We start from the raw sequence: 57,671 nt of genomic DNA on the forward strand, positions 1-57,671 counted from the left end.
CAAAGTAATGTCCACCGATTTAAGCGAAGGACTGACAGCCGAAACTCTGCTGGGTCAGGAACTGACATTCAGCCTGGAAGACGGCGCCAAAGTCATTGACCCGAACGGACGTGTGAGCAACATTATTGCAGTTGACATGGAAGCCCAGAATGGTGTGGTACACGTTATCGACACGGTAATCCTTTCTGATTTGCGTCCTGCCACTGTTGTTGACATTGCCACCAGTAATGATGATTTCAGCATTCTGGTAGCTGCTTTAACCCGCGAAGATTTGACTATTGATTTTGTAGGCGCATTAACCGGCGAAGGTCCGTTTACAGTGTTTGCCCCGACCAACGCTGCATTTGCTGCACTGCTTGATGAACTGGGCGCAACTTCGCTGGACGACATTGACACCGAAACGTTGGAAGCTGTATTGCAGATGCACGTGCTGGCCGGTAAAGTAATGTCCACAGATTTAAGCGAAGGACTGACAGCCGAAACCCTGCTGGGTCAGGAACTGACATTCAGCCTGGAAGACGGCGCGAAAGTAATTGACCCGAACGGTCGCGTGAGCAACATTGTTGCAGTTGACATTGAAGCCCAGAATGGTGTGGTTCATGTAATCGACACTGTAATTTTGATGGATTTAACACCTACGAGCGTTACAAGCCTGGAAGAAATCAGTTTTGATTTTTATCCGAATCCGGCTACCGGATACATTACCGTTCGCACTGATGAGATTGGCAGTACACTTCGAATCATCGACATTTCAGGTAAAATGATGCGAGTTGAAAAAGTGGTAAATACCAATCAAAGAATTGACTTAAATGGTGTAAATGCCGGAGTCTATTTTATTTCGGTTGAAAGTGAAGCCGGAAGAATAACTCAAAAACTGATTGTACGATAAATGTGTTGTTTAAAAGTTGAAATGTTTCGAGATTGAAACTTGAATGAAGAGTGAGAAAAGTTGATTTTGAATAACATTTTATCGACATGTTAAGAATGAATACCTCGTGTATTCAATAACTAAAGGTTGCCGGAAACGGCAGCCTTTTTTCATATCATCTCATTTATAAGTATGATTTTTTTGTAAACAACTATTTGAACAGCAAAAGGATAACCATTTCTTTATGTGTATTCCAGCACTTTTTGTCTTATTCATCTATCTTTGCGCAAAATTTTTTACATGATCAGATTCTTCGAAAACTACAGTTTAAAGTCACATAATACATTTGGGGTGGAAGCCAGGTGCCGTTATTTTTTTGAATTTACCGAACCGGAGGATTTGGAAACTTTTATTCAGTCGGATGAAACATGGAAAGAACTACCGCATTTTATTCTGGGCGGAGGAAGTAATGTGCTGTTCAAGAGAGATTTTGAGGGGTTGGTTATTCATCCCAATATTCCGGGAATTTTTAAAGTAAAAGAAGATCGGCAAAACATCTGGTTTGAAGTGGGCGCAGGTGAAGTTTGGGACGATTTTGTAAAATATTGTGTGGATTACGAAATGGGAGGAGTGGAAAACCTCTCGCTTATACCGGGTTTGGTTGGAGCCGCGCCGGTGCAGAATATCGGGGCATACGGACAGGAGGTGAGCAATGTTATTGAACTGGTAAAAGGATACGATCTTCAGCAAAAACTACCGTTGGAATTTCGGGCAGATGCCTGCGAATTTGCCTACCGTGACAGCTTATTTAAACGCGATTTAAAGAACCGGTTCATCATTACTTCAGTGGTATTCAGACTGGAAAAATTTCCGGAATTCAATTTGAAATATGGTCAGGTGGAAGAAAAAGTGAAGGAACTGGGTGAAATAAACCTTCAAAATATTCGCAAAGCAGTAATTGATATTCGCTCTTCCAAATTACCCGATGTGAACGAACTGGGCAATGCAGGTAGCTTTTTTAAAAATCCGGTTGTTAAAACGGAAGTTGCTGAAAAAATAAGAAAGCACTATCCGGATGCGCCGGTTTATCAGGTGAACGAAAGTGAGGTTAAATTGGCAGCAGGCTGGCTCATCGAAAAAACAGGATGGAAAGGTATGCGCGAAGGGCAGGTTGGAGTGCACGAAAAACAGGCGCTCGTGCTGGTGAATTACGGTAACGCCACAGGAAAAGAAATTTATGATTTTTCGGAAAAAATCAGCCAGACTGTTTTTGAAAAATTCGGAATTCAGCTCGAACGGGAAGTGAACTGCGTTTAACTATTTCCAGATTTTCCGTTCGTTCAGCGCCGCACGGTATCTTGCAGCATGCCGGTTATGTTCGGCCAGATTTCTGGAAAAATTGTGATAGCCAGAAAAATCTTCACGGGCAACCATGTACAAATAATCGTGTTTTTCATAATCCAGAACTGCGTCAATGGCCGAAACTTCAGGAAAGTTGATGGGACCGGGCGGCAATCCTACATTTCGGTATGTGTTGTAAGGCGAATCGATTTCCAGGTGAATGTTCAGAATTCTTCTCAGGGAAAAATCGCCAACAGCGAATCTTACGGTTGGGTCGGCCTGCAGCAACATTCCACGTTTCAGGCGGTTTACATACAACCCGGCCACACGTTTCAATTCATCAGCCTTAACCGTTTCTTCCTGAACAATGGAGGCGAGTGTTGTGACTTCAACAGGCGTCAGTCCAATGGCTACTGCTGTCTGCCGGCGTTTTTCGTTCCAGAACCTTTCGTATTCCCGTTTCATACGAACGGCAAACTCTTCTGCAGAGGTGGTCCAGTAAAATTCGTAAGTGTTTGGAATGAACATCGCCTTAAAAGTTTCAGGCGTAAACCCGAATTCTTCGATTTTTTTTTTATCGTTGAACAGTCGCAAAATGGAAAGTGAATCAGCCTGAAGGTAACGACTCACTTTTCCGGCCAAATCTTCCTTAAAACGTGTATTGTTGAATGTAACATCCACCGGCTCCTGTTCTCCTGCCCGCAACTTGTTCACAATCTGGTTGGTATTCATTCCCTTTTGAAAAAGATAATGTCCGGGTTTTATCAAATCAGGGTAGTTTTTCTTTTTCGATACCCACCTGAATGCTTTGTAATTAATCAGAATATCGTTGGTTTGCAGCGTGTCGAGAACCTGGTTAAAGGTGGCGCCTTCGGGAATAATAAAGGCTTTTTCGGTTTTAACATTTTCATTGAAAACGTACATATAAAGCTGGTATCCGCGCAAACCGGCGATAATAAACGCGATGGCGAAAAAAATGATGATAAGTTTTCCGATCCGCGGGAACAACATGAGTTTACTTTTCTTGTCGATGGTCATTGGGCATTATGAATTAATGATTCAACTTCAACACCGTCCCGGAGGATATTTTGGTAAATAGGAGTATTGGAATATTCATCCCAGCTTTCAATATTTTGAACAATTCCTGTTACAACTTCATCGGTTTCAAGCTCCAGTTCGAAAAGTTCATCATAAATTTTGTTTCTGAAATTTCTGTCAGGAGTCGCTTCGGTAAGAATCAGAAAATCCCAGTCAGAATCTTTTTTAGCATCATTTCTTGCCCTGGAACCAAATAAAATGATTTTGGCCTTCGGATCCACACTTTTGATTCTTTTTTTAACCGTAGTTAATATGATATCTCTTTTCGTCATTTAATCAAGCTAAATTTAAATCAAAGATAAAACATTTTTACTGCATGACGTTTTCAACCGGATTTTTGCTCTGACAATCCCTGCAAAATCATTAAATTCGCAACCTGAAATTAAAAAGATGAAACCATGCAATATGTAAATCTTTCAGAAGATATTTATTTTTTGGGACACAACGACCGGCGCACCCATTTGTTTGAAAACATCTGGCCCATTCCGCACGGCATTTCATACAATTCGTACATTATTGTTGATGAGAAAATTGCGTTGATTGATACGGTGGAACGCTCGTTTATTGATGAATACCTCGAAAGTATAGAAGAGATTATTGGCAATCGGAAAATCGATTACCTGGTGATCAACCACATGGAACCCGACCACTCGGGAGCGTTAAAAGCCATTGTTCAGAAATATCCGGAAATTACGCTGGTGGGAAATAAAAAGACATTTTCATTTGTGGAAAGTTTTTACATGGAGTCTGAAAATGTTCACCTTGTACACGACGGATCGTTGCTGGAACTCGGAAAACACCGGTTGCAGTTCCAGACCATTCCAATGGTGCACTGGCCCGAAACCATGGTGACCTACGAAGAAACCAACAAAATTTTGTTCTCGGGCGATGCATTTGGCAGTTACGGTACGCTCGACGGCGGTATTTTCGACGACGAAATCAATCTCGATTTTTACGAGGTGGAAGTAATGCGATACTTCACCAACATTGTGGGAAAATATTGTCCACACACCCAACGGGCCATCAAAAAACTGAAGCCGCTCGATATTCAAATGATTGCCGCCACCCACGGACCGATTTGGCGCACCGACCTCGACTGGGTGCTCACCCGTTACAACAAATGGAGCTCTTACGATCTTGACCAGGGTGTGGTTATTGTTTACGGCTCCATGTACGGATACACGCAGAAAATGGCTGAGGTGATTGCCCGCCGGTTGGCTGAGCGCGGAATTAAAAACATCCGGGTTTACGATGCGTCCAAAACCCATGCGTCTTACATCATTAACGACATTTTCAAATACAAGGGATTTATTGTGGGAAGTCCGGCGTACAATAATGCGCTGTTTCCCAATGTGGAAATTTTGCTTTCTACCATTGAACATATGGCGCCCAAAAACCATTGCCTCGGAATTTTTGGCAACTATTCATGGAATGGCGGCGGCGTAAAAAATTTGAAATTGTTTGCCGAAAAAATCAAGTGGGAACTGGTTTACGACCCGGTGGAAGAACTCGGTGCCCTGAAAAAAGACAACAAGGAACAGTTGCTGAAACTGGCCGATGCCATGGCAGATAAGTTGCTGGCCGACTTTGAATAAGGGTGAACCGGGTGCAACGGTCTCCGAACCGCTGATTAAAAAAAATGAGCGATTCGGAGATCGCTCCACCCGAAAAAATTGCCATACCCGTTTCATATTTCTCCCGGAATTATTAAATTGCCATTCAAAAACCACCCATGAAAAAGGAATTTTACCGGCATTTATTACCCCATTTTCAGCAACCCGGACAGGCATATTTTGTTACCTGGAACTTAAAAGATGCAGTGCCTAAAAAAGCATTAAAACGATACAGCGACGAATTGGTGAAGTTACGGTTGCAGATTAAAAGCTATGGTGCAGCGAGTGTTACGGGTGCAGCGGTTTCCAAACCGCTGATTAAAGAAATGAGCGGTTTGGAAACCGCGCCAAACGAACCCACTCCACCCGAACTGGAAAAGCTCAGAAAGCAATATTATTCACTTCGGAAAAAATACATAAAAGCTTATGATGAATTATTAGCCAGCGATAAAAATCCAAAAATTAACCTTTCGAAAGCTGAGAATTTGCAACCAGTTAAAGAAACCCTGCTATTCTGGAATGGGAAAAAACTGGAAGCCTATGCATTTTCCATTATGCCAAATCATGTGCACTGGGTGTTTCGTTTATTTGAAAAAGATGAAAAAGGGAAACCGGTTTATGTGCAGGACATTATGAATTCAGTAAAGCGGTTTTCTGCGAATCAGATTAACAAAGTGGAAAACAGAAAAGGAGCGGTTTGGCAAACCGAGAGTTTCGATACCACCATTCGTGATGAGAAACATTTGCATTACGCCATTGAATATACCTTAAATAATCCGGTTGCTGCAGGCTTGGTGAAAAACAGGGAGGACTGGCCGGGAAACTGGTACAGCGGGTGAACAGGGTTCAGCGGATTCCGATTCGCTGATTAATAAAATGAGCGATTCAGAGATCGCCCCACCCGAAATGCGCGGATCGGAATTCGCGCCACCCGTTGCTTTTCAAACAGATGTCAACCTCTTATAAAAACAGGCTGTCCTTGTTTCGACAACCTCGGATTAAAAACATACCCTTCCGCATCGAATGCCTGCAAATCGCTTGCATTTTCAATGTTGTTTTCCAAAATAAAACGGGTCATCAGTCCGCGGGCTTTTTTGGCAAAAAACGAAATCATTTTGTATTCCCCGTTTTTCATGTCTTTAAAAGCCGGGGTTACAATTTCGGCATCCAGTTTTTTGGTATCGATGCTTTTGTAGTATTCGTTGGACGCCAGGTTCACCAGGATTTTGGTGCCCGATTCGTCAATGGCTTCCTGAACGTTTTTGGTGATTTTATCGCCCCAGAAACTGTACAAATTTTTTGCCCGGTCCACGCCAAACTTTGTTCCCATTTCCAGACGGTAAGGCTGCATCAGGTCGAGCGGTTTTAACACACCGTACAATCCCGATAAAATCCGCAGTTTTTGTTGTGCCAGATTCAGTTTTTCTTCGGAAAGGGTAGGAGCGTCCAGACCGGTATAAACATCGCCGTTAAAGGCCAGCACAGCTTGTTTTGCGTTTTCAGGAGTAAACGGAAGATGCCAGGTTTGGTAACGTTCGAAATTCAGGTTTCCCAATTCTCCCGAAATATTCATCAGCCCCGACAGCTTTTTAGCACTCATTTTCTGCAGTTTGCCAACCAGTTTTTCCGATTCGTTTAAAAATTCAGGAATGGTAAATTTCTGTGTTGTGGGTTTTGTTTTAAAATCCAGCGACTTGGCCGGTGATATGATTGTTAACATGCGATTTCAATTTTTTTTTTTGAAATAAACGGTTATTTCGAATGAATGTTTACGACGCATTTTTAATTGCATTCAGCGCCTGTTGTATGGCGTTTTTATCTTGTGCTGAAATCCCTTCTGTTTTTAAGGTTTGTTCGTAAAGTGCCTGCACATCATTTGTTCTGCCATCCCGCATATAAATGTCCGCCAGAAAACTCACGGCATTCAGATAAAGCGGATGGTCGGCAATCAGTTTTTTCAGGGTATTTTCCGCTTCTGTTTTTTGATTGTTTTCCAATTGGTAATAAGCCAGCGTATAAGCGTATTTTGGTTCTTCAGGTCTAGATTCGGCAGCAATTTTGGCATAGTGTACCGCTTCATTTATACTGCGTTGTACAACAATCACACTGAGGTTATAGGCTGCCACGGCCTGTTGCGGATTGGCATTCAATGAGATTTGCAATGCTTTTTCGGCTTCCTGCAGTTTTCCCTGTTCCGCTAAAAGAAGTCCGAGATTTAAACTGGCCGCTTCATTATCCGGATCGATTTCCAGCGCTTTTTTCAGGTTTTCTTCGGCTTTGGCCGGATTGCCGATGTATGAATACAGCACACTGCTGTTGATAAAAGGCATCAGCGACTCCGGGTACAACCGGGAGGCTGTTTCATAAGCGTCCAGCGCTTTGTTGGCGTTTCCCTGATTCTGGTGGTAAATGCCCAGGTTGTAGTGCGAACTCCAGTCGTCGGGACGGGCTACCATTGATTTTATGTATTCGTCGGTAGCATTGGAAACCACCTGTTTTTCTGTTGTTGAAAACCGGTCGTCGCCAAAACCTGCAAGCGATGCGGCTGCTGAAATCCGAACCAACCGGATTTCATCTCCGGAAGCGACTACTAATGCATTTTTTGCTTGTTCTGAAAGATTGCCGTTCAGGGAAGTAGCGGCGGCGGCACGGGCTAAAGCCGAGGGATTGTTTTTTGCAGCATCGAGCAGGGTTTCCCACTTTTTATCATCAGGGCAGTTGGCAAGCAACCGGATAAACGACGTGACCACCACTTCATTGTATTTGTTTTCCTGAATAATTTTCAGCATTTCATCGAGGCGGTTCCAGTTTTCTTCCCGTGTTTCTTTAATGAGTTGAGCCCAGTAAATCGTTTCTTCCTGGTAATTTCCGTTGGTCCGCATTTTCACAATTTCGTTGGCCCATTGCGGAGTTTTATCATCGTGGCACTGGTTGCAGGCGTTGGGCGAGCCAAATTTTATAGTTGCCTCAGGCATGGGTGGCCGGAACGAATGGTCGCTGCGGATAAAATGACCCACAAACTCGCGGCTGGGTGCATGGCAGTTCACACATGTTGAGCCGGGACTGTCGGGTTGGTGCATGGTGTGCGCCACCAGTCCGGTACCTTGTTTATCTTCGTGGCACGAAGTACATGCAGCATTGGGGTTATCTGCAAACCGGTTCCGTCCGCTGGAAGTGTGGCAGGTTACACAATGCAAATCACTTTTCTGAATACACGGATTCATTTTCCAGCCGGTCATCGTGTAGTTTTCACCCAAATCGCGGCCATCGGGATAAAAATCAGGATCTTCGAGTGTGGCCAAAGTGAAATGGTCGAAATAAGGTTCCGGTGGCACATAATTTTTTGTAATCGCGCTGCCTTTTGCATGACACACCGCGCACGACGAGTTGTGTTCTTCAGGGGTGAACGTGCTGGTTACAAGAATTTTCCAATCCTCGGGTTCTTCTCCTTTTTCTTCAGCCTCCTGAAAAACCCGCACATGCTCGGCACTCGGCCCGTGGCACGTTTCGCAGTTAATGCCGGCCTCTTTCCAGGTTGTATGGTACGTGTCGGTTTCCAAATCGTAATTGGAAGATACCTGGCTGACATGGCAATTGTAACAAGCCGTGTTAAAGGCATACATCCGGTCGCGCCAGGGCAGCGCTTCATCTTCATCGCCGGCATCGCCAAAATGCCGCACTGCTGATTCGGGGTAGTTGAACCAGGTTTGGCGGTTCATGTCGTATGCCAACGGGATGGTTTGCAGTTTACCCTTTTCCAGCGGAGCCAGAAACGTAAAAACATTCCGTCCGCCAAGCGACCATTGAACCGGGTATTTTTTCAGCAATTCTTCTCCATTTTTTTCCAGCATCACCATGGAAGAATCTTCGTAAACCATTGCATAAAATCTTCCTTCGATTTCCATTGGTCCACTTTCGGGCAATTCATATTCTTTTACAAAACCTGCATTTACCGGCTGCATGGCTTTTCCGTGCCACGAGGGCGCCCATAATTCGTAAAATCTTTCGTGGCATTGGATGCAGCTTTCCGAGCCCGAAAAACCGTCGGTTGCCACCTGTTCGTTTTTGCGCTGAACACAGGAAATGGTTAATATAAAATACAATATCGCGGATAACCAGATAAATTTTTTGGCTGCCATAATTTTTACTTTTATCTTCACAAATATTGGGATAATTTTACAAAGAATGAATTTAATTTAGGGGCGGGTAAAGTCTAATGCTATTCTAAAAATATAAACACCGATGTTTGGAAAAGAAACAAAATTAATGGCTGAAGCCTTTGAATATAGCAGTTTTTTTTGCCCCCGCCTTAAGCCGGGGGTTAAATGTAAAGAAAGAAAAATTGGCTTTAGCCGTTAATCATAATTCGTTCGTTTAATTTTAGGATTATAAATTAGATGTGTAATTTATTTCAAAATAAGAGTTTTACCGGAAAATAAAGAAATATAAATAAGAATGTTGACAAAACTTGGAATTTTACGTGAAGGAAAAATACCTCCCGACAACCGGGTACCACTTACACCGGAACAATGCATTGAAGTTCAGCAAAATTTTCCCGGTGTTCAGGTGATTATACAAACCAGCCATGTCAGGTGCTTTAGTGATGAGGAATACCGGGAAAAAGGAATTCCGGTGCAGGAAGATGTGTCGGATTGCGATGTGCTGATGGGGGTGAAGGAAGTTCCAATAATTGATTTACTTCAGGGGAAAATATACTTTTTCTTTTCGCATACCATAAAAAAGCAGGAATACAACAGGAAGCTGCTTCAAACCTTTCTTCAGAAAAAAATACAGTTGGTGGATTACGAAGTGCTGACTGACAAAAATGGTTTCCGCATCATCGGTTTTGGCCGGTTTGCCGGTTTGGTGGGCGCATACAATGGTTTACGGGCTTTTGGCCTTCGAAACCGCATTTTCGATTTGAAACCGGCTCATCAGTGCGCCGGTCTGGAAGAAATGTTATACCAGTTGAACCTGGTGAATCTGCCTCCGGTAAAAATTGCTTTTACAGGTGATGGTCGCGTGGCCAGCGGCGTGCTGGAAGTACTTGAATTTATGAAAATTCAACGATTGTCTCCGGAACAGTTCCTGGAAACGGAACAGCCTGAAAAACCAGTTTATGCTCAACTATTGCCCCAACATTATGCGAGGCGGAAAGACGGAAGTGCGTTCGGATTACAGCATTTTTTCAAAAAACCGGAAATGTATGAAAATGCCTTTTTGCCGTATGCACATTCAACCGATGTTTTGATGGCCGCCGCTTACTGGGATCCCAAAGCCCCGATGCTGTTTACAGCCGAGGATATGAAACAGCCGGGCTTCCGGATCAGCGTAATCTCTGACATTACTTGTGATATTGAAGGTTCCATTCCTTCCACCAAAAGGGCATCGACCATTGCCGAACCGTTTTACGACTACAATCCCGAAACCGGCGAACTGGAAGCTCCATTTTCTTCCGAAAAAAATGTAACTGTTCAGGCGGTGGATAATTTGCCCAACGAACTGCCCAAAGATGCCTCGCGTGATTTTGGTCGCAACCTGATTGACAAAGTTTTTCCATCACTTTTTGGTGAAGATGCCGATGAAATTATCGAACGGGCATCGGTTACAAAAGACGGCAAACTAACTGAACGTTTTTCGTATTTGCAGCACTTTGCGGAAGGGGAGTAGGTAATTTTTCTTGCTGAAATTAGAATCATTACTTCAGATTTTCAAGATGCTCTTTCCATTTTTTCAGCAAATCCCTGCGGCAGCTTTCAGCTAAAAATTTATTGTTAAGCGCCTGTTTGAGTGGCTCTTCCTGAAAATTGTCGGTGTAAAGCAACTCAAAAACTTTTTGGATGGAAACGGAATCGGATTTTTCCTTCAAAATCATTTTATCGCCGGTTTTAACCTTTCCGTTTTTCAGCACCCTGACATACACACCGGGAAATCCGGAATCTACAAATTGTTTTACCACTTTGGGATTTTGAAAACGGATGCCCAGTTTGTAACAAGGTTGGCGGGGTTGAGTGGCTTGCACAACAGCTTCACCAATTTCAAAAGTGTCGCCAACGTTGATTTCATTTTCGTAAAGACCTTCCACAGTGAGGTTCTCGCCAAACATTCCCCAGGGTATTTCCAATTCAGGATAGAATTTTTTCCAATAACTATAATGTTCGGCCGAATACAAATAACATGCTTTGTCCACTCCTCCGTGGTACTTGCGGTCCATTACATGGTCGTTTTCCACGTCTTCTTTTCCCAGAAAAATGGGATGCTCAACCGGATATTTGTAAATTCCCGTTTGTTCTTTTTTGCCGTTCCAAACAATGGTTTTGGGCTCGCCAATATTTGTTGAAATAACAATCATGCGATTTTCCGTTCCTTTTTAATGTTTTCGTAAGCCTGGTTTACCATCTGGAATTTGTCTTTTGCTGCCTTTTGGAAATCATCACCCAAATGACTTACCTTGTCGGGATGGTATTTCATGGCCATGCGACGGTATGCTTTTTTCAGGTCTTCGTCGGAAGCAGTTGGCTCAATTTCAAGGATTTTGTAATCGGCATTAACATTGCGCACAAACATGGCCTGGATGGATTCAAAATCGCTGTTGCCAATTCCCATCTCTTTTGCAATGTTTTCAATCAGGCGGCGTTCGTTTTCTTCCACATGTGCGTCTGCATTGGCAATTCCAAACAGAAAGTGAAGCAACTGCAACCTGGCAGAGTAGTTCATGTTTTGCCTGATTTGGCGGCAAACTTCGTTAACCGGAATGGTTTGTTTCAGCAGGTCGCGCAGCAATTTTACAGCTTCAGTGGCCGAGGCTTCACCAAAACTTTGAACCATAAAACGTTTTACATAATCCAGTTCCGATTTTAGAACTTTTCCGTCAGCTTTCATTACGGCAGACACCAAAACCAAAAGGCTCATCACATAACCGCCAGTTGTTGTTCTGCCCGAATACCCGGTGGTTCGACCAGTTAGCATTTCTGCGCTGCTCCCATCAATTAATGAGCCTACCATAAAACCGAATATTGCACCAATCGGGCCGCCCACTGCCCAACCTAATCCTCCGCCAATCCACTTACCAAATTTTCCCATGTTCTTTTAAGTTTTTATCTATCTGAATAATTTCAGGAATAATCAAATTTTTATTGTCGTTTATAAGAATTTTACTGGCCAGTTGTTGTTTTTTTTCTTCGCTCCACTGTTTTTGCATGCGCTCACGTACCATTTGTTCCGAAACACCATCGCGGGCAACAACCCGCGCAATGCGTTCATTTTCAGGTGCAGAAACCAAAATTGTAAAATTCATCATTTTATAAAAACCGCTTTCAAACAAAATGGCAGCCTCGTGAATAACATAAGGTGCATTTTCGTGCATTTTCAGCCAATTTTCAAATGCAATACGAACAACCGGATGCACCAGTTCGTTCACTTTTTGCAAATGAATATCGTTGGTGAAAATTATGGAGGCAAGTTTTTTTCGGTTAAGTTGCCCTTCCGGTAAGTAGATGTTCGATCCAAACAGGCGAATTAATCCGGCCTTAATTTCTGAATTCGATTCATATAAATTTTTGGCCACTGTATCGGCTTCGAAAACCGGAACGCCAAGCATTTGAAAAACTCTGCAAACCATTGATTTTCCGCTGCCAATACCTCCTGTTATTCCAACGATTAAAGTCATTTTGGGAACTTTTACTTCATTCAGATTCAATTAAATACTCTATGGAATTGGGTACAATTTTCATCAATTGAATATAGTCCTTGTTTGTTTCAACTGAAACTTCAAGGTAATTCTCACCCGAAAGGGCCTGGGTAAAGTCAACAGTGGCTGTAAAATCACGTGTTGAAACCTTTTCATATTCGCTTAACCCTACCATTACAGTAACCGCAATATTTGGCGGAAAGAGCTTTAAATTAACATCTTCGGGCAAATTTATGACCTGAATCGGCAGAGAGATTTTCTTTTCGGTAAACTTTTCAACTGGAACAATAACCTCTACTTTTTCAGGAGAAATTTCAGTGTTACCCGGATGTGCCACATTTACAAATTGTTCTATGGATTTGTCCAATCCTTCAAAAGTCACTTTTTCTGTATGTAAAATGGTTAAAGTATCGAGCACTGCTGCCGGCCCTGTAATTTTCACACTGTCAGGTTTCGATTCCACAATTCCTTTTAAATTAAACTGAGGTTTAAAGTTGAGTTCAACCAATGGTGAAACAGGAACTTTTTTCGTGTTCAGGCTGTCGAAAACCAGTGAAAAAGTTTGAGGAGATACACCGTTTATTGTAATTTCCTTGCTCACCTGCGTTTCAATTCTGCGGATTAAATTTTCGGATGGCACCCGGTATTCATTGTTATCGCTCTCTAATGACTGGCTGATTGCAGACAAATCCAATACAATAGGTGAAAAAGAAAAAGCCAGTTTATGCCTGAGCAAAGTAAACCCGTGAGCCTGAACATTTAATTCAAGTTTTGAGGGAGGGGTGTTGGCCAGAAATAGATTTTTGGGAGGATTAACGTACTTCACAGAGTAGGACAGGACAGTAGTATAATCCTTTCCCATTACATTTAAAAACCAAAGTGAGGCCGCAATGAGCAGGCAAACCGAAAATACAACTATCCGCTTATCATTTCTTAGTTTTTCCAGTTTGAAGTAGCCAAAAAATTCAGAAATTTTTTTATTCATTATTCATTTAAAACCCCAAAATTAGTGAATCATTTTTTGATAGCGGTCTTTCATGTTTTCAATTAATTTGGGGAATTCATCCAGCTTTCGTTTAATTAATTCAATATCAAAGGTTTCAAGTCCATTTTCAAACTCTGTGCAATAATTAAGAATAGGATTACATGAATTTTCAACAGCCATTGTTTTCAGTTCGGCATTAAAACTTTCAATTTCAAAAATGATCAGACTGTCTTTTAATTCTTCCCATTTATTCAGAAAATAATTTTGTGATTTTTCCAGAATTTTTGGCAAAGCTTTTAAACAATTATCTGAAATTTCCAGATTAATTTCTGCCTCAGATTTAATTTCGGGTTCTGCTACATAACTAAATTTCAGGAAACGTTTCAGAACGGCATCCAGGTCTTTTTTGAATACGGGTTTTTGCAGAAAGCCATCGAACAGGTTGTTAATACGGCTGTTATGGTCTTTTAACGTAGAGCCGGTAAAAGCAATAACCGGTATGTCTTTCAGTTCCTTATCCTGTTTTATTATTTCCGTAGCATCAAATCCGTTTATTCCCGGCATCCGGATGTCCATAAAAATCAGGTCTGGCTTTTCTGTTTTAAGTTTGGCCAGGGCATCTGTGCCATCTTTTGCTTCAATGTATGCGGTCTCTTCAGAATTAATCAGTTGTTTCAAAACCAGAATGTTATAACTAATATCATCCACAATCATGATTTTACACGGAGCCAGCTTCATATTTGCCCCTTCGCGAAATGTTTCCACACGGGTAATCTCGTCAAAATCTACTTTTACCTGGTAAAAAGTAACCGTAAAAACTGAACCTTTGCCGGGCTTGCTTTTAATTGTGATGGCGCCATTTAGCTTTTTCAGCAATCCGTAAACAATTGCCAGTCCCAGGCCGGTTCCTTCATATTCCCTGTTGGTTTGTCCGTTTTGCTGTTTAAAGTTCTGGAAAATATTTTTTTGATGATTTTCTTTAATGCCAATTCCCGTATCCTCTACGGTAATAATAAGGTTTACTTCGTCATTTTTTTCAGTTTTTGCTGCCTGTGCAGTAATATGTATATGGCCGGTTTGGGTAAATTTTATGGCATTGCTTACCAGGTTGAAAATGATTTGGTAAAACCGCAGTTCGTCCATAAAAATAAAATCAGGAACGGTGGAATCAGTTGTTATTTTCATGGAAAGGCCTTTCTCTTCCACTTTTTGCTGAAATACCAGTTTAATATCGTTTATCACCTCCTGGTAGTTCATCGGGTGAATATCAATATTTATTTTTCCTGACTCAATTTTTGAAAGATCGAGGATATCGTTCAGTAAATTCAGCAGGTTACGTGCGCTTTGCAAAATGGTTGTTAAATACTCGCGGTGCTGCTTGTCCGGGGTGTTTTCATGCAGCCACTGGCTGAAACCCAAAATGGCATTAAGCGGTGTTCGGATTTCGTGCGAAACATTGGCCAGAAATTCCGATTTAATTCGCAGCGCATTTTCAGCATTGCTGGTTGCCTCCCTAAGTTCTTCTTTAACCTGACTTAATTCTGTTTTCAAGCGGCCGATTTCGGCCTCCAGTTCTTTTTTATTTTTGAGTGTTTGTAGTTTTTTTTGTGTTTGAGTGGATTTGCCATTTGAAAACTGATTGTCCATATTAATTCCTTTGAAATTTTTTCCCGATGATTAAACTTTGATTTTCTCCCTAAAAAATCGTCTCTCTTTGAACTGTTGAAAATAACTAAATTTTTAGAAGTGCAGGTAATAAATACCTTTTAAATTGAACAATGCAGTTTTTTGTTGATAACCCTTCGGGAACATATAAAATTTGATACTTTTGAATTTGATTCATCCATTCAGAAAAAGTTAAAATTAATATCAATAAAAAACTAAAACGATGAAACGAATACTGGTAACCGGCGGCGCCGGCTTTGTAGGTTCCCATCTTTGTGAACATCTTTTAAATCAGGGAAACGAAGTGATTTGCCTCGATAATTATTTCACAGGGAAAAAACAAAAAATTGTTCACCTGATGGATAATCCGTGGTTTGAAGTGGTGCGGCACGATGTTACCATGCCGTTTTACATTGAAGTGGACGAAATTTATAATTTAGCCTGCCCGGCATCTCCGGTTCACTACCAGTACAATGCCATAAAAACCATTAAAACTTCGGTAATGGGCGCCATTAATATGCTGGGGTTGGCCAAACGCACCCGTGCAAAAATCCTTCAGGCTTCAACCAGCGAAGTATATGGCGATCCCGAAGTGCACCCGCAGCCGGAAAATTATTGGGGACATGTTAATCCCATTGGTGTGCGCTCCTGTTACGACGAGGGAAAACGTTGTGCTGAATCGCTTTTTGTGAATTACCACCAGCAAAACAATGTACGCATTAAAATTGTACGTATTTTCAATACCTATGGCCCAAAAATGGAACCCGACGATGGCCGCGTAGTTTCCAATTTTATTGTGCAGGCCCTGCAAAACAAAGACATTACCATTTTTGGCGAAGGCACACAAACCCGCAGTTTTCAGTATGTTAGCGATTTGGTGGAAGGAATGGTTCGCATGATGTCCACAGATGATTCCGTTACAGGTCCCATAAACATCGGCAACCCGGGAGAGTTTACCATGCTTGAACTTGCACGTGAAATCCTGGATATAACCGGTTCCAAATCGAAAATTATTTACCTGCCTTTACCTGCCGACGATCCCGTGAAACGAAAACCCGACATTACGCTGGCCCGCGAAAAACTGGATGGTTGGGAACCTGTGGTGCCGCTGCGTGAAGGGCTGCTGAAAACGGTGGAGTATTTTGATCGTTTACTTTCGGATGGAAACTGAAAATAAAAAACAAGAACTTAGCGAACCATGATGCCTTGGAGACTTGGTGGCAATCCTTAATTTGGCCAAAAAGGCACGAAGAGACTGAGAAATCACAAATTTGACCCTACTCTAACAAGTAGGTTTTAAAAAATTGATTAAATGTATTGTAAAGAATAACGAAAGCAAAAACCGATGACTGCCATGCCAGATTTTTATGGATAGAACCGTAGAGTGTGGTTTCGAGCCATAATTTGACAGTAAAAGCAGTATTTTTCGATTTTTGAAACGTTCTTTGACATGTTTGTTCTATAAAATGGATAATCCGGACAAGGTTTACCCAGAAACACCGGCAAATTGCCCATGTCTGATTTTTAATCAGACTTCGGTATTTTGATTTTCCGCTCCGTAGCGGGTAAGCGACATGGAAAATAGTTGCCTCTACATTGTTACGTTTTTGCGATTCTTCTATAGGGCGCTGTTTCATAACCCGTCTCAAAAGGGAAGTACGGATGGCCTTCTGGTTAAAATAAACTTTGTCTTTCCCGTTTCTGATATACCACCTGTCTTCAGTGCTGTTTTTCAGCTTTTTGGCAAGGGTGGACTTTAAGCGTTCTCCGGTTTTTGTATCGGTAACCATTAATCCTTCGGGTGTCATTTCCAGGTCGTAACGGGAAGCGGCTCCCTGTATCCCGGTAAAAACCATATCGATGTTTTTGCAAAACTCATCGTTAACGGGGCTTTGGTAAGCGCCATCAGCATAAACCTTTTCCACCGGTGTATCTGTTATTGCTTGTGTTGAACTGATTGCCGGCTGCACGAAAATCGTATCGGCAACATTGGCCTTATCAACGTTTACGTTGGTAATCAGGTCTAACGGTCCGTCCGATATGGTTTCGGTTACATTCATGCTGTAGCCTTTTACTTTCTGGTCAGACTTGTGGCGGTAGGCGCTGTCCGGGTCATGGGGCGACTGGACACTGTCTGATTCAATTTCCTCTTTTGGCCGAAGTTCAATTTTTTTGTCCTCTTCCTCTACTTTGTATTGTTCGCGGAAAACCCGCCGGAGCAATTGATAAGCTTCGCTATTATTACCGGAGAAAAGCAAAAGGGTCTTGTAAATCAGAATGCCGGTTGTCTGCATCCTGGTTTGTATATCTTCTCTGGTACTGTGGTAAATAGTTTTTTGTGGTTCTTCCTCAAGCAAAGGTTTAAGTTGTTGTTTTTCTGCTTCTGAAAATAATAAAAAGTCGCTTTCATTCAGCGTCTTGCAAAACAGGACAAATGTTTGGTGGATAATTTCGTAACGTGAGTACCAGGCAATGTTACTGCTGAAAAGTTTGCTGTCCATGCGGATGCTTTTCCCACTGACTTCAAAATCTTTTACTTGTCCACGGGTAACTTTTTCAAAGACTTTTTGCAGCAAATCTTCATTTTTTTCACGCATATACTGGTGAACTCGCTTACGAAACAAGTAATAAGTTGAATCGGCAGGAACTTCGTCATCCAGGTTGAATAGGCCTAATGAGCTACGAACCAACAGATTAAACCGGCAGTGCTCAAACAACTGGGAATCGCTCCACCCAAAAGCTTCTTTCAAAATCATCATTCCCACCAGTTGCGATACCGGTGAATTGGGAGCCCCCATCTTCTGGCTGAACAATACGCTGAAGATAGATTCATCAATCCGCGAAACGATTTGTTTACGGAATTGGTTATGCCAACCACTATTATCATTGTACTGATTAAGTGATTTTCCTCCCAAAATAGATGGGACACTGCTAAAAAGATTCCCCTGGGTATGTAATGCTGACTTCCGAAACATGCTATTAAATGTTGATTTCCCCATGAAGATAATAAAAACAGAGACCTAAACCGCTCTGAAACAAACAAATATTCTGTTATTTATGAACAAACTTGTCAACAAATTATTTTTAGAAATTAATCAGCCGACTTTTCGGAGTAGGCTCAACCTTTGAAGTTAGAATAGGACAATTGGGCCATTTGATTTTTAAATTGCTTTTACTATATCACAATAAAACATCCTTAATGAACCTGTAATATGTTTACTTACTTTCTGCCAGAATTTGCATTTACTCATTTCCCGGAAGCAGAATTCCCTGCCAGCCAGCCGGTTGACCAGGCGATTTGCAGATTGTAGCCGCCGGTTTCGGCATCGAGGTCGATGATTTCTCCGGCAAAATAAAGTCCTTTTACCAGTCGCGATTCCATGGTTTTGGGTACAATTTCTTTAGTGGGAATTCCGCCCGCCGTTATAATGGCCTCTTTAAACGAACGATGTTTTGCCACCTCAAACCGAAGATTTTTCATCAGGTACCTGATTTGTTTCCTTTCGTTTGATGATACTTGATGGCACTCTTTTTCGGGGTCGAGTTTCAGTTCTTCAATAAAAACCGGAATCATGGATGCGGGCAGCCAGTTGCGGAAAATATTTGAAAGCTGTTTTTTCCCGTGTTCGTTCAAATCGCGCAACAGCCGGTTGTCCAGTTTTTGCTCGTCGAGGGCCGGTTTTAAATCGATAGTAATTTCAACTTTATCTTTGTTTTGCAAAGCGGTCACGGCAATCCGGCTTAGTGTGAGAATAATCGGACCCGACAAACCAAAGTGCGTGAACAGCATTTCGCCAAAAGCTTCGCCCGCTTTTTTGCCATTTACCCAAACCACTGCTTTCACATTTTTCAAGTTTAATCCCTGTAATTTTTGCGCCAGGTTGCCTTTGGTTTCCATTGGCACCAGTGCAGGAATAGGTTTTTCAACAGTGTGTCCCACGCTTTTGGCCAGTTCGTACCCGTCGCCTGTGGAACCTGTTGCCGGATACGATTTTCCGCCTGTGGCCAGTATTACTTTTAAAGCTTTGAAAATAGTGCCGTTCGATTGGACTCCCTGCACCGCACCGTTTTCAGTTATCAGCGTTTCAACCCGCTGGCCGCAAAGGATTTCAACGTTTTGTTCCTTCACCCATTTCAGCAAAGCGTGCAGCACATCCTGCGATTTATTGCTTGCCGGGAAGTAGCGTCCGCCGCGTTCGAGAGTGGTTTCAACTCCGTATTTTTCCAGCAGACTGATGATGTCTTTTGAATAAAACTGCGAAAAGGCATTGCGAAGAAACCGGCCTTCGGGGAACACATGTTTGATAAATTCAGCGGGAGAGGCATCGTTGGTAATGTTGCAGCGACCCTTTCCTGTAATCAGAAGTTTCCGTCCTTCGGAACGCATTTTTTCCAGAACCAGCACCCGGGAGCCCTGTTCGGCTGCACGTCCGGCAGCAAGCAACCCGGCAGCCCCGGCGCCAACAACTATCACATCAACCTTTGTTGCTTCAAAATCTGACATCAATCTTTTTTACCGTGATTTATTGCAGCTTTTTGTATTTGAATCGTTTGGGCGTGTCTTCTCCCAGTCGCTTTTTCCGGTTTTCTTCGTATTCGGTAAACGAGCCCTCGAAAAAATAAGCCTGCGAATCGCCTTCAAATGCCAGGATGTGGGTGGCAATTCGGTCGAGGAACCAGCGGTCGTGCGAAATAACCACGGCACAACCGGCAAAGTTTTCCAAACCCTCTTCCAGCGCGCGCAACGTGTTCACGTCAATGTCGTTGGTCGGTTCATCAAGCAGTAACACGTTCCCTTCCGATTTGAGTGCCAGCGCCAGGTGAAGCCGGTTGCGTTCACCGCCTGAAAGTACGCCACATTTTTTCTCCTGGTCGGCGCCGGTGAAGTTAAACCGGGCCACATAAGCCCGCGCATTCACCTGTCGGTTTCCCAGCATGATGGTTTCCGTTCCACCCGAAACAACTTGAAATACAGTTTTTTCCGGATTTATCGCTTGATGGGTTTGGTCCACGTAACTGATTTTTACCGTATCGCCAATTTCTATTTTTCCTGAGTCTGGCTCCAGTTGATCCATGATTAATTTGAACAAGGTTGTTTTTCCGGCACCGTTGGGTCCGATGATTCCGATGATTCCCGAACGAGGTAACTTGAAGCTCAGGTCTTCAAATAAAATCCGGTCGCCAAATCGTTTGGAAACACCTTCCATTTCAATAACTTTATCGCCCAGGCGTGGGCCGTTCGGAATAAATATTTCGAGTTGTTCTTCCTTCTGTTTTACATCTTCGTTCACCATTTTGTCGTAGGCACTCAAACGGGCTTTAGATTTTGCCTGCCGTGCCCTGGGCGCCATGCGCACCCACTCCAGCTCGCGTTCCAGCGTTTTTCGGCGTTTTGAATGTCCTTTTTCTTCCAACTCCAGCCGTTTGGCTTTTTGTTCCAGCCACGAGCTGTAATTTCCTTTCCATGGAATACCTTGTCCACGATCGAGTTCTAGAATCCAACCGGCCACATTGTCGAGGAAATAGCGGTCGTGGGTAATACAAATTACGGTGCCTTTGTATTGGGCAAGATGCATTTCCAGCCATTGGATGCTTTCGGCATCGAGGTGGTTGGTTGGTTCGTCGAGCAGGAGCACATCCGGTTCCTGCAGCAACAGCCGGCACAGTGCCACACGGCGACGCTCCCCACCGGAAAGTTCTCTCACCGGCTGGTCGTTGGGCGGGCATTGCAGCGCATCCATAGCACGTTCAAGGCGGCTGTCGAGATTCCAGGCATCCATCTGGTCGATTTTTTCCTGAAGTTTGGCCTGCTCTGCCATCAGCCGGTCCATTTCGTCCGGATTTTCGTACACTTCCGGAAGCCCGAATTTCAGGTTAATTTCTTCGTAGGCGGTCATTACATCAACCACTTCCTGAACGCCTTCCTTCACCACTTCAATAACGGTTTTCGTCTCGTCAAGATGTGGTTCCTGTTCCAGCAATCCCACGGAATAGCCCGGCGCAAAAACCAGTTCTCCGTTAAAGTTTTTTTCCATGCCGGCAATAATTCGCAGCAAGGTTGATTTTCCGGACCCATTCAAACCAATAATGCCGATTTTGGCTCCCAGAAAAAACGAAAGTGAAATGTCTTTGATGATGGTTTTGTTGGGTGGGTATGTTTTACTCACCTTATACATTGAAAAGATGATTTTTTTGTCGTCGCTCATTTTATCAAAATTTTATTGGGCAAATGTATGAAAAAGAAGAATGAGGAAATTTACAAACTCAGTTTTTTGACCGCTTCTTCGTAATCGTACTGCAAATCTTCGTGAAGTTTGGAATTGGCATTGTGAATTAGATGGACTTGACGCTGGTACATATTGAATAGTACACGGATGTTTTTCAGCCGGTAACCCATTTCTCTCATTTTTTCGCAGAAATAGAGCCGCAGCTCAATTTCAGTTTGTTTTGAGCCCGAAAAACGAATGTATTTGTTTGTGGTTCGTAAAACTTTCCGGAGTGTTTTTTTTGCAAGATATAAACTGGTGCGGTTTAAACGGGTAAACTGTTCATCCATTTCTTCTTTTACCGATTCAATAAAAGCCTGCTCATTTTGGGTTTCAAAAAGCAGATAGCTCAACAACTCCTTGTTCTCCTTTTTGTATTTGGCCAAACGGATACAGATTTCCTGCAATTGCTGCGGAGAAAGTGTTTTTAACTCTTTTTTAATTTCGCTGAGCGAACCTGTTTCCATATAAATGTATCATAAAAATGAATCCTTACAAAAGTAGCATTTGTTTTTAAACAGAATTTAGGGATTGTTAACTTATTGATTTGTTGAACTTTCTTTTGATTAGGCTTGTTTCAGTTTTCGATGTATGTAAATACCATTAAAAAATTTATACAGATGGAACGAAAAGGAAAATTTACTCCTGAACAAATTACAGAATATCACAAAAACGGATATGTTATTTTAAAAGGATTGCTTACCGAAAAGGAGGTTGATGTTTTGCGGGAACGTGCGAAGAGTGACCGTGAAATGGATAAACATGCTTTTCATCGCGATGATGGTACAGGTGCAAAAGTGCGTCTTTCGCTTTGGAACCACCCGGGTGACGGAATTTACGGAATGATTGCCCGGAGTCATAAAGTTGTTGATTCAGTGGAGCAACTGCTTGAAGATGAAGTATATCATTACCATTCTAAAATGATTATGAAAGAAGCTAAAGTTGGTGGCGCCTGGGCATGGCACCAAGATTACGGTTACTGGTATGAAAACGGGGTGCTGTTCCCTGATTTGTGCAGTGTTTACATTTCAGTTGATGCAGCAACGGTTGAAAATGGTTGTTTGCAGGTTTTAAAAGGTTCGCATAATTTGGGAAGGGTGAACCATGTGTTATCAGGCGAACAGGCAGGTGCCGACATGGAACGCGTAGAGGAGGCAAAAAAGAGGCTCGAACTTGTTTACGTTGAACTTGACAAAGGCGATGCAGTGTTTTTTCACAGCAACCTGTTGCATCGTTCAGACCGGAATAATTCTGAAAATCCGCGCTGGGCTATGATTTGCTGTTACAATACAAAAACTAACAATCCGTATAAAGAAAGCCATCATCCACGGTACACACCACTAAAAAAAATGCCTGACAGTGCTATTTTGGAAGCTGTTTCGAATAATGTGGTAGCCGAAGACTCCTGGATGGATGTGACAAACGACAGCAGCGCCAAACGCTTAAAAAAGGACTAGTTGGGGGAAATCCTCAATGAATGATTATCGTATTACCGGTTTACCGTCCACTTCAATCCAGTCGAGACGGGAGCAGGAGGCCGATTTTCCACCGGGCATTAGGTCGGTAAAACCGATTTCTTCCACGTTGGAAAGATCGGGATTTGAAACTGGGCCAATTTCGGTTACACGGTTAATATCCAATTTATACCAGGTAATATTTTGAATGTTAAATTCTTTAATGCGCCAGTCTTTGGAAGGGCCGTCGGAAAGGTCACTCACCAGCCAGGTTCCGTCAGCCAGCTTAAGAGCAATGCGGAGTTCCCTCAAACCTGCCTGTTTTGAGCGCCACCTGATTTTGGCAAACCCGGTTAAATCTACGTTGTAATCTTTGTGTTTTAGCGAAACCAGCCAATTGTCCAAACAAAGGCCAGACCACACGTAAAACGGATCATCTACAGGTTTTTCATGATTGCTTTTTTTCAGGCTGTCTTTGCCGGCGCCGTATAGTTGCACCATCAAATCGGGATTATCCACATGATTTTGTGAAAGTGGAATTTCGGGCGGGGTTTCTTTCCAGTCTTCCCTGAAAAATAAACCGGGCCGGTAAGATTCCTGTGAAATGGAAATTAGAGTTGAGAAAATCAGGACGAAAAGGATAAATACTTTGGATTTCATTTTTATGGAATAAATTATTTTAAAAGAGTTTTTATTTTAGCCAGCAATTCTTCTTTTTTTACAGGCTTGGTAACATAATCATCACAGCCGGCTTCCAGTGCTTTTTCGCTGTCACCAGACATGGCATAGGCCGATTGTGCAATAATTGGAATATTGGCATTAATTTTCTTGATTTGACGAGTTGCTTCATAACCATCCATTACCGGCATTTTTAAATCCATCAGAATTAAATCAATGTTCGGATTATCACGAAACATTTGGACTGCCATTTTTCCATCTTCAGCATAAAGTAATTTGTGATTCCCTTGTGAAAGAAAGACCTGCAAAAGTATAGAACTGGTTTCGTCGTCCTCCACAATTAGGATGGTATTTTTTTTAGTGAGAATTGCTTTTTCAGTCATGAGAAAATTTTTGTAATATTATTAATATTTCCGTAGAAAGCACAAAATTAAAAAATAAACCGGGATGAATGATCGTAAATTTGTTACATTTCTCGTCTGAAAAAGGTTGTTGTTTGGCAAAAAGAACTACTAAACAAGTAACTAATCATTTTTAAAATGTGTATTGCCAAATTCAGAGTTTTTTATAAAAAACCCCGCGTTCTTTTCGCACATGCCCGATTTTGTTTTCACTTTCCAGTGTTTCCAGGTATTTGTTGATTTCGTTCACGTGGGTCCCCAGAATTTGCGCCAAATCATCGGCTGTGCACGGACGGCGTGCAATGGTGCCGAGAATGGAGGATTCCACATCTTTCCGGTAAGCTGCAAGGTTTTTACGCTCGGGCGCTTTGGCAATGATTTCAACATTTTTAAGTTGCCAAAAATCGATAATTTGGTCGAGTTTTTCTATGCAAGCAGGTTGCAGATTTTCAATTCTGCCCGGACGGTCGAGCGTGTTTAGTTGAATTCGGTCGGGATTGATTTTCAGAATCGCTTTTTTAAGTTCAGTCAGCTCCGATGCCGAATCGTTGTAACCAGGAATTATAAAAATTTCAAGCCAGATTCTTCCGGTAAATTCTTTTCTGAAATCCGCGATTCCTTGAATATACTCATCAATAGTCAATCCTTTAGCCGGAACATTGATTTTTTCAAAAGACTCCTGTGTGGCCGCATCCAGTGAGGGTAGCACCAGGTCGGCATAAAGTAATTCCTTTCTTACCTCTGCCACTGAAAGCAGTGTCCCGTTGGTCAGCACCGCCACCGGAATTTCGGGCTTGTTTTTTTTGATAAACTGAATGATTTTTCCAATGGCTGAATTCAAAGTAGGTTCGCCGTAGCCCGAAAAGGTAATGTAATCGGGTGGGGGACTGGCAGCAAAGTAGTCGCTGAGTTCTGTAACAATTTTTCTGTAAGGAATATATTCCCTCCGCTGGGTTGTGAGTTTGGTGGTTGGCCCCACTTCGCAGTAAACGCAGTTAAGAGAACAGACTTTTTTCGGCACTAAATCCACTCCCAGCGACATACCCAGCCTTCGTGAAGGTACGGGGCCAAAAAGGTATTTATACTCTGGGTTCAATTTTAATTACTTTTTCGTTCAGCCATTTGATAATCCCTGCCCAACGCAATTGGCCCCGGGAAACAGAAATTACGAATTTGTATTTTTCTTCTTCGTTTGCTGAAATATCTAAATTATTATTAATGAGCAGCAATCGCATTAGAACGTAGCCTATCCGTTTGTTCCCATCAATAAATGGATGGTTTATCAAAATACTTTCAAGAAGAGCGGTAGCTTTTTCAACAGGTGACTGATACAAATCTTTTTTATCGAAAGTCTGGAATGGCCTTGCCAAAGCTGATTCAAGTAATTTAATATCCCGGATTCCATGACTGCCTCCAAATTTTTCAATGAGAATTTGATGGATTAATTTAACATCGTTAATATCCATCATTTCGCCAGACGTTGAAGAAGTTCGCCGTCTTCATGGAGGATGGAACTTAGGTTTTTAGACAACAGTATTTTATCTTTTGATGAACTCTTTAATTTATTTAAGTAATCCAATACATCTTCAAGAATGGTATCCGGCAAATCGTCAATCGTCCTTTTTATTTCATTTTTAATTTCCAATGTTGTCATAGTTATACCTTTTCTGCAAAAATAACAATTTTAAGGAATTACGTTTGACAGCTGGCTACTGCATTTTCATGGTCGTTCCAGTTTTTGGTTTCCAATTCCAGAAAACGTTTTTTCTCGTCTTCATTCATATGCCTGACGATGTATTCCAGGTTGCACCCCATTTTTTTTGCGACCTGTTCAACTGAACCAATCAGTTTCTCTTTTATGGGAATTTTTTGAAACGGAAAAACAAAGGTGGCAATTACGGTATTTTCGCCGTAAATTTCAAGATCTTTCACAATACCGAGCTCGGTAAGTGAGCAATTTATGGCGGGGTGCATAACCTGTGAAATGGCTTCGATAACGGGATTTTTATCAGCCATAAAATCATTTTTTGTTTTTCACGAGTTCCTCACGCACCATAGTGTGGTCACATTCGGGACATTTGATTTCAGTGCATTTCACTCCCTGTTGGTGAGGTATCTTGTGCCCGCATTTAACACACAGGCAGTAACCTCCCGGACCAAATGCTCCTCCGTTGTTTTTCCCTTTGTGGCCTCCCAGTCCCAATCCTTTTCCTAATTTCATTCTTAAAAACATTTTAAAATTGACTGTAGATTTTTACCGTTGTCAGAAATCTTTTATTCCCGCAGATTACGCAGATAAACGCTGATATATAATTCTGCGAAAATCAGCGAATTCAGCGGGAGGTTAATTTCCCTGAAGAATAAATTTTTGTTTCTCTTGGAAAAAAAGCATGATTATTTTTGCAGTTCTTTATTAAAAATGACAAATTCAAATTCCATTGTTGAATTTACATCCAGCGCTAAAATACAAGAAGAATACACAGAATTCCTGCCTGCTCATTCTTCCCTTTTATTTTTGCGAATGTTTTCCAACTCCTTTTCTACATGCGAAAGCTGGTCTTTTAGTGTTCTGGCTTCGTTTTCTAGTAACGTTTCATCCGAAACACCGGGAGCAAATTCATCGTTATGGTGCGCAAATGGATTTCCCCATCTGAAACCCAATCCTCTGCCGCGCCCTCGACCAAGACCTTCACGAAATCTGCGGCCAAAGTTTCTGAATCCTCTTTCGGGAAAATCTGTTTCATTCCCTGTGCATCTTCCCATCTGCCTTCCCGTCATAGGTCCGGCACCTGCTGGTCCTGTTCTGTTAAATCCTGGCATGATAACCTCCTTTTTTAATTTGATTACAATTTTCAATACACAAATATAATAAACTTATGTGCATAATAAAACGATTCTTCGTTAAATTTTCAAAAAAATTGCACAAACGATTGTGCAAATAAAAATAAATGCAAATATTTGTATGCTGAATCAATGGAAAAAAAGGTAAACAATATTAAGGAACTGGCCGAAAAGCTGGGGCTTTCACCCACCACCGTTTCCCGTGTTTTAAACGGAAAGTCCAAAAACTTCCGCATCAGTCAGGAAACCAGCCGTAAAGTGCTTGATGCCGCACGGAAATACCACTATTCGCCCAATCGCATTGCCCGCGGCCTCAAACTGGAAAAAACAGAAACCATAGGGCTGATAATTCCCGATATCGCCAATCCCTATTTCGGATCGATTGCCAAAACCATTGAAATGGAAGCACATAAAAAAGGTTATTCCATCATTCTTTGCGACAGCCTGGACGACGAGGTTACCGAAGCTGAATTATTGCAGTTGCTGGCCGGACGAAAAGTGGACGGGATAATTATCGCACCTACCGGAAAAAGCAGCAGGCATGTAACAGAAGTTCAAAATCAGGGAATTCCGGTGATGGTGATTGACAGGTACCTGGTGGGCACTGAACTTCCGTTTATAACTACCGACAATTACATAGGTGCTTTGCTGGCCACCGAACATGTTATTGAGATGGGGCACCGCAATATTGCCTGTATTCAGGGGATTAACGGAATCTCAGCCAACACCGACCGGGTGAAAGGATACCACGATGCATTGCAAAAGCATGGAATCCGAGTAAATGAATTATTGATTTTGGGAACCGATTTTGGCGAGGAAAACGGGTACATTCAGACCCGAAAATTACTGGAACTACCCAGTCGTCCCACTGCCATTTTTGCACTAAGTAACCTGATTTCACTTGGAATTCTGCGTGCGTTGAAAGAGGCTGGCTTAACTGTACCTGATGATATTTCGATTGTGTCGTTTGATGAGCAACCCTATTCTGCATTTCTTGCGTGTCCCATGACAACTGTGGAACAACCCCGTGAAGAAATTGGAAGGCTGGCATTTGATTTCCTGTTGATAATGATTGATGAGGGGGCATCCAAAAAAGTTGACAATCTGATGCTTCAACCCCGCCTGATTTTCCGTGAATCTGTGAAAAAAATCTCAATTTAAAAACGAATTATATGAAAAATCGAATTAGTGTATCATTGTTATTACTCCTTCCTTTATTTACAATTTCGCAAACTTTAAAAGTGAGCAGCAATAACAGTTACCTGGAAACTGCCGATGGAAAACCTTTTTTATGGATGGGCGATACGGCTTGGGAGCTTTTTCATAAGTTGAACCGCGAAGATGCTGCGATGTACCTGGAGAACCGTTCAGAAAAAGGATTTACAGTCATTCAGGCGGTAGTCCTGGCTGAACAGGACGGACTGCGAAAACCCAATGCGTATAATGAAATTCCTCTGTTTGAAAATGACCCCACGCGCCCTAACGAAAAATATTTTGAACACGTGGATTTCATTGTCAACGAGGCCGAAAAGCTTGGTCTTGTTGTAGGAATGCTTCCTACATGGGGCGATAAAGTAACTCCTGCCCACGGAGGCGGACCAGTTGTTTTTAACAAGAAAAATGCATTTGTTTATGGCGAATTTCTGGGAAATCGCTACAAAAACAAACCCGTTGTCTGGATTTTGGGTGGCGACCGAGATGTTGCCAACGATAAGGAAAAAGAAGTTTGGCGTGCAATGGCTAATGGTTTAAAAGCAGGTGATGGCGGAAACCATCTGATTTCGTATCACCCCAGGGGAGCGCAGTCATCACACGAAAAATTGCATCACGAAGCATGGCTTGATTTTAACATGTACCAAAGCGGGCATTCGAATAAATACAGCGATGTTTATCGTTTCGGGGAAATGTTGCTGGAGGTCAAACCACGGAAACCCTTCGTTGAAGCAGAGCCTGCATATGAAGATATTCCTGTGGAGTTCTGGAAATATTTGGATTGGAACAATTCGCCGCCTGTTCCCGAAAATGTATTGAATAAAGATCTCATCATTACTAAAAAGGAGTATTTTGAGCAGGGATTTTTTGATGATCATGACGTTCGGGTATTTGCTTACTGGAATTTCCTTTCCGGTGCCTGTGGTTATACGTATGGCAATAATGCGGTATGGCAGATGTTTGAAAAAGGCGGCGATATGGCCATTCCCTGTTTAACCGACTGGCGGGATGCACTCAACCGTCCCGGTGCAGAATCGATGCGGTTTGTGCGAAAAATTTTTGAACATCGGCCATTTCATCTGCTTATTCCTAACCAAACTGCTGTTTTGGGAAATAATCCGCGCGACAGTCTGCATGTCCGGGCTGCCCTGGCATCCGACAAATCATTTATGCTTGTGTTTGCCAGTGTGGGGCAAAAACTGAATATCAATCTGTCAGAAATGGAAAATGGTGTGGTTGCCTGGTGGTACAATCCGCGCAACGGAAAAGCTACAAAAATTGGAAAGATGAAAAATGAAAGCAATTACCAGTTTGTTCCTCCAACTTCCGGACGTGGTAACGACTGGTTATTGGTGCTCGATGATCCGAAAGCAAAACTTGAGTCATTAAAAAAATAAATATTTCGAACTAAAAAATTAAAGCTATGGTAGTTATACATTCGTACGGTGTGGCAGTTTTTCTCGCATTTGTCACCATGTTGTGCTGGGGTTCGTGGGCCAATACCCAAAAACTGGCCCAAAAACACTGGCCATTCCAGTTATTTTACTGGGATTATGCCATCGGGGTTTTGTTACTGGCGCTTGTGCTGGCGTTCACAGCCGGAAGCTCAGGTACAGAAGGTCGCAGTTTCCTGGCCGATTTGGCACAGGCCGACACCAAATCCCTGATTTCCGCTTTTCTGGGGGGTGTAATTTTTAACATTGCCAATATCTTGTTGGTGGCCGCCATTGCCATTGCCGGCATGGCCGTTGCTTTTCCCATTGGCATCGGGCTGGCGCTGGTACTGGGGGTTCTTACCAACTATGCAGCAACTCCGCTGGGAAATCCGGTAATTCTGTTTAGCGGTGTGGCGCTGGTTACCGTTGCCATTGTTTTGGATGCCCTGGCTTACCGTCGTTTGCCGAATTCCTCTTCGGTTACTTCGGCCAAAGGAATTGTGATTTCGTTGCTGGCTGGTTTTCTGATGGGCTTTTTCTACCGTTTTGTGGCAGCTTCCATGGCTACCGATTTTGTGAATCCCATGGCTGGTAAACTCACTCCCTACACGGCATCGGTTGTTTTTGCTGTGGGACTGCTTATTTCAAATTTTGTTTGGAATTCCATTTTCATGTACAAACCGCTAACAGGCAAGAGAGTTACTTACAGAGATTATTTCGTAAAGGGCGATGCAAAACTCCACCTGACAGGCATTCTGGGAGGGGCTATCTGGAGTCTGGGTATGACGCTGAATATTATTGCTGCCGAGCAGGCCGGATTTGCCATTTCCTATGGTTTGGGACAGGGTGCAACGCTTATTGCAGCTCTTTGGGGCGTTTTCATCTGGAAAGAATTTAAAGGGGCAAAAGGCGTAAAAGGTTTGCTAACTGCCATGTTCCTGTTTTTTGTTGTTGGCCTGACCCTGATTATTGTTGCACGTTTATATTAAAAAGTGATGAAACCAAAAATAGTTGTAGTGGGCAGTTCCAATACCGATATGGTGGTGAAAGTACCGCATATTCCATCTCCGGGTGAAACCATTATGGGAGCTGATTTTATGACCATTCCCGGTGGAAAAGGGGCGAACCAGGCCGTGGCTGCAGCACGTGCGGGAGCGGATGTTACTTTTATTGCCTGTGTTTCGGACGATGCTTTTGGTAAAAAAGCTGTTGAAAATTACCGAAAGGACGAAATCGATACTTCGTGCATCAAAATTCAACCGGGTACTCATTCTGGAATTGCACTGATAAATGTGGCCGAAGACGGAGAAAACAGTATTTCGGTGGCGCCCGGTGCAAACAGCTATTTATTTCCGGAAGATATACAAGGTTTTGAAGATACTTTTGAAGATGCAAAAATAGTCCTTGCACAGTTGGAAGTTCCTTTGGAAACAGTGATAGCGGCAGCAGAAATAGCCCATGCAAAAGGGATTCCGTTTATTTTGAATCCTGCTCCCGGCGCCGTGATTTCCGAAAGTCTGTTGAATAAAGTAACTATTATTACACCCAATGAAACCGAAGCGGCCATTATTACCGGGAGGAATAATTTTTCAGAAAAGGATATTCCGGAAATGGCAGGCGAAATTTTCGACAAGGAAGGAATAACAGTTCTCATCACCTTGGGAGGCAAGGGCGTTTATTTAAAAACATTTGATTTTGAAGGGCTGATTCAGGGATATAAAGTGAAAGCTGTGGACACCACTGCCGCCGGCGATGTGTTTAACGGCGCACTTGCCGGCGCACTTGCCGGAGGAATGGATTTATATAAGGCCGTTGATTTTGCCCAGCGGGCGGCTGCCATTTCAGTTACCCGGATGGGAGCCCAGCCCTCGGCGCCAAAACTGAATGAAATTCAGAATTATCAGTTTTAGAATACAATAGAAACCTAATACCATAAAAATGAAAACATTAATTTTTTCAATGACATTTTTTTTCTTTTTAGCCGGTTGCCAGAACCGAACGATTGAAAATGTGAATATTTCTTTCACTGACGGCGAAACGGTACGGATCCCAAAAAGTGAGTTGCAGGACAAAATCAAAGGCGGCTGGGCTGGCCAGGTGATTGGCTGCACGTATGGCGGGCCCACCGAATTTCAGTGGAACGGCACCATGATTGGCGACCATGTTCCCATTCCCTGGGACGACACCCGCATGTTGTGGTATTATGAAAATTCACCGGGTTTGTACGACGATGTGTATATGGATTTGACTTTTGTGGATGTGTTTGAAAAGCACGGCCTCGATGCGCCCGATTCGCTTCATGCACTGGCTTTTGCAAGGGCGGAGTATCCGCTTTGGCATGCCAATCAGGCTGCACGTTACAATATTCTGAACGGAACAATGCCTCCCGCATCCGGACACTGGAAAAACAATCCGCATGCCGACGATATTGATTTTCAGATTGAGGCTGATTTTGCCGGAATGATGGCACCGGGAATGCCCAACTCAGCCGCTGAAACCGGCAACCGGATTGGTCACATTATGAACTACGGCGATGGCGTTTACGGTGGAATTTATGTGGCGGCCATGTATTCGCTGGCATTTGTTTACGACGATATGGAATTCATTGTGGAAGAAGCGCTGAAAACTATCCCGCCCGAAAGTGAATTCTATCAGTGCATTGCCGATGTTATTCAGTGGTACAATCAAAATCCTGGCGACTGGAAAACGGCATGGTTTGAAGCTCAAAAGAAATGGACATTCGACAAAGGCTGCCCCGACGGTGTTTTTCGGCCGTTTAATATCGATGCAAAAATCAATGCAGCATACATTGTTATCGGATTGTTGTACGGAAAAGGCGATTTCGGGGCAACCGTGGATATCAGCACCCGCTGCGGATACGACTCCGACTGCAATCCGGCCAATGCTGCCGGAATTCTCGGTGCTATGATTGGCTACAGCCAAATACCTGATTACTGGAAACAGGGAATCGGCAAGGTTGAAGATTTGAATTTCCAATATACCGATATGTCGCTCAATAAAGTGTATGACATCGGTTTTGATCATGCAGCGGAAATGATAGAAAGAAACGGGGGAAGCGAAGAGGGCGATGATTTCCTGATTCAATACCAGGCACCGCAATCCGTTCCGGTTGAAGTAGGTTTTGAAGGACTTCTCCCGGTTGAACGCAGAAGAATTGGCAAGCATGTCACCGAACAGAATTCTGAAATCTCGTTTGAAATTGAAGGTTGTGGATTTGTGGTTGGCGGAAGAGCAGCCAAAGAAAATCAGTTGCCTGAAGCTGTCCTTGAACTGGATGTTTTTGCTGACGGTGAACTGCTTGAAACGGCAAAACTGCCCACTCATTGGCTGATTCGCCGGCACGAAGTAACCTGGAAATACGACCTGCCGGAAGGGAAACATTCCATTACACTGAAAGCCCGGAACATTCCCGATGGATACCGGATTGAAACAGGCGATTTGCTGGTTTATTCAACGGATGATCCGGGAACAAGGGTTTATTTTGAGTAATAGTGAATCAATGCAAATTCTGATAGGGAATAATGTTCCCGCAGATATCGCTGATTTACGCAGAAAAAAATTAAAAATCAGCGTTTATTTGCGTCATCTGCGGGAAATATTAAAGTGTGACGAACAAACTATTTGTAATTGCAATACTGGTTTTTCAACTAAATAAAATTGAATGAGTTATGAGAATTTCAATCGTTTTATCTTTTTTCCTTTTTACAGTTTTCGCCGGTACAGAGCAGGTAAAAATCATTTTCGACACATATTTTAGAGGTGGTGTTGGAAAATATTGGGAAAAAGTGGTCAACGGCTTCTGCGTGGCCAAAGAAAACAACGACAATTACTGGGTTGAGAGCGATAAATACAATTACGCCTACCTGGTGCTGAAAAAGAAGCCGGAAGAAATGGCCCGGCTCATTGAATCCATTATGTTGAATCAGTTTTAATACGATAAAAATGAAATTATCTTTTTTATTCCGACTTAAATTCAATTTGCTGTTTACAGCAATTGTAACTTGTTCTGTTTCTATCGGAAATGAAACCGGTAAACCGGCAGTTATCATCACTCAGGATGGCGAAGTGGACGACAGGAGCTCCTTTGTACGATTTCTGCTTTACACCCCTGATATGGATTTACGGGGAATAGTTGCAACCAATTCCAAATGGCAAAAGAACGGACACGGCCTGGAATGGATTTACGAAGCGTATGATTTGTATGATCAGGTAAGGGAAAACTTGCTTCTGCATAATCCGGATTATCCGTCGGTTGAGTTTTTAAAATCAATCACTGTTTTGGGAAATGAAAATCCGGAACATTTAACCGGCGATGCGCCTTATGTTGATTCCGAAGGTTCCGAATTGATTTTAAAAGAATTCTTAAAAATTGAAGATAATTTGTTGCATATCAATTGCTGGGGCGGTTTAAATACGGTAGCTCATGCACTTTGGAAATTCAGGGAAAACCATCCTGCTGAATACAAAAAGAACATTCCAAAGGTTCGGGTAATTGCAATCGATTTTCAGGATGAAGCTGGAGACTGGATCGTGAACAATATGCCGGAAGTAAGGATTATCAGAAACAATGCGTTTCACATGACCTGGAATTACCACAACGAAGAACCCTTAAAGCATAATCCGCATCCGCTTTTGATGAGCGAAAAATGGCTCACTGAAAATGTGAAAACGAATCACGGACCGCTTGGTGCATGGTATCCGCAAAAAAACATCAGTGAAGGTGACACGCCCGCTTTTTTAAATTTTGTGGATAACGGATTAGAGGCTTATAATGATTATTCGCTCGGTGGTTGGGGCGGCCGGTATCAATCTGTGAGAGGCAATTACTGGAGTGATGCCACCGATGACAACAATATGCAAAAAACACTTTGGCGGTGGATTCCTGATGCTCAAAATGATTTCGCAGCCCGGATGGACTGGTGTGTCCAATCTTTTGAAGATGCGAATCATTCGCCGGTTATTGAAGAAGTGACTGTACCGGGAACCTTGAACCCGGGTCAGAAAGTGGAGTTAAATGCCACTGCTTCCGATCCCGATGGCGATGCAGTTTATTACTGGTGGTGGCATTATCCCGATCCTTCGGGAATGGGGGAATACGTAAAAATCGTTCACGAAACGGCAAATCAAGCACATTTTACAGTGCCTGAAAATTCGGACAAGGATATTCATATTATTCTGGAAGTTTCAGATGATGGCAGTCCGGTGTTAAGGAGATATAAACGGCTTATATTCAGTTGTAAATGATGATTTTTAAAAAAAATAATATTATGAACAATAATTTAATCATGGCCGGAAAGGTTCCGGTATTTTTCTTGCTGGCTGTTTTATTCGGTGCCTGCAATTTATCTGAAAGTTCCAAAATCCCGGTGGTTTTCGATACCGATGCCAACAATGAAGTGGACGACCAGCATGCGCTGGCGTACCTGCTTTTCAACGGCGACCATTTTAACGTGGAAGGCGTTACGGTGAATGCCACAAGCGCACCAACCGGTTACTCCGAAGAATCGGATGTGAGCGACCACTACGAAGAAGCCAAACGGGTGATGCAGCTTTGCGGCGGTTTTTACGACAAAATTCCACTCAAAACCGGTGCCAACGGCTCTTTCGAAGAAATTAAGAACCACATTGGCGAACCGGAATTCGACGGGCACGAAGCGGTTGATTTTATCATTGAACAGGCTATGCAAAAGCGCAATCAGAAGTTGGTTTTGCTACCGGTGGGCAAACTCACCAACATTGCCCTGGCGTTGATGAAAGAACCAGCCATTGCCAAAAATGTGCGAATCGTATGGCTGGGGTCCAATTACCCGGAACCGGGCGAGCACAACCAGGATTGGGACATCGAATCCATGAATTACATTCTGGATTTTGATGTGCCCTTTGAAATGGTTTTGGTGCGTGGCGGAAAACCATCGGGAACGGCTGCTGTGATGGTTTCCAGAGATCAGATTTTGCACCGGATGCCTGGAAAAGGGCCTGAAATCGATACTTCGGTTATCGGTCGGCATGGCGGCGAGTTTACCAATTTTGGCGATTATTCGGTTAACCTGTTTGAACAGTACGGCATGTGGGGCGATCCTCCCGGCAGGGCATTGTTCGATATGGCTGCGGTGGCCGTGGTGAAAAATCCGGATTGGGCCGAAACCCGCGAAATTCCTGCACCTGTTTATATGGACGGGAAATGGATGGAGCGACCCAACAATCCAAGGAAAATAACCCTTTGGGAGTGGTTCGATATTTACGGAATTGTGAACGATTTTTTTGTGACAATGGACGATTATAAACTGGTAAAAACAAAATAAACCGCTATGAGATCAAGTAAAAAGATAAAAAATGGAAAGTATTTCATTTTATCATTTATAACACTCTTATTCTTTTTGCCTGTGAACGCACAGGTAAATGATTTGGAAAAATCGATTAACGAGCACCGGAAAGGTGAAATTATCATAAAGGCAAAGCCAGGTGCCATAATTCGGGTTGAACAACAGGAACATGAATTTTGGTTCGGCTGTGCCATCAGCGATGGTATTTTTAACGGAAGGGCTTCTGAAAATGATGTGAAAATGTACAAGCAGATTTTCCTTCAGAATTTTAATTCGGCAGTTACCGAGAATGCTGTGAAATGGCCCGGAATGGAACGGCGAAAAGGAGAAGTGGATTATTCGCTGGTGGATGCCATGCTGGAGTGGACCGAAGAAAATAACATTCCGCTCAGGGCGCACAACCTGTTTTGGGGTATCGAACGGTTTATTCAACCGTGGGTAAAAGAACTTTCGGATGAAGAGCTGGAAGCGACTTTAAAAAATCGGGCTGAGACGGTAACATCCCGTTATAAAGGGCGGTTTGCCGAATACGACCTGAACAATGAAATGATTCACGGCAATTATTACGAAGAACGTTTGGGAGCAGATATTACCAAAAAAATGGCGCTGTGGGCACAAAATGGCGATCCGGATATCAAACTATACCTGAACGATTACGACATTCTTACCGGAAACATGCTTGACGAATACATGGCGCAAATCCGCGGTTTGCTGGCGCAGGGCGTTCCCATTGCCGGTATTGGTGTCCAGGGGCACCTTCATGCCGAATCGTTCGACGGCGGAGAACTGAAACGGTCGCTCGATTCGCTGGCACAGTTCAACCTGCCTATAAAGATTACCGAATTCAATATGCCCGGACAGCGTTCGAAATATTATCAGAACCGCGAGTTGAAAATGACGCCGGAAGAGGAGCAGCAAAAAGCCAAGGATTTGGTGGATTATTACCGCATCTGTTTTGCCCATCCGGCAGTTGAAGGAATTCTGATGTGGGGTTTCTGGGAAGGCGCCAACTGGATTCCGCAGTCGTCGCTTTACAAACGCGACTGGACACCTACACCCGCTGGCGAAGCATATCAATTTTTAATTTTTGACGAATGGTGGATGAATGTCAATGTTTACGGAAACAATAACAGTGAGATATCAGTTCCGGCATTTTTCGGAAAATACAAAATAACGGTTGACGGAAAAACCAAAGAAGTTGACCTGAAAAAATCCGAAGGAAGAGTAATCGTGGAATTTTGAGTAATAAGATTTATGAATTCAGATGCTTACATGTATAACAATTAAATGAAATTAAATATGAAACCGGGAAAAATTCTTTGCAGATACTTTGTTATTATTGTGCTGATGTTTATTGCACAAAGCTCATTTGCCCAATTGGCTTTACAAGCAGATGATCCGCCCCGAAAAACGAATATCCCTGAATTTTACAAATCAAAACTTTCAGATATTGAAACCGAAATTAAAGGGTTGAAAACCGGGAAAGCAAAAGTAATTGCCACCTCTCCGGGAGGATTGCCGGTATATGCCGTTTTTTATGGTGAGAAGGAAAATTTTCAATCGCATGCAAACTATAATTCGGCAGTTGGCGCCCGTAATCCGGTTTACTATGCCATGAAAGATGAAAACACAAAACCTGTGGTATATTTTATTGGGCCGGTACACGGACAGGAACCGGAAGGAATTGTTGGATTAATTAACCTGATTCGTGTTGCAGAAACCGGAAAAGATTACCGCGGAAAAGCATGGCCTGAATTAAAGAATTTTTTTGAACAGTGTCGGGTAATTATTATCCCTTGTGGCAATCCGGATGGAAGAAAACGCTGTCCGTACGACAGTTTTGTTGGCATTCCGCAGGAAACCATGACGAAATACGGGCAGGGAACAAAAAAGGACGGAACACTCTGGCGGTGGCCGCATTCAAAATCATTGCACCCGATGGTTGGAGATGTTGGTATTTTGGGAGCTTATTACAATAATAATGGCATTAATATTATGCACGACGAGTTTTTTTCTCCAATGGCAGAAGAAACAAAAGCCATCTTTAAAATTGCTATGGAGGAAGCGCCGGATATTGCGGTTTCACTGCATTCGTGTTCATGTAATCCGTTTATCATTCAGAATGCTCATGCCCCGTATTTTATGAAAGAACGAATTGCTGATTTGGCACAAAAGCTTAATCAGCAATATATTGATTTGGAATTGCCCAATATGGGGCAGGGCTGGGGATTAAGCATTTCGGTTGATGATTTTTCACCTTTTCCCCAACAGTCGTTTAATATGGTTAGTGCTTTACACTATGCATCAGGCACAATGGCTTTTACGTTCGAAAGTCCCCACGGTACCATTGAAGATGGCGCTACGTATGATGAAATTCTTGATATCCAACTGGTTTTGTATCGGGAGATGTTCAGTTACATCATGGATAACCGGTTGTATTGGAAGAATACAGAATGAGATTATAACTTTTTTATTTTGTGCTGATTGACCTGTTTCTCGAATAGGTGGTCATATTGTTTAATTTCAGAGAATTATTGAAACCTAGGTAATACATTAATTGTCAATAATATATTCTTGTTCTGGCAAAACCATTTTGCCTGAAGTTGGCTACTTTAATCTGTGCTCTTCTTTATCCATTTTTTTCCAAAATGTTTCGTTTTTCTTATGCATTTCATTACTCAGCAAAAATGCGAGAGGTTTTGTCCGGTTATTATTATCGAGAATAATTTTAACTACGCCAATTGCCGGAATAGCAATTAGAATTCCTGTAATTCCCCAAATAAAACCACCAAGTATTATAGCAATTAATGCAAAAAGAGGATTAATTGACACGCTGCTTCCTACAACTTTAGGTGTAATAATATTGCCTTCGAGTTGTTGAATAATGAAGTACATGGCTGCAACGGCAGCGGGTTGCCACCAGGTATCAGTGGTTGCCAATGCATATAAAAATGGCAGAGTTCCTCCCAATGTTGTGCCGATATATGGAATAACAGCTAAAAATGCAGCTAACAATCCCCAAAAAACTGCATATCGGACGCCAATAATTAGCAGCCCCACACTATTCAAAACGGCAAGTATTGCTATTACAATAAGCAAACCATATAAATATTTTTGTATGGTTCCCTGGATTTTTTGAAGTATCGCATTTATATTTTCTTTTTTCTCTTTTGGCGCCTGAATGAGTAAAAACTTTTTAAAATTTTCCTGATACCATAGAAAGAAAAAAACCAGAAGAAGGATCAAAAATAAGTTGAAAATAAATGTTGTTACCGATGAAATTCCTTTCTGAGCAAAAGCCAAAGTGTTGTCTGCCAGTTGAGGGATGTTCTCCATCAGATTAGACCCATTCATGTCAAAACTGGATTTTAATTTAAAGTTTGTGTTTAACCATTCGAAAATCTTTTGCAATCCTTCACTTATTTTTCCGGTAATATTCTCCAAATCGTTTATAATTACCGTTAATTGCACTGAAAATAGCGTGACAACAATACTAAGACCCACAGTAACGGTAAGTAGCGTAAGTAAAATTGCAGGTATTTTATATTTTACGAGACGCTGGAAAAAATGTGAAAGCGGCTGCAGCATAATGGTAAAAAGAATTGAAAATGCCAGGGGCCCCAGAAAGAATTTTCCCTGTTTTAGAATAATGAACCCTAAAACAATAACTAAAAACAAATTGGCCAACCGCTGAAAAGAAATCGGTTTTTGTATCATTTAAATGAATTTGAAAATGTAAAAACCTTCTTGAAATACAATTATTCAAAAGTCACTTTTCCAAAATACTCCGGTCGGTGGTAGTCCGGATTTTCAGTTTTTACGGGATTCCAGGTTACATAATGTGCAACGGCAGTTTCATCGCCGCATTTGTAAAAATTAGCAGTTGCTTTTAATTCATTAAACGATTTTATAGTGCTGAAGGCGAATACTTCTATGGGAATCCGAATCATCATTTCCCATTCAAAATTTCCCGATCTGTCATTAAACGGAGCGCTTCCAAGCGATGATTTTATTTCTATTTTTTCAATTACAGAAGGATCAACAAACTTCCTGTTTCCTCTGCCCGGACCATAGGCCAGGTGAATGGTGCCGATACAACTGAACTCAAAATTGTAGTAGTTTTCACCATCAACCGAAATAAAAAACTCCACACAACTGTCTTTGTAAACATCGCCGTTGGTGCGGGTTTCCCTGGCTCGCAGGTGTTTCTCGGTAACGTAATATTTCAGCCAGATTTCATTTCCAATATGGCCAATCCTGAAATTTACGCTGGGGAGGTATTTAAAGTCTTCCCAATTTAACAATTGAATGGGATGGGTCACGGCCTGTTTTTCCAGCAGGTTTTCTGCCTCGGCAAACGAAACGGATTTTTTGGCGTTAATTTTTTTTACAAAAAGCTGGTTCATGTCGCTTAATTTGAATTTTTGTAAAGATAACGAATATTTTTCCTTTCACGTTTCCCCATCTACCTGTATATTTGAGGTTCTTTTTTTAAACACCTTTAATCTGAAATGGAGGAAACAGAGTTTGTCATTGTATTAACGGAGCACCGCTACCTGGGAAATATATTCCAGCCCTATTTTATCCATAAGAAGGATAAATTTTATTCCACCGAAAAAGTGGTGAAACCGGTTGATGTAAAAGATGGCGGCTACAACCTTAAACCTTATGAAAAGGAGCTGGTTGCCATAATCGATAAATACAGTGACGAGCGGTTGATGAAACGGTTTTCGCGGGCGAAAAATGTAACTGAATTTTATGCCAGTCTCGAGCCTTCATGGTTTCAAAAAAATATAGTTCCATTTATTGAAGAATGTATGTTTGCGGTAACGCGCATTTTAATGTTAAGCCCTGTGCGCCTGCTGAACAAGGAGGCAAAATATGCAAACCTTTACGATGAAGACGAAATTCAGGTACCTCCGCTTTTTGCCCGTCCGGTTTTTTATTTTGAACGAAACCCGCAAGAAACCCGGTACCGGCTAAAAATTTTTCTGGATGATAAGGAAATCCCGCTTTTAAACCGCAATTTAAGAATCGTTGCAAATTCGCCCTGCATTTTTATATCCCGCAGTCAGCTTATAGTTTTCGAAAAGCTGGATGCAAAAAAGCTGACACCTTTTTTCAGCAAGGAATATGTTTCGGTACCTCAGTCTATGGAAGAAAAATATTATGCCGGTTTTGTACGAAAAGCAATTCGTGATTACGAGGTGAATGCAATTGGTTTTCAATACGATGAGGGTGAGGTTGAAAAAGCGGGGGTACTAACTTTGGATAAAAATCTGAAATACGAACCTTGTTTTGTTTTGACATTCCGTTACGGGGATGAAAACTTTCTTCCCAATTCACCAAAGGAGGTTGCTGTTCAGTTTCAAAAAAAGAAAAATGATTTCAGCTTTAAAAAAATAAAACGGGCATTTGACTGGGAAAAATCGGTTTTTAGTTACCTGGCAGAATTAGGATTAAAAGAAAAGGATGGTTACTTCATACTAAAAGGACTTGACCTTTTGGGGCCTGATGATGCATTGTATTTTCTGGTAAATTGGCTGAATGAAAACAAACAAAGGCTGCAAGAAAAAGGAATCTGGATTGAACAGGGAAAACTGGATAAGAATTATTTTACAGGAAAGCAGCAAATTGAGATAAAAACCGGAATTTCAGGCGATTGGTTTGATGTTTATGCGCTGGTTACTTTCGGGCCGTTCAGCTTTCCTTTTATCAAACTGAAAAACTATATTCTGAACGATATTCGCGAATTTGAGCTTCCTAACGGCGAAATTGCCATCATCCCTGAAGAGTGGTTTGCGCGATACAAAAGCCTTTTGCCTTTTGCCCGAAGCAGGGGCGAAAAATTGCAGTTCGGACGTCACCATTACGCGCTGTTGCAAAACATTTTGCAACCGGGAGGTGATTCCATCCTGAATAAATTTCAACAACTGGCCGGAATTCATGGAACGATTCATCTGCCGGAAGAGCTAAACGCAGAACTCAGAAGTTACCAGAAAACCGGATTTCAGTGGATGTTTGGCCTGCACAAAAATGGGTTTGGCGGCTGTTTGGCCGACGATATGGGCCTGGGAAAAACTTTGCAAACGCTTGCTTTGTTGCTGAAATTCAAACGACCTGAGAAATCACTGTCATTGAGGGGAAGTGGCCTGAACGACGGACAGCTTTCACTTTTTTCTGAGCCGGAAACGAATGAAAAAATGCAGCCAGCCAGCTTAATTGTACTACCCACTTCGCTGGTGCACAACTGGGAGGCAGAAATTCAGAAATTTACCCCATCGCTTAAAGTTTACAAACATGTGGGTCAACAGCGAAAAACGAACAGCGACCTTGAAATTGCAGCTTTAAATTTCGATGTTATTTTAACTACTTACGGAACGGTTCGAAACGATGTGGAACAACTGGCCAAACTGAAGTTTTTCTACCTGATTCTCGATGAAAGCCAATATGTGAAAAATCCGGCATCAAAAACCTACAAAGCAATAATGAAGTTGCAAAGTGAGCACCGGATGGCACTTACAGGCACTCCCATTGAAAATTCGCTTTCTGACCTTTGGGCACAATTGAATTTTCTGAACAAGGGAATGCTGGGCAACCTGGCATTTTTCCGGCGCTATTTTATTACACCCATCGAAAAACACAACAGCAGCGATCAGCAGGAGAAACTGCAGATTCTGATTCGGCCATTTGTACTCCGGCGCACCAAGGAGGAGGTTGCCAGTGATTTACCCCCACTTATGGAACAGACGGTATTTTGTGAAATGGATGAAATTCAGCAGCGAACCTACGAAACAGAAAAATCGATTATCCGCAATTCCATTTTGGCCGGGATTGAGAATGAAGGGGTGAAAAAATCGGCCATGATTATTTTACAAGGCCTCACCCGGTTACGACAACTGGCAAACCATCCCAAACTACTTTCTGATTTGGAGGAACAGGAATCGGGCAAATTCGAAGAAATATTCCGGATGCTGGAAAACGTGGTGGCCGAAAAGCATAAAGTGCTTATATTTTCCTCTTTTGTTAAACATCTTGAACTCATAAAATCGCGGATTGAAAGCGAAAACTGGAAATACAGTATTTTAACCGGCCAGACTTCAAACCGTAAGGAAGTTATCCGGCAGTTTCAGGATGATTCGGAGAACCGGATTTTTCTTATTTCGCTGAAAGCGGGCGGTGTGGGACTGAACCTTACCAGTGCCGATTACGTGTTTATTATCGATCCGTGGTGGAACCCTGCTGCTGAAAATCAGGCCATCAGCCGTGCTCACCGAATCGGTCAAAACAAGCATGTATTTGTTTACCGGTTTATAACACAAAATTCCATTGAAGAAAAAATTAAGCAACTCCAGGATCGTAAAAGTTCGCTGGCTGATAAATTTATTAACTCCAATAATCCGTTACAGGAAATCTCGAAAGAGGAATTAATGAACCTGCTGGATTAACCGGTAATTAGTTAAAGAGATTTATCAACCCACAGTTTGATTGATTTTGGGTATTTTACATCGAAATTACCCTGCTGATTTCAATCCAGCTCTGGTCGATTTTATTCCTTTTGCTGAAAGCTTCTTCCAGCGGGGTAAACACAATTTGGTTATGGATTCGTCCTGCCATAACTCCGGTTTTTCCTTCAAGTAAACCATTCACGGCAGCATGGCCCAAAAGGCTGGCCAGCACCCGGTCGTTGGCAGTGGGCGAACCTCCCCTTTGAATGTGCCCCAATGTGGTAATCCGGGTTTGGTATTCAGGCAGTATTTCTTTCACTTTTCGTGCTACTTCAACGGCTCCACCTTCCTCGTCACCTTCAGCAACAACTATTATTCCCGAGGTTTTATTACTTCTTCGTAAATTTACCAGGTAATGACAAATTTCCTCCACTTTGGTTTTCGTTTCGGGCAGCAACATTTCTTCTGCCCCGGCTGAAATGGCTGTGTTGACTGCTATAAAACCCGAATGCCGTCCCATCACTTCAACAAAAAATACCATATTGTGCGAGTCAGCCGTGTCGCGCAGCTTATCGATGGCACCTACGGCTGTATTTACAGCAGTATCGAAACCAATGGTGAAATCCGTTCCGAAAATGTCGTTGTCGATGGTACATGGAATGCCAATTACCGGGAAATTAAATTCTTTGAAAAGTTCGTAAGCCCCCCGAAATGAACCGTCTCCACCCAGCACAACCAATGCATCTATTTGGTTCCGGCGCATGGTTTCGTAAGCTTGTTTTCTGGCTTCAGCCTTAATAAATTCCGGGCAACGCGATGATTTTAAAATAGTTCCTCCGTTTGAAATTATTTTTGAAACTGAATGTGGTTCCATTTCAATGTACTGACCTTTTAAAAGGCCGGAAAAACCATTCATTACACCGGTAACTTTCAGATTATTGAAAATGGCTGTTCGCACCACCGCCCTGATGCCCGCATTCATACCGGGTGAATCACCGCCGGAAGTGAGCAGCGCTATTCGTTTTATATTTTGCTGATTTCCCATGCTTTACCTGATTGCAGATTTACCGCTTTTTATTTCTTACATAAATCAACTTGAATTTTCCTCTCTGACTGTCGCGCTGATCAATTTCGAATTTACCGATGGAATCGATGAGTGGGGTAAGTTTTTCAAAACCGTAGTTTCGGGAGTCGAAGTTGGGTTGCTTTTTTTGAAGCAAACTGCCTACATCGCCCAGAAAAGCCCAGCCGTCGTCGTCGGCCAGGTCTGATATAGTGGAGGCAATGAGCCTGACCACTTTTGGGGTAATTTTGTCCACCTGGCTTTTCCGCGCCGGTTTATCTGTGGTAGAACTGCTTTCACTTTCTTTTCCCCTGCTTTCAAGAATTTCAATATAAATGAATTTATCGCAGGCTACAATAAACGGGTCGGGTGTTTTTTTCTCGCCAATGCCGTAAACTTTCATTCCGGCTTCGCGCAGTCGGGTGGCCAGTCGTGTAAAATCGCTGTCGCTGGAAACCAGGCAAAAACCGTTTACCTTTTCGCTGTACAAAATATCCATGGCATCAATAATCATAGCCGAGTCCGTAGCGTTTTTACCGGTGGTGTATCCGTATTGCTGTATTGGTGTGATGGCATTTTCAAGTAGCAGGTTTTTCCATTTTGAAAGGAAAGGTTTGGTCCAATCGCCGTAAATTCGTTTAATGGTGGGGTTGCCGTACTTGGCAATTTCTTCCATCATTTCCTTCACGTAGGCGCTGGGTATATTGTCGCCGTCGATGAGGACGGCCAGTTTAAAATCGTTTTCCATAGTTTTTTATTATATCCTTACAATGCACGAATCGGGCAGCCAGCCCACATTTCCATCAGTGAGTCTGATTTCTTTCCATGTGTTAACACTGTCCGAGATTTCTACTTTTACTCCTTCGTAAAGCAGGAATAAATCGGTACTGTTTTGTGCCGGGGCACTTTTAACGGTTACCCGCGGACAAAATACAATGGCGTGTTTTCGCTGATTGATTTTTTCTTTTTGGCGGGCTGCAAACGAAAATGTGAATGCAGAAACTGCAATGGCGAGAATTCCAAGCCAAAAAGAAAACCGTTTTAGGAAAGAACTTTGGCCGAAAATAAACAGGCCAATCAAACCGAGAAAGAAAATAAATGAACCGATGCTTATTCCAGCCCAGGCATCTGCCGGAAACATATTAATAATCCTGGTGCGCCACCTCACAAAAAAGGGTTGGGGCAGCGCGTCTATTTCGGTAACCACAAATTGTTTGGCCAGACTTAGATTAAATTCAATATCAGGGTCTTGTGGTGCAAGTAATTTGGCCCGTTCGTAATTTAAAATAGCATGGTTTATGTCTCCGGCTTTATAATAGGCATTTCCCAGGTTGAAATAAAGTCTGGCTGATTCCTGTCCTGAATTTACAATCTGTTCATAAGCCAAAATGGCCTGCTGGTATTCTTCGGTGGTGTAATACGCATTTCCCTTTTCCCAAAGTACCTGGGTTGAATCCTGTGCGGAAACATGCAGGAATGCCAACAGTCCAAACAGGAAAAAACAATATTTTTTTACTTTAGTTTTTATCATTTCGAATTATCTCTTAATTTGTTTCTCCAGCCTGCTCATAGTCGAGACTGCTTTTTTGTACAACTCACTTCTGGCCTCAGAGCCTCCAGATGGCGCATAGCGCGCGAATTCACATTGTTCTGTAATTTCCACAAAATCGTTAATGAGTTCTTCGTCCACATTTCTTTTACGCAATCCTTCCAATGCACTATCCCGGTTCAGATTTGCCACCAGAATTCCCAGTTTATCGCTGAAATAACCCCAGAAAGCTTTCAGGATAGCATCGTGGAAAGCCTCGTTTTCATTTTTCTTCATGAAACCGGCGGCAGCTTTTAACCTTTTGGTGGCTAACCGGTTGGCTTTTTTATTTCGCATCAGGGCCACATTGGCATTTTCGCGCGCTTTTTTCCGGTAAATGATAAACAGTACAAGGAAAAGCAAGGCACTGCCTGCGTAAATTCCGTAGAAAAACGGAGTTCCGTAAAATGTTGTTCCTTTTATTCGTAGTGTGGGATTTCCCTGTTTTATAAACCGGATATCCTGGCCAAGCAATTGTAAATCTTCACGCTGCCTTGAGCTCATCACAGTTGAAGATTGGTCTCCGGTTCCCTTTTCAACATGCAGTGTATATTCCTGGGTTGATCGGGTTTCATAGGAACCAGTGGCCGGATTGAAAAAAGTAAACGGAATTGCCGGAATGGTATATTCCCCTTCGAATCGCGGCTGGAAGAGGTATTCAACCGTTTTAGTTCCGCTTACTCCGTTGTCGGTTGCGCGTACATTTTCGGTTGAACGCGGGTCATAAACTTCAAAATCGCTTGGTAATTGCAGTTCCGGATTACGGATTAGCCGCAGGTTCCCGTTTCCGTTGATGGTTAATTTTAAAGTTACCGCATCGTTGGTGGTCACATTTTCAGCACTTAATTCAGAGGAAATCGTAAAATTTCCAACTCCTCCATAAAAGTTGCCAGGTTGTGTTGGCAGGTCTTTTACGTTTACACGCACTGCACTGCTGTTTAAAGTTGTGCGCACGGTTTGCACACCGCTGAAAAAATCGTCGAAAAAGCTGCGTGGTCTCACTCTTTGTTGCACAAGCAGTGTCATGCTGAACGGATTCACTGTGATGGTTCCGTTTTGTTGCGGAAAAAGAACGGTTTTTTTAAGTACGCCCACCTGGTAAATGCGGTTGTTGTAAACCTCGCGGGTAAAATTAATCTGGTTTGGGATTTCAATATCTTGCGTATAAAAACCTTCATAAGTTGGAAGATTTACTTCGTCGAACCCGGAAATGGGAATATTTGGGTCGGCATAAAGTTTAACCGTTGCAATGATCTGTTCACCCCTGAAAACATTCTGTTTGCTCATTTCCACCCGAAGAAACAGATTGTCGCCACCTAAATCAACCGATTGTGAACCCTGGCTTTCAGCTCCGCGAGGGGTTTGCTGCTGCTGTGTTTGTGGTTGCGACTGCGTGGGTACCACTTGAATTTTCAGCGAATTTGACTCCATTACTTTTCCATCCACTTCGATGGTGGCCGGCCTGATTTCGAATTCTCCTTCACTTTTTGCCCGTAAAATATAGGTGTAAGAATATGTTACCTCAGTTGAAGTTTGCCCGTTGATGGTTCGAATACTGGTTGACTGTCCGGTGCTTGGCCCCATCAGTACATCAAAATTATTGTTCAGTCCTGGAGGAAGTTGCAGACTTGAACCTCTTTCATTTAAAGTAAAGGTTAATCTGAATTGCTTTCCCATTTCCACTGCATTGGGCGCCGACATTTCAAACCGGGTGATTTCTGCACTGGCAGAAATCACCATGAAAAAAAGGCACATGTATGTTAACAGTTTTTTTATCATATTTTGGTTACCATTCTTTTTCGGTTCTTATTTTTCTGGCTTTGGCCGCTTTTTCTTTTTTTACTTTTTCCTGAATATCGCGTTCATCGTTTTGCAGCGCCTGCAAGAGTTGTTCTGCATCCTGACGTGATATTTTTGTTTGCGGCTGTTGTTGCTGATTTTGCTGCTGCTGATCCTGGTTTTGTTGCTGATTCTGTTGATTCTGCTGACTTTGCTTATCCTGATTCTGCTGCTGATCCTGATTTTGCTGGTCCTGGTTGTTTTGCTGATCCTGGTTTTGCTGATCCTGTTGATCCTGATTTTCCTGATTTTCCTGATTTTGTTGCTGCTGTTCCTGCTGATTTTTAAGCATTTGCGCATAGGCCAGATTGTATTTGGTATCCAAATCATTCGGATTCCGGCGTAGTGCTTCCTTGTACGATTCGATACTTTCATCGATGCGTTGCTGCATCAGCCGGCTGTTTCCAATGTTGTGCAGAGCGCGTGCCTGCTCTTCCGGAGTTTCAAATTTTTCTGCCAGTTCTTCAAATTTACGTTCTGCTTCATCAAAACGCATTTGTTTGTATTGAGAACCGGCCAGGTTAAAATTCCATTGTTCATTTCCGGGTCTGAGATTCAGTGCTTTCTGGTACTCTTCTTCAGCCTGGCTGAATTTTGCAGTATCCAACCGGGTAGTGTCTTTCACCGCATCCATAAACAGTTTATTTCCTTTACGAACAAATTTTCTTTCGTTTTGTCCGTATGCAACAATCGAAAAACTTCCAATCAATATGAATATAATAAACCGCTTCATTTTTAAGACTATTTTGTTGAAAACAAATTCACTTTCATTAAATATTTGTTTTTCCTTTCCAGAATAACAAATTCAAACAACAATAAAAACAAACCAATGGCAAAAAAGTATTGAAACTGGTCATCGTATTCAGAATAAACGAGCGTTTCCATTTCTTCTTTTTCCATTTTGTTGATTTCGTCGAAAAGTGCATTCAAACCAACTTGTGCATTGTTTGCTCTTACGTAGATTCCGTTGCCGGCTGCAGCAATTTCTTCGAGTGTAGTTTCGTCCAGTTTTGTAACAACTACATTTCCGTCGTTATCCCGCAAATAATCGTTTTGGCCATTTCGAAGCACCGGAATTGGTGACCCCTGAGGCAATCCCATTCCAATGGTATGAACAATTATTCCGTTTTTTGCCGCTTCCTGTGCTGCCGTAACCGGATCATCTTCGTGATTCTCTCCATCAGTAATAATTACAATGGCTTTGTTGGCATTGCCTTCGGGTGTAAATGAGCGCATGGCCATGTTAATTGCCGAACCAATAGCTGTTCCCTGCCGCGGAACAATTTGCGTATTAACAGCTTCCAGAAAAAGTTTGGCTGAGTTGTAGTCGCTGGTAATGGGAAGTTGGGTGTAAGCTTCCCCGGCAAAAACAATCAGCCCGATTTTATCGTCTTTCAACCTGTCCACCAACCTCGAAATGGCTCGTTTGGCCCGTTCAAGCCGGTTGGGTTGAATGTCTTCGGCCATCATACTGTTCGAAACATCCAGTGCAATAATCAGTTCAATTCCTTCGCGCTGCACCTTTTTTAATTTCGATCCAAATTGAGGACGGGCTGCACCTACAATAAAAAAGGCCAGGGCAAGCATCAACAAAAAGAATTTGAAAACCGGACGGCTTTTGGAAACAAAAGGCATCAGGTCTTTTATAGTTTGTTGGTTGCCAAAACGTTTCAACGCCCGTTTTCGTGCAATTCTTGCCCAAATAAAAAACAAGGCGAGCAGCGGGATAATTAGCAATCCCCATAAAAATTCGATATGTGCAAACCTGAACATTTCCATTTTTTCAACTTTTAAGGTATGCTTCTGAAAACGGTTGTACGTAAAAAAAGGCTTAAAACCATTAACAAAATTCCTGCCATCGCAAAGGGTAGAAATTCTTCGGACCGCCGGCTGAATTCGCGAACTTCAATTTTTGATTTTTCGAGCTGGTCAATTTCCTGGTAAATTTCTTCGAGTTTGGTGTTGCTGGTTGCCCTGAAATACCGTCCGTCGGTTATGGAAGCAATTTCCTGAAGCATCTCTTCGTCAATTTTTACTTCAATGTCGCGAAGCTGAGTTCCGTAAGGAGTTTGAACAGGATAGGGGGCAGTGCCCACTGTTCCCACGCCAATGGTGTAAACGCGTATGCCAAATGTACGTGCAATTTCGGCAGCTGTAAGCGGAGCAATTTCTCCGGAATTGTTTTCACCGTCGGTAAGCAAAATCACTACGCGGCTTATGGCATCACTGTCTTTTAAGCGTGCCACGGCAGTTGCCAGCCCATTCCCAATAGCCGTTCCGTCTTCAATCATTCCGGTTTGAATGTCTTTAAACAGGTTAAGCAGAACTGCCCGGTCGGTTGTCAGCGGAACCTGCGTAAACGCCTCGCCTGCAAAAACTACCAGTCCGATGCGGTCGTATTGCCTTCCTGAAATAAATTCCATTGCCACATTTTTGGCTGCCTCCAGTCGGTCGGGTGTAAAATCTTTGGCCAGCATACTGGTTGAAATATCGAGCGAAATAACAATGTCAATTCCTTCGGTAGTTACGTTTTCAAAATCGGTAGATGATTGCGGCCGTGCCAAAACTACCGTAAATGCTGCAATGGCAAGCACCTGAAGTAAAAATACCAGATGCCGCAAATAATGCCTGATGGTTTTGGGCGCTTTTAATACCGGTGCTGTTGATGAAATACGGATGCTTGCGGTATTTCTTTTCTGCCTGAAAATATACCAGGCTGTCATTGGCACAATCACCAGCAACAGGTAGAAAAATTCCGGGTTTTTAAATGTCAGTCCTTCAAACATCCTTTATCTATTTAATATTTACATCTACTCCTTCTTCGTCCTTTGTTTCTTCAGAGGTTTCGGGCTTTTTCTCTTCCGGTTTGGTATCGTTGATAAAGAAATAGGCATTAACCAGTGTCATATTGTCATCGTCGGGCGAGGTCTGATATTTAGCAAACTTCACCAAATCGGCCAGTTTCAGAATCTGGCTCAGGTTTTTAAAAGTTTTATCTTTTAACAACCCTTTTTGTCTCCGGAAACTTTCGATGGTTTCATCCGAAGTTTGTTCCATTGCCGGTATTTCAAAAAGATCTTCAATGTATTTTCGAAGTGTTTCGGTTACTTCGCTGTAATATTGTTTTGTTTTGCCCTGCTGCCATATTTTTTCATTTTTTATCCGGTCGAGTTCGCGCAAAGCAATTATGTGAGCCGGTTCTTTCGGTTTTTTGGGCAAAACAAAAATGGGCTGGTTGTTTTTTCTTCTTTTAATGGCATAAAAAACAAAAAACAGTATGGCTGCAATGAGTATAATTCCCAGAATATACGGAATCACTTCTTTCAGCGTAACCGGTGCATCGTAAGGATATTTAATGTCTGTTGGTCCGCGTGTCGTGTCAATGGCCATGCTGTAAACGTTCAGAGTTACCGCATTGGAAGGAATGGAATCGATACGGCCATCGAGGTCAATTTTAAACCAGAATGGCGGAATACGGTACGAACCGCTGTCGAATGAAGTGATTAAAAACGACTGAATCTGTTTTTGAAATGTTTCATCGTCCATTTCGAATGTGTCGATTGCCGAACGGTCGAGCACTTCAACAAATTCTATTAAAGTATCAGGTACATTCGGAAAGGTAATCTCAACACTTTTTGGGTGGTCGATTTCCAGAAACAACTTCACCTGGTCGCCGAGTAAAATGTTTGTGGAATCGATGGTGGCCGTGGCTTTAATCCGCTGCGCATTTGCAGATGTTGCAAGCAGAATCAGTACTAAAAATGAGCCTATTTTGGTTTTCAAATTCATCTCATTACAATTGTTCATTTTAATGGCATTCGATGTAACTCCCATGAAAATTATAATGTTATTCGTTTGTGAATATCTTTATTCATGCTCGTTCCATTCTCATTATTGTTTAACAGCCCTCTTTTTAAACAGAGTCATTAAGGATTTTACATAGTCTTCTCTTGTGTCAATGGAAACGTAATCCACTCCACACTTTTTGAACAACGTGTCGAGACGCACCGCTTGTTTATTCCAGAAATCAGTATAAATCTTCCTGATTTTCCGCGAACTGCTGTCCACCCAAACGTATTTTCCGGTTTCGGCATCTTTCAGTTTTACCATTCCAATGGGTGGAAATTCCCGTTCGCGTTGGTCATATATTTTTAACGCTACCACATCGTGTTTGTTGTTGGCAATGGAAAGCGTCAATTCCAAACCTGGATTTTCATCTATGAAATCAGAAATAATAAATGCGGTACACCTTTTTTTAATGGCGTTGGTCAGGTAGCGGATTGCCCCTGTTATATCAGTTCCTGTATTTTTTGGCTGAAAATCAATCAGTTCCCGAATAATACGTAAAATATGGCTTCTTCCTTTTTTTGGCGGAATGAACTTTTCGATGGTGTCGGAAAAGAAAATCACCCCGATTTTGTCGTTGTTCTGAATGGCAGAGAAAGATAGGATGGCGGCAATTTCGGTAATCACATTTTTCTTCATTTTTTCGAATGTCCCGAAATCGCGCGAACCGCTCACATCGATGAGCAGCATTACGGTAAGTTCTCTTTCTTCCTCGAAAATTTTTACGAAGGGATGGTTGTAACGAGCAGTCACGTTCCAGTCAATGCTGCGGATATCATCGCCAAACTGGTACTCGCGCACTTCCGAAAAGGCCATACCACGACCTTTAAACGCGCTGTGGTACTCGCCTGCAAAAATATTCCGCGACAACCCCCGCGTTTTTATTTCTATTTTCCTGACTTTTTTTAATAATTCAGTTGTTTCCATAAGAACACAGCCCCCTCTGACTCCCCCAAAGAGGGAGGATTAGGACCACGGTAATTTATTTTTATTTGTAATTGTAACCAACATTTTTCTTTTCATTTTCTTTTTTCCACCCCGCCAGCCGGCGGGAGGTTTGGATGGGCTTCCTTTATGGTACTTCAACCGTATTCAGAATATCGGTAATAATCTCTTCCGAAGTAATGTTGTTGGCTTCGGCTTCGTAACTCAGGCCGAGGCGGTGACGTAATACATCGCGGCAAACAGCCCGCACATCTTCAGGAATTACGTATCCACGGCGTTTGATAAAGGCAAAAGCTTTGGCTGCCTGTGCCAGACTGATTCCGGCCCTGGGCGAAGCCCCGTAGGAAATCATTTCCTGGTATTTTTCCAGTTGGTAATGTTCTGGTTCGCGTGTGGCAAAAACAATGTCAACAATGTATTTCTGAATTTTTTCATCAATGTAAACATCTTTTACCACTTCGCGGGCTTTTAAAATATCTTCCGGTTTCAAAATCGCCGATGTTTCCGGGAACTGTTTTAACAAGTTCTGGTTAATGATTAACCTTTCCTCTTCCCTGGTTGGGTAATTAATCACCACTTTCAGCATAAAACGGTCAACCTGTGCTTCCGGCAGCGGATAAGTTCCTTCCTGCTCGATGGGGTTTTGGGTAGCCATTACCAAAAACGGTTCTTCCAGCTTAAATGTGGAATCACTGATGGTAATCTGGCGTTCCTGCATGGCCTCAAGCAGTGCCGACTGCACTTTGGCAGGAGCACGGTTAATCTCATCAGCCAAAATAAAGTTGGCGAAAATAGGCCCTTTTTTAATGGAAAACTCCTCCTTTTTCTGACTGTAAATCATGGTTCCAAGCAAGTCGGCAGGAAGCAAATCGGGCGTAAACTGGATGCGTGCAAATTTGGCGCTGATGGTGTTTGCCAACGATTTAATGGCAAGCGTTTTTGCCAGTCCGGGAACACCTTCCAGCAGAATGTGGCCATTGGAGAGCAGGCCAATCAGCAAACTTTCCACCAGGTGTTTTTGCCCCACAATCACTTTGTTCATTTCCAGGGTAACCATGTCAACAAACGAACTTTCCTGTTGTATCCGTTCGTTCAGCTCTTTAATATCCACCGTCTGATTCATATCAATTTTTTGAATTCTTAATGTTTTCGATTTGTTTTATTTGCGGCAATTTAACGCCATTTTTTGAGTGCACGAATTTAAACGATTGTAAAGTAAAAAACCTTTATATTTTGTTAAAATATATTAAGCTTCTACCTTCCGAGCTTTTGTGCCATAAGGAAACTAAATTTTTTGAACCGTAGAATAATAAAAGGCTGCCCCTTTCAGACAGCCTCTTTTAAAACCTTTCTTTCCTTGTCCCCATTCCTTTGGAGGGGTTAGGGGAGATTCTTACGAAATTTTAATCTCTCTTGCCGGCTTGGGCTTCACTTCTTCGCGTTTCGGAAGTTTTACATTCAGAATACCATCAGCATAAGCAGCGCTTATTTTGTCGCTGTCCACATCATTGTGCGGAACAGTAAATGAACGCTGAAACGACCGATAACTGAATTCTCTCCGGGTGTAATTGTCTTCATTTTCTTTCTTTTCTTCCTGTTTTTCAGAAGAAATGGTGAGCACATTGTTCTGGAAATTGACTTTAAAATCTTTTTTTGTCATTCCAGGAGCTGCAACTTCCAGAATGTACTCGTCATCAGTTTCCTTCACATTAACAGCCGGCAATGTGTTGTTCGGACCGGAAAAATTGGTGAGGTTCCAGTCCATTAAGTCGCTGTTAAAAAACCTGTCGAATAACGACGGGAAATTACTTTCTGATCTTCTTGCAAGTGTCATGGCTAAATCCTCCTTTAATTTTTAAAGTTCAACATTGTTTTAATTTCTGTTGAAATACCAGCAAACAAAATACCATAGGCAAAAACGTGTCAATTTTATATGTTTTAAATGCCTGATTGTCAGTATTAATTTGTCCTTATTGAAAACAATTTGATTTTCAAAAAAATAGAGGCTGACAGATTTTCAGGGAATTTTTATGTTATTTTTGAAGTCGGAAAAAATTTGAATCATGCACCGCTACTTTGCTCAACTTAGTTTTAAAGGAACAGCTTACCATGGCTGGCAAATTCAGCCCAATGCCATTTCGGTTCAGAAGGTATTGGAAAAAGCTTTTTCTACCATTTTACGGGAAGAAATTTCGGTGGTGGGAGCCGGGCGAACTGATACCGGAGTTCATGCTTCATTTTATGTGTTGCACTTCGATGTTTCTGAAGAAATTTGGGACGCTCAAAAACTGGTATTCCGATTAAACAGCTTTTTGCCACCCGATATTGCCGTTCAGAAAATATGGCAAGTGTCAAAAGATGCGCATGCAAGGTTTAGCGCTATTTCGCGTACATACCATTATTATATTACCACCGAAAAAAATCCGTTTCAAACCGAAACTGCCTATTTTTATCACGGTAAATTGGATGTGGATAAAATGAACGAAGCCGCCAAAATTCTTTTCGAATACAAAGATTTTACCAGTTTCAGCCGGTTGCATACCGACGTAAAAACCAATTTGTGCAAAATTTTTCATGCCGAATGGGAAATGGAAGGCGAGATGCTGGTTTTTAAAATAAAAGCCGATCGGTTTTTACGAAATATGGTTCGGGCCATTGTGGGAACTTTGCTCGAAGTGGGAAAAGCAAAACTCACTTTGGAAGGCTTCAGGAAAATAATTGAAAAGAAGGACAGGAAAGCAGCGGGTACTTCGGCACCGGCTCAGGGACTTTTTTTGGTTGATATTGCATATCCTTTATAAAATAAAAAAAGGACAGGTCAACACCCGTCCTTTTCATCTAACTAAACCAATAAAACTAATCAAACCTAAACCTATGAACTAAAACTATGCTGCAAATATAGAGTTGAATTTTCAATTTTGAGTTAAGCGAATGTTAAAAAATATGTTGTTAAACATTAATTAACGATTTAGTGGAAAATAAAAAAGGACGGGTCAGCACCCATCCTTTTCATCTAACTAAACCAATAAAACTAATCAAACCTAAACCTATGAACTAAAACTATGCTGCAAAGATAAGGTCGAATTTCGATTTTTGAGTTAAGAGAATATTAATAAGAGGGTTGTTAAACATTAATTAACAGTTTGGCGGAAAATAAAAAAGGACGGGTCAACACCCATCCTTTTCATCTAACTAAACCAATAAAACTAATCAAACCTAAACCTATGAACTAAAACTATGCTGCAAAGATAAGGTCGAATTTTGATTTTTGAGTTAAGAGAATGTTAATAACTATGTAGTTAAACATTTCTTAATAATTCGGTTTTTTATTCTTCACTGCTTTTTTTGTTTTCTCCGGAAATGGAATCACGCATGGCTGTATCGGCCATAATGTTTTTGTACTTCATGTAGTCCATTATTCCGAGGTTACCGTTTTTAAAAGCTTCGGCAATAGCCAGCGGAACTTTAGCTTCGGCTTCAATTACCTTGGCTTTCATCTCCTGCGCTTTGGCTATCATTTCCTGTTCAAGGGCAATAGCCATGGCGCGGCGTTCTTCAGCTTTGGCCTGTGCAATATTTTTATCGGCTTCAGCCTGATCCATCTGTAGTCCGGCACCAATGTTTTTACCGATGTCGATGTCGGCAATGTCAATGGAAAGAATCTCGAATGCTGTTCCTGCATCAAGACCTTTTTCAAGTACCACACGTGAAATAAAATCGGGGTTTTCGAGCACGGCTTTATGCGAGTGTGACGAACCAATGGATGAAACAATTCCTTCGCCAACACGGGCTAACACAGTGTCTTCTCCGGCACCACCAACCAGTTGTTTAATGCTTGCACGAACAGTTACACGGGCTTTAGCAATAAGCTGAATACCGTCTTTGGATACGGCTGTAACCGGTGGAGTGTTAATCACTTTCGGATTTACCGACATTTGAACGGCTTCGAATACATCGCGCCCTGCCAGGTCAATGGCCGTGGCCACTTTAAAAGTTAAATCGATGTTTGCTTTTGAAGCCGAAACAAGGGCATGTACAACCCGTGCCACATGTCCACCTGCAAGATAGTGTGCCTCAAGTGCATCACGGCTTAGCGCAACATCGGCTTTTGTCCCTTCAATGAGTGCACGCACAATAACTCCCGGAGGAACTTTACGGAAACGCATTAGGAAAAGCTGCAAAAGCGAAATTTTTACGCCGGAAACTAGGGCTGAAAACCACAACCCAATTGGGATGAAATAGAGGATAATGAAAAGCAATACAATTACTCCAATCACCATTCCCCACGTACCTACTGATTCAATCATTTTTTATTTTTTTAAAGGTTCTACAATAATTTTATTCGTTAGTATTTTTAATACTTTAATTTCTGTGTTGTGATCTACAAAACCGCCTGTTGATTGTGCTTCCATTACTTCACCATTTACTTTTACTTTTCCTGAAGGAGCCAATCTGCCAATGGTTTTGCCGGTGTCACCTACATGGATTTTTTCACTTACCACAGTATCCACCTTTCCATCGATAAACGATTCCAGAATCATTTTTTTTCCGGTTTTCGATTTGAAAAAATAAACAATAAGCAGCGGTGAGGCCACCAGCACAAAAGTTAGCGTGAGAAGTCCGATTCCGGTTCCATATTGTACAAAAGCGATGTAAACACTCAGACCAAGTAAAATAAATCCGCCAATTCCGGCAATGGTTACCCCGGGAATTACAGCAAATTCAATGAGTAGCAGCAATAGCCCCAGAAAAATAAGTAATATAATGGCAAATGCGCTCATGGTTGTGTATTTATGGTGGTGTTTAGTTCCCTTTCTGTTAGTGCGTCTTTCATTTGTTTTAAGGTTTCAAACTTTCCTTTTCTGATATCGCAACTGCCTTTATGGTGTGTGATTAATGTGCACTGCATTGCCTGTTCGTAATCGTGGTCGCAAATGTCTATCAATGCTTCAATTACGTAGTCGAAGCTGTGCACATCATCGTTATGAAGAATGAGCGAATGTTCGCCATATACTTCATTTTTTTTTCCGGAATCCGGTTTACGCTTAGT

The 57,671-nt window shown here is 42.2% G+C and carries 56 protein-coding genes (1 of these 56 running past the window's edge); 19 read left to right on the forward strand and 37 right to left on the reverse strand.

Annotated elements, in window-relative coordinates; genetic code table 11:
- Together ACESMA_RS07490 and murB are read left to right on the forward strand one after the other, a co-directional pair.
- Positions 1-889: fasciclin domain-containing protein (locus ACESMA_RS07490; protein ID WP_372948166.1), on the forward strand; the 889-nt coding region annotated here is incomplete at its 5' end.
- Positions 890-1,168: 279 nt separating this feature from the next.
- Complete coding sequence (murB, locus tag ACESMA_RS07495; RefSeq protein ID WP_372948167.1) at positions 1,169-2,185, forward strand: UDP-N-acetylmuramate dehydrogenase; 1,017 nt, start codon at positions 1,169-1,171, stop codon at positions 2,183-2,185.
- Here murB and mltG read toward each other — a convergent pair whose 3' ends face one another.
- Positions 2,186-3,247: an endolytic transglycosylase MltG gene (mltG, locus tag ACESMA_RS07500; RefSeq protein ID WP_372948168.1), complete on the reverse strand. Its 1,062-nt coding sequence runs from the start codon at positions 3,245-3,247 to the stop codon at positions 2,186-2,188.
- A complete protein-coding gene (locus tag ACESMA_RS07505; protein ID WP_372948169.1) occupies positions 3,244-3,579 on the reverse strand; it encodes a nucleotidyltransferase domain-containing protein in 336 nt (111 codons plus the stop codon). Before ACESMA_RS07505 ends, mltG begins: the two co-directional genes overlap by 4 nt.
- A 126-nt stretch (positions 3,580-3,705) precedes the next feature.
- On the opposite strand from ACESMA_RS07505, the gene ACESMA_RS07510 reads away from it, so the two are divergent.
- The gene (locus ACESMA_RS07510) at positions 3,706-4,902 is read left to right on the forward strand and encodes an FprA family A-type flavoprotein (RefSeq protein WP_372948170.1); all 1,197 of its coding nucleotides are present in this window, start codon (positions 3,706-3,708) and stop codon (positions 4,900-4,902) included.
- Positions 4,903-5,039: 137 nt separating this feature from the next.
- Entirely contained in the window at positions 5,040-5,759 is a 720-nt protein-coding gene (locus ACESMA_RS07515; RefSeq protein WP_372948171.1) for a transposase, read from the forward strand.
- 113 nt (positions 5,760-5,872) lie between these two features.
- Here ACESMA_RS07515 and yaaA read toward each other — a convergent pair whose 3' ends face one another.
- Together yaaA and ACESMA_RS07525 are read right to left on the reverse strand one after the other, a co-directional pair.
- On the reverse strand, positions 5,873-6,640 hold the full coding sequence (gene yaaA / locus ACESMA_RS07520; RefSeq protein ID WP_372948172.1) for a peroxide stress protein YaaA: 768 nt from the start codon (positions 6,638-6,640) through the stop codon (positions 5,873-5,875).
- Positions 6,641-6,689: 49 nt separating this feature from the next.
- Positions 6,690-9,059 (reverse strand): ammonia-forming cytochrome c nitrite reductase subunit c552, encoded by a 2,370-nt coding sequence (locus ACESMA_RS07525; protein ID WP_372948173.1) that lies wholly within the window; start codon positions 9,057-9,059, stop codon positions 6,690-6,692.
- Between the two features lie 316 nt (positions 9,060-9,375).
- Between ACESMA_RS07525 and ACESMA_RS07530 the strand changes: the two genes are divergently transcribed.
- On the forward strand, positions 9,376-10,590 hold the full coding sequence (locus tag ACESMA_RS07530) for an NAD(P)-dependent oxidoreductase (protein ID WP_372948174.1): 1,215 nt from the start codon (positions 9,376-9,378) through the stop codon (positions 10,588-10,590).
- Between the two features lie 28 nt (positions 10,591-10,618).
- On the opposite strand, the gene ACESMA_RS07535 is transcribed toward ACESMA_RS07530, so the two are convergent.
- The 5 genes from ACESMA_RS07535 to ACESMA_RS07555 are packed head-to-tail and all read right to left on the reverse strand — an operon-like array spanning position 10,619 to position 15,242.
- On the reverse strand, positions 10,619-11,272 hold the full coding sequence (locus ACESMA_RS07535) for an MOSC domain-containing protein (protein WP_372948175.1): 654 nt from the start codon (positions 11,270-11,272) through the stop codon (positions 10,619-10,621).
- Positions 11,269-12,003, reverse strand: a complete 735-nt coding sequence (locus ACESMA_RS07540) for a TerB family tellurite resistance protein (protein WP_372948176.1) — start codon at positions 12,001-12,003, stop codon at positions 11,269-11,271. Before ACESMA_RS07540 ends, ACESMA_RS07535 begins: the two co-directional genes overlap by 4 nt.
- Positions 11,987-12,589, reverse strand: coding sequence for a dephospho-CoA kinase (gene coaE / locus ACESMA_RS07545; protein ID WP_372948177.1), 603 nt, complete (start codon positions 12,587-12,589; stop codon positions 11,987-11,989). The genes ACESMA_RS07540 and coaE overlap by 17 nt, the downstream gene beginning before the upstream one ends.
- Before the next feature lie 16 nt (positions 12,590-12,605).
- Positions 12,606-13,595 (reverse strand): YbbR-like domain-containing protein, encoded by a 990-nt coding sequence (locus tag ACESMA_RS07550; RefSeq protein WP_372948178.1) that lies wholly within the window; start codon positions 13,593-13,595, stop codon positions 12,606-12,608.
- Positions 13,596-13,616: 21 nt separating this feature from the next.
- Entirely contained in the window at positions 13,617-15,242 is a 1,626-nt protein-coding gene (locus tag ACESMA_RS07555; RefSeq protein ID WP_372948179.1) for an ATP-binding protein, read from the reverse strand.
- A 241-nt stretch (positions 15,243-15,483) separates the two neighbouring features.
- Between ACESMA_RS07555 and ACESMA_RS07560 the strand changes: the two genes are divergently transcribed.
- The gene (locus tag ACESMA_RS07560; protein WP_372948180.1) at positions 15,484-16,431 is read left to right on the forward strand and encodes a UDP-glucuronic acid decarboxylase family protein; all 948 of its coding nucleotides are present in this window, start codon (positions 15,484-15,486) and stop codon (positions 16,429-16,431) included.
- Positions 16,432-16,537: 106 nt separating this feature from the next.
- Here the strand turns inward: ACESMA_RS07560 and ACESMA_RS07565 are convergent, their stop codons facing one another.
- The 4 genes from ACESMA_RS07565 to ACESMA_RS07580 form a co-directional block, all read right to left on the reverse strand.
- Entirely contained in the window at positions 16,538-18,235 is a 1,698-nt protein-coding gene (locus tag ACESMA_RS07565) for a transposase (protein WP_372948181.1), read from the reverse strand.
- A 272-nt stretch (positions 18,236-18,507) separates the two neighbouring features.
- Complete coding sequence (locus tag ACESMA_RS07570) at positions 18,508-19,764, reverse strand: NAD(P)/FAD-dependent oxidoreductase (protein ID WP_372948182.1); 1,257 nt, start codon at positions 19,762-19,764, stop codon at positions 18,508-18,510.
- 19 nt (positions 19,765-19,783) lie between these two features.
- The gene (gene ettA / locus ACESMA_RS07575; protein ID WP_372948183.1) at positions 19,784-21,466 is read right to left on the reverse strand and encodes an energy-dependent translational throttle protein EttA; all 1,683 of its coding nucleotides are present in this window, start codon (positions 21,464-21,466) and stop codon (positions 19,784-19,786) included.
- A 50-nt stretch (positions 21,467-21,516) separates the two neighbouring features.
- Positions 21,517-21,993 (reverse strand): hypothetical protein, encoded by a 477-nt coding sequence (locus ACESMA_RS07580; protein WP_372948185.1) that lies wholly within the window; start codon positions 21,991-21,993, stop codon positions 21,517-21,519.
- Positions 21,994-22,146: 153 nt separating this feature from the next.
- Here ACESMA_RS07580 and ACESMA_RS07585 point away from each other — a divergent pair, with 153 nt between their 5' ends.
- Positions 22,147-22,983, forward strand: coding sequence for a phytanoyl-CoA dioxygenase family protein (locus ACESMA_RS07585; RefSeq protein WP_372948186.1), 837 nt, complete (start codon positions 22,147-22,149; stop codon positions 22,981-22,983).
- A gap of 24 nt (positions 22,984-23,007) precedes the next feature.
- On the opposite strand, the gene ACESMA_RS07590 is transcribed toward ACESMA_RS07585, so the two are convergent.
- The 8 genes from ACESMA_RS07590 to ACESMA_RS07625 form a co-directional block, all read right to left on the reverse strand.
- A complete protein-coding gene (locus ACESMA_RS07590; protein ID WP_372948188.1) occupies positions 23,008-23,640 on the reverse strand; it encodes a hypothetical protein in 633 nt (210 codons plus the stop codon).
- Between the two features lie 14 nt (positions 23,641-23,654).
- Positions 23,655-24,041, reverse strand: a complete 387-nt coding sequence (locus ACESMA_RS07595; RefSeq protein WP_372948189.1) for a response regulator — start codon at positions 24,039-24,041, stop codon at positions 23,655-23,657.
- A 172-nt stretch (positions 24,042-24,213) separates the two neighbouring features.
- Positions 24,214-25,155, reverse strand: coding sequence for a radical SAM protein (locus ACESMA_RS07600; protein WP_372948190.1), 942 nt, complete (start codon positions 25,153-25,155; stop codon positions 24,214-24,216).
- On the reverse strand, positions 25,139-25,528 hold the full coding sequence (locus tag ACESMA_RS07605; protein WP_372948192.1) for a type II toxin-antitoxin system death-on-curing family toxin: 390 nt from the start codon (positions 25,526-25,528) through the stop codon (positions 25,139-25,141). Before ACESMA_RS07605 ends, ACESMA_RS07600 begins: the two co-directional genes overlap by 17 nt.
- Positions 25,525-25,713, reverse strand: coding sequence for a hypothetical protein (locus ACESMA_RS07610; RefSeq protein ID WP_372948194.1), 189 nt, complete (start codon positions 25,711-25,713; stop codon positions 25,525-25,527). Before ACESMA_RS07610 ends, ACESMA_RS07605 begins: the two co-directional genes overlap by 4 nt.
- Positions 25,714-25,751: 38 nt before the next feature.
- The gene (locus ACESMA_RS07615; RefSeq protein ID WP_372948195.1) at positions 25,752-26,075 is read right to left on the reverse strand and encodes a hypothetical protein; all 324 of its coding nucleotides are present in this window, start codon (positions 26,073-26,075) and stop codon (positions 25,752-25,754) included.
- A 4-nt stretch (positions 26,076-26,079) separates the two neighbouring features.
- Complete coding sequence (locus ACESMA_RS07620; RefSeq protein ID WP_372948196.1) at positions 26,080-26,280, reverse strand: hypothetical protein; 201 nt, start codon at positions 26,278-26,280, stop codon at positions 26,080-26,082.
- Positions 26,281-26,555: 275 nt separating this feature from the next.
- The gene (locus ACESMA_RS07625) at positions 26,556-26,879 is read right to left on the reverse strand and encodes a DUF5320 domain-containing protein (protein WP_372948197.1); all 324 of its coding nucleotides are present in this window, start codon (positions 26,877-26,879) and stop codon (positions 26,556-26,558) included.
- A gap of 153 nt (positions 26,880-27,032) precedes the next feature.
- On the opposite strand from ACESMA_RS07625, the gene ACESMA_RS07630 reads away from it, so the two are divergent.
- The 10 genes from ACESMA_RS07630 to ACESMA_RS07675 all read left to right on the forward strand — a co-directional run bounded on the left by ACESMA_RS07630 (position 27,033) and on the right by ACESMA_RS07675 (position 38,349).
- The gene (locus ACESMA_RS07630) at positions 27,033-28,061 is read left to right on the forward strand and encodes a LacI family DNA-binding transcriptional regulator (RefSeq protein WP_372948199.1); all 1,029 of its coding nucleotides are present in this window, start codon (positions 27,033-27,035) and stop codon (positions 28,059-28,061) included.
- Positions 28,062-28,072: 11 nt separating this feature from the next.
- Positions 28,073-29,509 (forward strand): glycoside hydrolase family 140 protein, encoded by a 1,437-nt coding sequence (locus ACESMA_RS07635; RefSeq protein WP_372948201.1) that lies wholly within the window; start codon positions 28,073-28,075, stop codon positions 29,507-29,509.
- A 26-nt stretch (positions 29,510-29,535) separates the two neighbouring features.
- A complete protein-coding gene (locus ACESMA_RS07640) occupies positions 29,536-30,537 on the forward strand; it encodes a GRP family sugar transporter (RefSeq protein WP_372948202.1) in 1,002 nt (333 codons plus the stop codon).
- A 6-nt stretch (positions 30,538-30,543) separates the two neighbouring features.
- The gene (gene rbsK, locus ACESMA_RS07645) at positions 30,544-31,458 is read left to right on the forward strand and encodes a ribokinase (RefSeq protein WP_372948203.1); all 915 of its coding nucleotides are present in this window, start codon (positions 30,544-30,546) and stop codon (positions 31,456-31,458) included.
- Between the two features lie 28 nt (positions 31,459-31,486).
- Positions 31,487-33,058, forward strand: coding sequence for an ADP-ribosylglycohydrolase family protein (locus ACESMA_RS07650; protein ID WP_372948204.1), 1,572 nt, complete (start codon positions 31,487-31,489; stop codon positions 33,056-33,058).
- Positions 33,059-33,237: 179 nt separating this feature from the next.
- Complete coding sequence (locus tag ACESMA_RS07655; RefSeq protein WP_372948205.1) at positions 33,238-33,501, forward strand: hypothetical protein; 264 nt, start codon at positions 33,238-33,240, stop codon at positions 33,499-33,501.
- 10 nt (positions 33,502-33,511) lie between these two features.
- Positions 33,512-34,813, forward strand: a complete 1,302-nt coding sequence (locus ACESMA_RS07660) for a DUF1593 domain-containing protein (RefSeq protein WP_372948206.1) — start codon at positions 33,512-33,514, stop codon at positions 34,811-34,813.
- A gap of 23 nt (positions 34,814-34,836) precedes the next feature.
- Positions 34,837-35,871, forward strand: coding sequence for a nucleoside hydrolase (locus ACESMA_RS07665; RefSeq protein WP_372948207.1), 1,035 nt, complete (start codon positions 34,837-34,839; stop codon positions 35,869-35,871).
- 6 nt (positions 35,872-35,877) lie between these two features.
- The gene (locus tag ACESMA_RS07670) at positions 35,878-37,134 is read left to right on the forward strand and encodes an endo-1,4-beta-xylanase (protein WP_372948208.1); all 1,257 of its coding nucleotides are present in this window, start codon (positions 35,878-35,880) and stop codon (positions 37,132-37,134) included.
- Between the two features lie 57 nt (positions 37,135-37,191).
- Complete coding sequence (locus ACESMA_RS07675; RefSeq protein WP_372948209.1) at positions 37,192-38,349, forward strand: M14 family zinc carboxypeptidase; 1,158 nt, start codon at positions 37,192-37,194, stop codon at positions 38,347-38,349.
- 150 nt (positions 38,350-38,499) lie between these two features.
- Here the strand turns inward: ACESMA_RS07675 and ACESMA_RS07680 are convergent, their stop codons facing one another.
- Positions 38,500-39,609: an AI-2E family transporter gene (locus tag ACESMA_RS07680; protein WP_372948210.1), complete on the reverse strand. Its 1,110-nt coding sequence runs from the start codon at positions 39,607-39,609 to the stop codon at positions 38,500-38,502.
- 41 nt (positions 39,610-39,650) lie between these two features.
- Complete coding sequence (locus tag ACESMA_RS07685; protein ID WP_372948211.1) at positions 39,651-40,298, reverse strand: carbohydrate-binding family 9-like protein; 648 nt, start codon at positions 40,296-40,298, stop codon at positions 39,651-39,653.
- A gap of 105 nt (positions 40,299-40,403) precedes the next feature.
- Here ACESMA_RS07685 and ACESMA_RS07690 point away from each other — a divergent pair, with 105 nt between their 5' ends.
- Complete coding sequence (locus ACESMA_RS07690) at positions 40,404-43,340, forward strand: DEAD/DEAH box helicase (RefSeq protein WP_372948212.1); 2,937 nt, start codon at positions 40,404-40,406, stop codon at positions 43,338-43,340.
- Positions 43,341-43,395: 55 nt separating this feature from the next.
- Here ACESMA_RS07690 and pfkA read toward each other — a convergent pair whose 3' ends face one another.
- From pfkA to ACESMA_RS07745, 11 genes are all read right to left on the reverse strand, one after another.
- A complete protein-coding gene (gene pfkA, locus ACESMA_RS07695) occupies positions 43,396-44,385 on the reverse strand; it encodes a 6-phosphofructokinase (RefSeq protein ID WP_372948213.1) in 990 nt (329 codons plus the stop codon).
- A gap of 19 nt (positions 44,386-44,404) precedes the next feature.
- Positions 44,405-45,151 carry an NYN domain-containing protein gene (locus tag ACESMA_RS07700; protein ID WP_372948214.1) on the reverse strand — a complete coding sequence of 249 codons (747 nt, stop codon included), beginning with the start codon at positions 45,149-45,151 and terminating at the stop codon, positions 44,405-44,407.
- A gap of 9 nt (positions 45,152-45,160) precedes the next feature.
- A complete protein-coding gene (locus ACESMA_RS07705) occupies positions 45,161-45,934 on the reverse strand; it encodes a tetratricopeptide repeat protein (RefSeq protein WP_372948215.1) in 774 nt (257 codons plus the stop codon).
- 6 nt (positions 45,935-45,940) lie between these two features.
- On the reverse strand, positions 45,941-47,770 hold the full coding sequence (locus ACESMA_RS07710) for a BatD family protein (protein WP_372948216.1): 1,830 nt from the start codon (positions 47,768-47,770) through the stop codon (positions 45,941-45,943).
- 7 nt (positions 47,771-47,777) lie between these two features.
- Complete coding sequence (locus ACESMA_RS07715) at positions 47,778-48,563, reverse strand: tetratricopeptide repeat protein (protein ID WP_372948217.1); 786 nt, start codon at positions 48,561-48,563, stop codon at positions 47,778-47,780.
- A gap of 8 nt (positions 48,564-48,571) precedes the next feature.
- A complete protein-coding gene (locus tag ACESMA_RS07720; protein ID WP_372948218.1) occupies positions 48,572-49,609 on the reverse strand; it encodes a vWA domain-containing protein in 1,038 nt (345 codons plus the stop codon).
- Positions 49,610-49,620: 11 nt separating this feature from the next.
- Entirely contained in the window at positions 49,621-50,616 is a 996-nt protein-coding gene (locus ACESMA_RS07725; RefSeq protein WP_372948219.1) for a vWA domain-containing protein, read from the reverse strand.
- 7 nt (positions 50,617-50,623) lie between these two features.
- Complete coding sequence (locus tag ACESMA_RS07730) at positions 50,624-51,613, reverse strand: hypothetical protein (RefSeq protein ID WP_372948220.1); 990 nt, start codon at positions 51,611-51,613, stop codon at positions 50,624-50,626.
- Positions 51,614-51,721: 108 nt separating this feature from the next.
- Positions 51,722-52,603, reverse strand: a complete 882-nt coding sequence (locus ACESMA_RS07735; protein ID WP_372948221.1) for a DUF58 domain-containing protein — start codon at positions 52,601-52,603, stop codon at positions 51,722-51,724.
- Between the two features lie 145 nt (positions 52,604-52,748).
- Positions 52,749-53,705, reverse strand: coding sequence for an AAA family ATPase (locus ACESMA_RS07740; RefSeq protein ID WP_372948239.1), 957 nt, complete (start codon positions 53,703-53,705; stop codon positions 52,749-52,751).
- A 309-nt stretch (positions 53,706-54,014) separates the two neighbouring features.
- On the reverse strand, positions 54,015-54,455 hold the full coding sequence (locus tag ACESMA_RS07745) for an Hsp20/alpha crystallin family protein (RefSeq protein WP_372948222.1): 441 nt from the start codon (positions 54,453-54,455) through the stop codon (positions 54,015-54,017).
- 229 nt (positions 54,456-54,684) lie between these two features.
- Here ACESMA_RS07745 and truA point away from each other — a divergent pair, with 229 nt between their 5' ends.
- Positions 54,685-55,422, forward strand: coding sequence for a tRNA pseudouridine(38-40) synthase TruA (gene truA / locus ACESMA_RS07750; protein WP_372948223.1), 738 nt, complete (start codon positions 54,685-54,687; stop codon positions 55,420-55,422).
- Positions 55,423-55,947: 525 nt separating this feature from the next.
- Here the strand turns inward: truA and floA are convergent.
- The 3 genes in view from floA to ACESMA_RS07765 are tightly spaced (at most 3 nt apart) and all read right to left on the reverse strand, a layout consistent with a single transcriptional unit that may run on beyond the window.
- A complete protein-coding gene (floA, locus tag ACESMA_RS07755) occupies positions 55,948-56,928 on the reverse strand; it encodes a flotillin-like protein FloA (RefSeq protein ID WP_372948224.1) in 981 nt (326 codons plus the stop codon).
- A gap of 3 nt (positions 56,929-56,931) precedes the next feature.
- Positions 56,932-57,402 carry an NfeD family protein gene (locus ACESMA_RS07760; protein ID WP_372948225.1) on the reverse strand — a complete coding sequence of 157 codons (471 nt, stop codon included), beginning with the start codon at positions 57,400-57,402 and terminating at the stop codon, positions 56,932-56,934.
- Positions 57,399-57,671, reverse strand: partial view of an ATP-dependent Clp protease adaptor ClpS gene (locus tag ACESMA_RS07765; protein WP_372948226.1) — the 3' portion only. 15 nt of this gene lie beyond the right edge of the window; the window shows 273 of its 288 coding nt (coding positions 16-288); its start codon lies off the right edge, out of view; it ends in the stop codon at positions 57,399-57,401. The genes ACESMA_RS07760 and ACESMA_RS07765 overlap by 4 nt, the downstream gene beginning before the upstream one ends.

This window comes from Mariniphaga sp., from assembly GCF_041687215.1.
Taxonomy (GTDB): Bacteria; Bacteroidota; Bacteroidia; order Bacteroidales; family Prolixibacteraceae; genus Mariniphaga.

Coding starts and splice junctions, on each gene's coding strand:
- murB (WP_372948167.1), top strand. CDS start 1,169: ATGATCAGATTCTTCGAAAACTACAGTTTAAAGTCACATAATACATTT.
- mltG (WP_372948168.1), bottom strand. CDS start 3,247: ATGACCATCGACAAGAAAAGTAAACTCATGTTGTTCCCGCGGATCGGA.
- ACESMA_RS07505 (WP_372948169.1), bottom strand. CDS start 3,579: ATGACGAAAAGAGATATCATATTAACTACGGTTAAAAAAAGAATCAAA.
- ACESMA_RS07510 (WP_372948170.1), top strand. CDS start 3,706: ATGCAATATGTAAATCTTTCAGAAGATATTTATTTTTTGGGACACAAC.
- ACESMA_RS07515 (WP_372948171.1), top strand. CDS start 5,040: ATGAAAAAGGAATTTTACCGGCATTTATTACCCCATTTTCAGCAACCC.
- yaaA (WP_372948172.1), bottom strand. CDS start 6,640: ATGTTAACAATCATATCACCGGCCAAGTCGCTGGATTTTAAAACAAAA.
- ACESMA_RS07525 (WP_372948173.1), bottom strand. CDS start 9,059: ATGGCAGCCAAAAAATTTATCTGGTTATCCGCGATATTGTATTTTATA.
- ACESMA_RS07530 (WP_372948174.1), top strand. CDS start 9,376: ATGTTGACAAAACTTGGAATTTTACGTGAAGGAAAAATACCTCCCGAC.
- ACESMA_RS07535 (WP_372948175.1), bottom strand. CDS start 11,272: ATGATTGTTATTTCAACAAATATTGGCGAGCCCAAAACCATTGTTTGG.
- ACESMA_RS07540 (WP_372948176.1), bottom strand. CDS start 12,003: ATGGGAAAATTTGGTAAGTGGATTGGCGGAGGATTAGGTTGGGCAGTG.
- coaE (WP_372948177.1), bottom strand. CDS start 12,589: ATGACTTTAATCGTTGGAATAACAGGAGGTATTGGCAGCGGAAAATCA.
- ACESMA_RS07550 (WP_372948178.1), bottom strand. CDS start 13,595: ATGAATAAAAAAATTTCTGAATTTTTTGGCTACTTCAAACTGGAAAAA.
- ACESMA_RS07555 (WP_372948179.1), bottom strand. CDS start 15,242: ATGGACAATCAGTTTTCAAATGGCAAATCCACTCAAACACAAAAAAAA.
- ACESMA_RS07560 (WP_372948180.1), top strand. CDS start 15,484: ATGAAACGAATACTGGTAACCGGCGGCGCCGGCTTTGTAGGTTCCCAT.
- ACESMA_RS07565 (WP_372948181.1), bottom strand. CDS start 18,235: ATGTTTCGGAAGTCAGCATTACATACCCAGGGGAATCTTTTTAGCAGT.
- ACESMA_RS07570 (WP_372948182.1), bottom strand. CDS start 19,764: ATGTCAGATTTTGAAGCAACAAAGGTTGATGTGATAGTTGTTGGCGCC.
- ettA (WP_372948183.1), bottom strand. CDS start 21,466: ATGAGCGACGACAAAAAAATCATCTTTTCAATGTATAAGGTGAGTAAA.
- ACESMA_RS07580 (WP_372948185.1), bottom strand. CDS start 21,993: ATGGAAACAGGTTCGCTCAGCGAAATTAAAAAAGAGTTAAAAACACTT.
- ACESMA_RS07585 (WP_372948186.1), top strand. CDS start 22,147: ATGGAACGAAAAGGAAAATTTACTCCTGAACAAATTACAGAATATCAC.
- ACESMA_RS07590 (WP_372948188.1), bottom strand. CDS start 23,640: ATGAAATCCAAAGTATTTATCCTTTTCGTCCTGATTTTCTCAACTCTA.
- ACESMA_RS07595 (WP_372948189.1), bottom strand. CDS start 24,041: ATGACTGAAAAAGCAATTCTCACTAAAAAAAATACCATCCTAATTGTG.
- ACESMA_RS07605 (WP_372948192.1), bottom strand. CDS start 25,528: ATGATGGATATTAACGATGTTAAATTAATCCATCAAATTCTCATTGAA.
- ACESMA_RS07610 (WP_372948194.1), bottom strand. CDS start 25,713: ATGACAACATTGGAAATTAAAAATGAAATAAAAAGGACGATTGACGAT.
- ACESMA_RS07615 (WP_372948195.1), bottom strand. CDS start 26,075: ATGGCTGATAAAAATCCCGTTATCGAAGCCATTTCACAGGTTATGCAC.
- ACESMA_RS07620 (WP_372948196.1), bottom strand. CDS start 26,280: ATGAAATTAGGAAAAGGATTGGGACTGGGAGGCCACAAAGGGAAAAAC.
- ACESMA_RS07625 (WP_372948197.1), bottom strand. CDS start 26,879: ATGCCAGGATTTAACAGAACAGGACCAGCAGGTGCCGGACCTATGACG.
- ACESMA_RS07630 (WP_372948199.1), top strand. CDS start 27,033: ATGGAAAAAAAGGTAAACAATATTAAGGAACTGGCCGAAAAGCTGGGG.
- ACESMA_RS07635 (WP_372948201.1), top strand. CDS start 28,073: ATGAAAAATCGAATTAGTGTATCATTGTTATTACTCCTTCCTTTATTT.
- ACESMA_RS07640 (WP_372948202.1), top strand. CDS start 29,536: ATGGTAGTTATACATTCGTACGGTGTGGCAGTTTTTCTCGCATTTGTC.
- rbsK (WP_372948203.1), top strand. CDS start 30,544: ATGAAACCAAAAATAGTTGTAGTGGGCAGTTCCAATACCGATATGGTG.
- ACESMA_RS07650 (WP_372948204.1), top strand. CDS start 31,487: ATGAAAACATTAATTTTTTCAATGACATTTTTTTTCTTTTTAGCCGGT.
- ACESMA_RS07655 (WP_372948205.1), top strand. CDS start 33,238: ATGAGAATTTCAATCGTTTTATCTTTTTTCCTTTTTACAGTTTTCGCC.
- ACESMA_RS07660 (WP_372948206.1), top strand. CDS start 33,512: ATGAAATTATCTTTTTTATTCCGACTTAAATTCAATTTGCTGTTTACA.
- ACESMA_RS07665 (WP_372948207.1), top strand. CDS start 34,837: ATGAACAATAATTTAATCATGGCCGGAAAGGTTCCGGTATTTTTCTTG.
- ACESMA_RS07670 (WP_372948208.1), top strand. CDS start 35,878: ATGAGATCAAGTAAAAAGATAAAAAATGGAAAGTATTTCATTTTATCA.
- ACESMA_RS07675 (WP_372948209.1), top strand. CDS start 37,192: ATGAAACCGGGAAAAATTCTTTGCAGATACTTTGTTATTATTGTGCTG.
- ACESMA_RS07680 (WP_372948210.1), bottom strand. CDS start 39,609: ATGATACAAAAACCGATTTCTTTTCAGCGGTTGGCCAATTTGTTTTTA.
- ACESMA_RS07685 (WP_372948211.1), bottom strand. CDS start 40,298: ATGAACCAGCTTTTTGTAAAAAAAATTAACGCCAAAAAATCCGTTTCG.
- ACESMA_RS07690 (WP_372948212.1), top strand. CDS start 40,404: ATGGAGGAAACAGAGTTTGTCATTGTATTAACGGAGCACCGCTACCTG.
- pfkA (WP_372948213.1), bottom strand. CDS start 44,385: ATGGGAAATCAGCAAAATATAAAACGAATAGCGCTGCTCACTTCCGGC.
- ACESMA_RS07700 (WP_372948214.1), bottom strand. CDS start 45,151: ATGGAAAACGATTTTAAACTGGCCGTCCTCATCGACGGCGACAATATA.
- ACESMA_RS07705 (WP_372948215.1), bottom strand. CDS start 45,934: ATGATAAAAACTAAAGTAAAAAAATATTGTTTTTTCCTGTTTGGACTG.
- ACESMA_RS07710 (WP_372948216.1), bottom strand. CDS start 47,770: ATGATAAAAAAACTGTTAACATACATGTGCCTTTTTTTCATGGTGATT.
- ACESMA_RS07715 (WP_372948217.1), bottom strand. CDS start 48,563: ATGAAGCGGTTTATTATATTCATATTGATTGGAAGTTTTTCGATTGTT.
- ACESMA_RS07720 (WP_372948218.1), bottom strand. CDS start 49,609: ATGGAAATGTTCAGGTTTGCACATATCGAATTTTTATGGGGATTGCTA.
- ACESMA_RS07725 (WP_372948219.1), bottom strand. CDS start 50,616: ATGTTTGAAGGACTGACATTTAAAAACCCGGAATTTTTCTACCTGTTG.
- ACESMA_RS07735 (WP_372948221.1), bottom strand. CDS start 52,603: ATGGAAACAACTGAATTATTAAAAAAAGTCAGGAAAATAGAAATAAAA.
- ACESMA_RS07745 (WP_372948222.1), bottom strand. CDS start 54,455: ATGACACTTGCAAGAAGATCAGAAAGTAATTTCCCGTCGTTATTCGAC.
- truA (WP_372948223.1), top strand. CDS start 54,685: ATGCACCGCTACTTTGCTCAACTTAGTTTTAAAGGAACAGCTTACCAT.
- floA (WP_372948224.1), bottom strand. CDS start 56,928: ATGATTGAATCAGTAGGTACGTGGGGAATGGTGATTGGAGTAATTGTA.
- ACESMA_RS07760 (WP_372948225.1), bottom strand. CDS start 57,402: ATGAGCGCATTTGCCATTATATTACTTATTTTTCTGGGGCTATTGCTG.